General features: G+C 69.7%; 48 protein-coding genes. 39 read left to right on the top strand and 9 right to left on the bottom strand.

What is annotated here, in order from left to right; genetic code table 11:
• Window positions 1-30 precede the first annotated feature (30 nt).
• The 9 genes from ABZV38_RS18375 (at window position 31) to ABZV38_RS18335 (ending at window position 10212) form a co-directional block, all read left to right on the top strand.
• Complete coding sequence (locus ABZV38_RS18375; RefSeq protein WP_356328186.1) at window positions 31-801, top strand: enhanced serine sensitivity protein SseB; 771 nt, start codon at window positions 31-33, stop codon at window positions 799-801.
• A gap of 186 nt (window positions 802-987) precedes the next feature.
• Window positions 988-1764, top strand: coding sequence for an enhanced serine sensitivity protein SseB C-terminal domain-containing protein (locus ABZV38_RS18370; protein ID WP_356328185.1), 777 nt, complete (start codon window positions 988-990; stop codon window positions 1762-1764).
• Window positions 1765-2105: 341 nt separating this feature from the next.
• Entirely contained in the window at window positions 2106-3104 is a 999-nt protein-coding gene (locus tag ABZV38_RS18365; protein ID WP_356328183.1) for an ABC transporter permease, read from the top strand.
• A 116-nt stretch (window positions 3105-3220) separates the two neighbouring features.
• Window positions 3221-5002 carry an ABC transporter substrate-binding protein gene (locus ABZV38_RS18360; protein WP_356328181.1) on the top strand — a complete coding sequence of 594 codons (1782 nt, stop codon included), beginning with the start codon at window positions 3221-3223 and terminating at the stop codon, window positions 5000-5002.
• A gap of 125 nt (window positions 5003-5127) precedes the next feature.
• The gene (locus ABZV38_RS18355; protein ID WP_356328179.1) at window positions 5128-6126 is read left to right on the top strand and encodes an ABC transporter permease; all 999 of its coding nucleotides are present in this window, start codon (window positions 5128-5130) and stop codon (window positions 6124-6126) included.
• The gene (locus ABZV38_RS18350; protein WP_356328177.1) at window positions 6123-7220 is read left to right on the top strand and encodes an ABC transporter ATP-binding protein; all 1098 of its coding nucleotides are present in this window, start codon (window positions 6123-6125) and stop codon (window positions 7218-7220) included. The genes ABZV38_RS18355 and ABZV38_RS18350 overlap by 4 nt, the downstream gene beginning before the upstream one ends.
• A 20-nt stretch (window positions 7221-7240) precedes the next feature.
• A complete protein-coding gene (locus ABZV38_RS18345) occupies window positions 7241-8587 on the top strand; it encodes a dipeptide ABC transporter ATP-binding protein (RefSeq protein WP_356328175.1) in 1347 nt (448 codons plus the stop codon).
• Between the two features lie 18 nt (window positions 8588-8605).
• On the top strand, window positions 8606-9277 hold the full coding sequence (locus ABZV38_RS18340; RefSeq protein WP_356328174.1) for a trimeric intracellular cation channel family protein: 672 nt from the start codon (window positions 8606-8608) through the stop codon (window positions 9275-9277).
• An 89-nt stretch (window positions 9278-9366) separates the two neighbouring features.
• Entirely contained in the window at window positions 9367-10212 is an 846-nt protein-coding gene (locus ABZV38_RS18335) for a thioesterase family protein (protein WP_356328172.1), read from the top strand.
• 206 nt (window positions 10213-10418) lie between these two features.
• Here ABZV38_RS18335 and ABZV38_RS18330 read toward each other — a convergent pair whose 3' ends face one another.
• The gene (locus tag ABZV38_RS18330; RefSeq protein ID WP_356328171.1) at window positions 10419-11042 is read right to left on the bottom strand and encodes a TetR family transcriptional regulator; all 624 of its coding nucleotides are present in this window, start codon (window positions 11040-11042) and stop codon (window positions 10419-10421) included.
• A 143-nt stretch (window positions 11043-11185) separates the two neighbouring features.
• Between ABZV38_RS18330 and ABZV38_RS18325 the strand changes: the two genes are divergently transcribed.
• From ABZV38_RS18325 to ABZV38_RS18315, 3 genes are all read left to right on the top strand, one after another.
• Entirely contained in the window at window positions 11186-11347 is a 162-nt protein-coding gene (locus tag ABZV38_RS18325; protein ID WP_356328170.1) for a hypothetical protein, read from the top strand.
• 82 nt (window positions 11348-11429) lie between these two features.
• Entirely contained in the window at window positions 11430-11759 is a 330-nt protein-coding gene (locus ABZV38_RS18320) for a DUF4190 domain-containing protein (protein WP_356328169.1), read from the top strand.
• A 154-nt stretch (window positions 11760-11913) separates the two neighbouring features.
• Window positions 11914-13083 (top strand): cysteine desulfurase family protein, encoded by a 1170-nt coding sequence (locus tag ABZV38_RS18315; protein WP_356328167.1) that lies wholly within the window; start codon window positions 11914-11916, stop codon window positions 13081-13083.
• A gap of 21 nt (window positions 13084-13104) precedes the next feature.
• On the opposite strand, the gene ABZV38_RS18310 is transcribed toward ABZV38_RS18315, so the two are convergent.
• The gene (locus ABZV38_RS18310) at window positions 13105-13785 is read right to left on the bottom strand and encodes an N-acetylmuramoyl-L-alanine amidase (protein ID WP_356328165.1); all 681 of its coding nucleotides are present in this window, start codon (window positions 13783-13785) and stop codon (window positions 13105-13107) included.
• Window positions 13786-13846: 61 nt separating this feature from the next.
• Between ABZV38_RS18310 and mnmA the strand changes: the two genes are divergently transcribed.
• On the top strand, window positions 13847-14983 hold the full coding sequence (gene mnmA, locus ABZV38_RS18305) for a tRNA 2-thiouridine(34) synthase MnmA (RefSeq protein ID WP_356328163.1): 1137 nt from the start codon (window positions 13847-13849) through the stop codon (window positions 14981-14983).
• Window positions 14984-15240: 257 nt separating this feature from the next.
• Here the strand turns inward: mnmA and ABZV38_RS18300 are convergent, their stop codons facing one another.
• Entirely contained in the window at window positions 15241-16074 is an 834-nt protein-coding gene (locus ABZV38_RS18300; RefSeq protein WP_356328161.1) for an alpha/beta hydrolase, read from the bottom strand.
• A gap of 96 nt (window positions 16075-16170) precedes the next feature.
• Window positions 16171-16506: a DUF427 domain-containing protein gene (locus ABZV38_RS18295; RefSeq protein WP_356328159.1), complete on the bottom strand. Its 336-nt coding sequence runs from the start codon at window positions 16504-16506 to the stop codon at window positions 16171-16173.
• An 89-nt stretch (window positions 16507-16595) separates the two neighbouring features.
• Here ABZV38_RS18295 and ABZV38_RS18290 point away from each other — a divergent pair, with 89 nt between their 5' ends.
• From ABZV38_RS18290 to ABZV38_RS18215, 16 genes are all read left to right on the top strand, one after another.
• Window positions 16596-17135: a TIGR00730 family Rossman fold protein gene (locus tag ABZV38_RS18290; RefSeq protein WP_356328158.1), complete on the top strand. Its 540-nt coding sequence runs from the start codon at window positions 16596-16598 to the stop codon at window positions 17133-17135.
• A 28-nt stretch (window positions 17136-17163) separates the two neighbouring features.
• The gene (locus ABZV38_RS18285; RefSeq protein ID WP_356328156.1) at window positions 17164-17853 is read left to right on the top strand and encodes an SDR family oxidoreductase; all 690 of its coding nucleotides are present in this window, start codon (window positions 17164-17166) and stop codon (window positions 17851-17853) included.
• 131 nt (window positions 17854-17984) lie between these two features.
• The gene (locus ABZV38_RS18280) at window positions 17985-19010 is read left to right on the top strand and encodes a methionine synthase (RefSeq protein ID WP_356328154.1); all 1026 of its coding nucleotides are present in this window, start codon (window positions 17985-17987) and stop codon (window positions 19008-19010) included.
• Between the two features lie 30 nt (window positions 19011-19040).
• Window positions 19041-21224 carry an NAD-dependent DNA ligase LigA gene (gene ligA / locus ABZV38_RS18275; RefSeq protein WP_356328153.1) on the top strand — a complete coding sequence of 728 codons (2184 nt, stop codon included), beginning with the start codon at window positions 19041-19043 and terminating at the stop codon, window positions 21222-21224.
• 334 nt (window positions 21225-21558) lie between these two features.
• Window positions 21559-23691 carry a bifunctional diguanylate cyclase/phosphodiesterase gene (locus tag ABZV38_RS18270; protein ID WP_356328151.1) on the top strand — a complete coding sequence of 711 codons (2133 nt, stop codon included), beginning with the start codon at window positions 21559-21561 and terminating at the stop codon, window positions 23689-23691.
• Between the two features lie 170 nt (window positions 23692-23861).
• A complete protein-coding gene (gene gatC, locus ABZV38_RS18265) occupies window positions 23862-24158 on the top strand; it encodes an Asp-tRNA(Asn)/Glu-tRNA(Gln) amidotransferase subunit GatC (protein ID WP_015036350.1) in 297 nt (98 codons plus the stop codon).
• Window positions 24159-24163: 5 nt separating this feature from the next.
• Window positions 24164-25666: an Asp-tRNA(Asn)/Glu-tRNA(Gln) amidotransferase subunit GatA gene (gene gatA, locus ABZV38_RS18260; RefSeq protein ID WP_267001562.1), complete on the top strand. Its 1503-nt coding sequence runs from the start codon at window positions 24164-24166 to the stop codon at window positions 25664-25666.
• Window positions 25657-25902: a hypothetical protein gene (locus ABZV38_RS18255; RefSeq protein WP_356328235.1), complete on the top strand. Its 246-nt coding sequence runs from the start codon at window positions 25657-25659 to the stop codon at window positions 25900-25902. Before gatA ends, ABZV38_RS18255 begins: the two co-directional genes overlap by 10 nt.
• Window positions 25903-25918: 16 nt before the next feature.
• A complete protein-coding gene (gene gatB / locus ABZV38_RS18250) occupies window positions 25919-27427 on the top strand; it encodes an Asp-tRNA(Asn)/Glu-tRNA(Gln) amidotransferase subunit GatB (protein WP_356328149.1) in 1509 nt (502 codons plus the stop codon).
• Window positions 27428-27505: 78 nt separating this feature from the next.
• Window positions 27506-28795: an SLC13 family permease gene (locus ABZV38_RS18245; RefSeq protein ID WP_356328147.1), complete on the top strand. Its 1290-nt coding sequence runs from the start codon at window positions 27506-27508 to the stop codon at window positions 28793-28795.
• Window positions 28796-28935: 140 nt separating this feature from the next.
• Complete coding sequence (locus ABZV38_RS18240; protein ID WP_356328145.1) at window positions 28936-31044, top strand: phosphocholine-specific phospholipase C; 2109 nt, start codon at window positions 28936-28938, stop codon at window positions 31042-31044.
• A 231-nt stretch (window positions 31045-31275) separates the two neighbouring features.
• Window positions 31276-33495, top strand: coding sequence for an MMPL family transporter (locus ABZV38_RS18235; protein ID WP_356328143.1), 2220 nt, complete (start codon window positions 31276-31278; stop codon window positions 33493-33495).
• 63 nt (window positions 33496-33558) lie between these two features.
• The gene (locus tag ABZV38_RS18230) at window positions 33559-34113 is read left to right on the top strand and encodes a GNAT family protein (RefSeq protein ID WP_356328233.1); all 555 of its coding nucleotides are present in this window, start codon (window positions 33559-33561) and stop codon (window positions 34111-34113) included.
• Window positions 34114-34184: 71 nt separating this feature from the next.
• The gene (locus ABZV38_RS18225) at window positions 34185-34832 is read left to right on the top strand and encodes a hypothetical protein (RefSeq protein WP_356328142.1); all 648 of its coding nucleotides are present in this window, start codon (window positions 34185-34187) and stop codon (window positions 34830-34832) included.
• 258 nt (window positions 34833-35090) lie between these two features.
• Window positions 35091-35264, top strand: a complete 174-nt coding sequence (locus ABZV38_RS18220) for a hypothetical protein (protein ID WP_356328140.1) — start codon at window positions 35091-35093, stop codon at window positions 35262-35264.
• Window positions 35265-35322: 58 nt separating this feature from the next.
• Window positions 35323-38457, top strand: coding sequence for an AAA family ATPase (locus ABZV38_RS18215; RefSeq protein WP_356328231.1), 3135 nt, complete (start codon window positions 35323-35325; stop codon window positions 38455-38457).
• Window positions 38458-38479: 22 nt separating this feature from the next.
• Here the strand turns inward: ABZV38_RS18215 and ABZV38_RS18210 are convergent, their stop codons facing one another.
• From ABZV38_RS18210 to ABZV38_RS18200, 3 genes are all read right to left on the bottom strand, one after another.
• Entirely contained in the window at window positions 38480-38716 is a 237-nt protein-coding gene (locus tag ABZV38_RS18210; protein WP_356328138.1) for a DUF6191 domain-containing protein, read from the bottom strand.
• Window positions 38717-38746: 30 nt separating this feature from the next.
• The gene (locus tag ABZV38_RS18205; RefSeq protein ID WP_356328230.1) at window positions 38747-39916 is read right to left on the bottom strand and encodes a PQQ-dependent sugar dehydrogenase; all 1170 of its coding nucleotides are present in this window, start codon (window positions 39914-39916) and stop codon (window positions 38747-38749) included.
• Between the two features lie 162 nt (window positions 39917-40078).
• Window positions 40079-41071, bottom strand: coding sequence for an aldo/keto reductase (locus ABZV38_RS18200; protein WP_356328136.1), 993 nt, complete (start codon window positions 41069-41071; stop codon window positions 40079-40081).
• Window positions 41072-41166: 95 nt separating this feature from the next.
• On the opposite strand from ABZV38_RS18200, the gene ABZV38_RS18195 reads away from it, so the two are divergent.
• From ABZV38_RS18195 to ABZV38_RS18165, 7 genes are all read left to right on the top strand, one after another.
• Window positions 41167-42117, top strand: a complete 951-nt coding sequence (locus tag ABZV38_RS18195; protein WP_356328134.1) for a 2-hydroxyacid dehydrogenase — start codon at window positions 41167-41169, stop codon at window positions 42115-42117.
• 174 nt (window positions 42118-42291) lie between these two features.
• The gene (locus ABZV38_RS18190) at window positions 42292-45228 is read left to right on the top strand and encodes an EAL domain-containing protein (protein WP_356328132.1); all 2937 of its coding nucleotides are present in this window, start codon (window positions 42292-42294) and stop codon (window positions 45226-45228) included.
• Window positions 45229-45434: 206 nt separating this feature from the next.
• On the top strand, window positions 45435-47291 hold the full coding sequence (locus tag ABZV38_RS18185; protein WP_356328130.1) for an acetolactate synthase large subunit: 1857 nt from the start codon (window positions 45435-45437) through the stop codon (window positions 47289-47291).
• 22 nt (window positions 47292-47313) lie between these two features.
• Window positions 47314-47841 carry an acetolactate synthase small subunit gene (ilvN, locus tag ABZV38_RS18180; RefSeq protein ID WP_356328129.1) on the top strand — a complete coding sequence of 176 codons (528 nt, stop codon included), beginning with the start codon at window positions 47314-47316 and terminating at the stop codon, window positions 47839-47841.
• 101 nt (window positions 47842-47942) lie between these two features.
• Window positions 47943-48944 carry a ketol-acid reductoisomerase gene (ilvC, locus tag ABZV38_RS18175; protein ID WP_356328127.1) on the top strand — a complete coding sequence of 334 codons (1002 nt, stop codon included), beginning with the start codon at window positions 47943-47945 and terminating at the stop codon, window positions 48942-48944.
• Window positions 48945-49216: 272 nt separating this feature from the next.
• The gene (gene serA, locus ABZV38_RS18170; RefSeq protein WP_356328125.1) at window positions 49217-50809 is read left to right on the top strand and encodes a phosphoglycerate dehydrogenase; all 1593 of its coding nucleotides are present in this window, start codon (window positions 49217-49219) and stop codon (window positions 50807-50809) included.
• A gap of 82 nt (window positions 50810-50891) precedes the next feature.
• A complete protein-coding gene (locus tag ABZV38_RS18165; RefSeq protein ID WP_356328123.1) occupies window positions 50892-51476 on the top strand; it encodes a TetR/AcrR family transcriptional regulator in 585 nt (194 codons plus the stop codon).
• Between the two features lie 19 nt (window positions 51477-51495).
• Here the strand turns inward: ABZV38_RS18165 and ABZV38_RS18160 are convergent, their stop codons facing one another.
• The gene (locus ABZV38_RS18160; RefSeq protein WP_356328121.1) at window positions 51496-52920 is read right to left on the bottom strand and encodes a PLP-dependent aminotransferase family protein; all 1425 of its coding nucleotides are present in this window, start codon (window positions 52918-52920) and stop codon (window positions 51496-51498) included.
• A gap of 47 nt (window positions 52921-52967) precedes the next feature.
• Here ABZV38_RS18160 and ABZV38_RS18155 point away from each other — a divergent pair, with 47 nt between their 5' ends.
• The gene (locus ABZV38_RS18155; protein WP_356328119.1) at window positions 52968-53450 is read left to right on the top strand and encodes a carboxymuconolactone decarboxylase family protein; all 483 of its coding nucleotides are present in this window, start codon (window positions 52968-52970) and stop codon (window positions 53448-53450) included.
• Between the two features lie 44 nt (window positions 53451-53494).
• On the opposite strand, the gene ABZV38_RS18150 is transcribed toward ABZV38_RS18155, so the two are convergent.
• Window positions 53495-54643, bottom strand: a complete 1149-nt coding sequence (locus ABZV38_RS18150) for a helix-turn-helix domain-containing protein (RefSeq protein ID WP_356328117.1) — start codon at window positions 54641-54643, stop codon at window positions 53495-53497.
• A gap of 182 nt (window positions 54644-54825) precedes the next feature.
• Here ABZV38_RS18150 and ABZV38_RS18145 point away from each other — a divergent pair, with 182 nt between their 5' ends.
• Both ABZV38_RS18145 and pruA read left to right on the top strand, forming a co-directional pair.
• Window positions 54826-55752: a proline dehydrogenase family protein gene (locus ABZV38_RS18145; protein ID WP_356328115.1), complete on the top strand. Its 927-nt coding sequence runs from the start codon at window positions 54826-54828 to the stop codon at window positions 55750-55752.
• A 51-nt stretch (window positions 55753-55803) separates the two neighbouring features.
• Window positions 55804-57435 carry an L-glutamate gamma-semialdehyde dehydrogenase gene (pruA, locus tag ABZV38_RS18140; protein WP_356328113.1) on the top strand — a complete coding sequence of 544 codons (1632 nt, stop codon included), beginning with the start codon at window positions 55804-55806 and terminating at the stop codon, window positions 57433-57435.
• The last annotated feature ends 236 nt before the right edge of the window (window positions 57436-57671 follow it).

The raw sequence follows: 57671 nt of genomic DNA, 5'->3' as shown, positions 1-57671 counted from the left end.
CGGCAAGCCATGGGGTGAGAAGGGGAAGCAGTGGACATTCCGGCACCGGTCCAGACCCATCCGCAGGGCGGATGGCCGGCCAATGAGCTCGAAGAGGTACTCGGGGCCTCGCTCGGCAGCCCGGAAGCGGGCGGCCGGCTCGTCGAAGTGCTCGGCCGCAGCCACCTCTGGGTGCCGCTCCCCAACGGCGGCGGTCCCGATGCCCCGTCGCTCGACCTGCCGACGGTGGAGATCGAGGGCGCGGCGTACGTCCCCGTCTTCAGCTCCGAACAGCAGTTCCTGAGCTGCGTCGGCACCCATATGTCCTTCACCGTGGCGCCTGCCCGCGAATTCGCCCGCGGACTGCCCCCGCAGCTCGGCATCGCGGTGAACCCGGGCGGCGCCGTCGGCATGCCGTTGCCGCCGCCCGCCGTCGCCGAGCTCTGCCGCGCCGGCCGCACCTCGCTGGACGGGCCGGCCACCGGTGGACGTGTCCGGTTGTACGAGCCGGACTGGCAGGAGGAGCCAGTCGACTTCCTCGCCGCCGCGGCCGGCGAATTCGAGGAGAGCGGTGTCGTGCGCAGCGCCCGCCGCACGCTGGCCAGCATCGAGGGCGGCGACCCCGTCCTCTTCATAGGTGTCGAGTTCTCGACCTGGGACGGCGCCGGACGCAACGCCCCGATGGACGCCCTGGGGCGCGCACTCGGCCGGGTCGAGGTGCCCTGGCCGGTCAACCTGGTCCTGCTCGACGTGGCACAGGATCCGGTCGCCGACTGGATGCGGGCCAGGATCCGGCCGTTCTACCAGCGAGAGGGCCACTAGTCGGCCGGTACACCCCTTGCAGGAGCCCGGCGGCCGGTGCGCGACCCGTCGGCCCGTGGCGTCAAGTCGGTGTCAGGGACGCCGCTTAAGCTGGTTTGATGGCTAGTGCCTCGGCCACCGTGCCGCACCCGCGTGCCCCGGGAGCGGCAGGCCGACACAGTGGATCGAAGAGGGGCGGGACCCAGGGTGAGTGCGTCAGGCACCGCGGCGGCCGGGCAGGTCGAGCACATGCTGCGCCAAGTGACCCCCGGGCGCTACGACGCGTACGAGGCGTTGCTGCGGGCCCTTGCCCAGGGCCGTATCTGGATGCTGCTCTGGCACGGCCAGGCCGGATCGCCGGACGCCCAGTACGGGAACATGGAGATCGACGGGCTCGGCTACGCGCCTTGCGTGACCTCGGCCCAGGAACTCTCGGCCAGCGGCTGGAACCGGGCCCATGAGGTGGTTACCGGCGTCGACATCGCCCGCGCCCTCTTCCCCGACCGCTGGGGAATCTGGCTCAACCCGCACGCCCCCGGCGGCGGCGTCGGCATTCCCTGGCTGGATCTGAGACGGATCGCCACCGGCCTCGACCGGATGCCGGCAGGACCGCTCCGGCTCACCGAGCCGGCCATCGAGATCCCGCAGTTCTACGCACTGCTCTCGCAGAACGCCCATCACACCCCCGCGATCCGCTCCCTGCGCCGCGCCTGGGTGCAGCCCGCGCTCGGTGTCCCCTATCTCGCCATCGGTCTCGATCTCTACGACACGAGTCAGTCCTCCGTCGACGCGGTGCGCGCGATGATGCAGCAGTCGATCGGCGCGGTCCCGGACGGGCTTCCCGTCTCCACCGTCGCGATGTCCGACGAGTACGACCCGGTCGCGATGTGGCTGCGTGCCAACGCCCGCCCGTTCTACGACCGAGAGGCGCACGGCGCGCCCGCTCCCGCCACTGGTTACGGCTACCCCCAGGCCCACGGCTGACCCGTCCGGACGCCTGCCAATTGATCCCGGGATAGCTCCTGTTGGGGCACCTGCCCGATCTGGGCGAAGAGTGCCGACTTGGTCCGCTGGGACGATCGTGATGTTCGGATAACGGAAGCCACCTGGCCACATCACGGTTGCGCATCCATTCCCCGTCAGGGCTGGCGGGTGATCGGAGCAGCGTTGAAGACTCCCGCAGCAGGGACCCTTCGGTCCTGTGCACGACCTGCTTCTTCGAGCATTCCTCGCACCACACACAACTTGCACCACTGAAGTGAACGAAGCCGCTACAGCGGCGGGCATGGGTCGGTCACCACCGGCCGAGAGGGGTCCCCACCACGATGACGGCACCACTGCACGACACGAGCGCGGCCGAGACCGCGGCCGTCGATGTCGCCGCCGATGTCCCGCTGAAGGCCATCGAGGGGCGTTCGCCCTGGAAGATCGCCTGGGTGCGGTTGAAGCGTGACAAGGTCGCACTTGTCGGTGGTTTCGTGGTGCTTCTCCTGATCGTGGTCGCGATATTCGCTCCACTGATCGTGAGCCTGCTCGGCCACCCGCCGGAGGAACTCCACGAGGACATGATCGACCCACTGCTGGGTACCCCGATCGGGGGCTGGGGCGGTATCAGCTCAGACTTCCTCTTCGGAGTTGAGCCGGTCAACGGCCGGGACGTCTTCAGCCGGGTGGTCTACGGAGCGCGTATCTCGCTGCTCGTGGCCTTCCTGTCGGCCTTCGTCGCGGTCGCGTTGGGCACTGTTTTCGGCGTCATGGCCGGCTACTTCGGCGGCTGGATCGACGCGGCGATCAGCCGGGTCATGGACCTGCTGCTCGCCTTCCCGCAGTTGCTCTTCATCATCGCTCTGATCTCGGTCATCCCGAACGAGCTCTGGGGCTTCACCGGTTCGGGTCTGCGGATCGCGGTCCTCGTGCTCGTGATCGGCTTCTTCGGCTGGCCGTACATCGGCCGTATCGTGCGCGGTCAGACGCTCTCACTGCGCGAGCGAGAATACGTCGAAGCGGCGCGCAGCCTGGGCGCGGGACGTGCGTACATCCTCTTCCGGGAACTGCTGCCGAACCTGGTGGCGCCGATCACCGTCTACGCGACGCTGATGATCCCCACCAACGTCCTGACGGAAGCGGCGCTGAGCTTCCTCGGAGTGGGCGTCAAGCCGCCCACTCCGTCGTGGGGCGAGACGCTCTCGACCGCTGTGCGCACCTACGAGGACGATCCGCTGTTCATGATCATCCCCGGCCTGGCGATCTTCATCACCGTGTTGGCCTTCAATCTCTTCGGCGACGGCGTACGAGATGCGTTGGACCCGAAGGGGTCCCGCTGACGCCCCCAGACCCCCACACCGTCTCTGCGCACACACAGCCCCTGCCGTCAGTCAGGAGCGATTACCGAAACCCGCGGCCCTCAAGGACCGTGACTACTACGGAGGTTGCGAGCATCGTGACAACCCATCGCACGTCGAAGCGCAGGCTTGCCGCAGGCACGGCTGTCGTGCTCGCGGCCCTGCTGACCACCACCGCATGTGGCGGCAACGGCAAGGACGACGAGAAGGGGGGCGCCGCCAAGGCGCCCGGTTTCAACGCCGGCATCGGTAAGGTGTCCAACGCGTCCGACAAGAAGGGCGGCACGCTGAAGTTCGTCGGCACGCAGGACGCCGACTCGTGGGACCCGCAGCGCGGCTACTACGGCTTCATGTGGGACTTCGCCCGCTACTACACCCGCCAGCTCGTCAGCTTCAAGGCGGAGCCGGGCGGCGCCAGCACGGAGCTCGTGCCGGACCTCGCGACCGCCAACGCCGAGATCTCGGACGGCGGCAAGACGTACAAGTACACGCTCAAGGACGACGTGACCTGGGAGGACGGCACGCCCGTCACCTCGCAGGACATCAAGTACGGCATCGAGCGCACCTGGGCCCAGGACGTCATCTCCGGCGGCCCGGTCTATCTGATGCAGGTGCTCGACCCGAAGTCCGAGTACAAGGGTCCGTACAAGGACAAGGCCGCGGACAAGCTCGGCCTGAAGGCGATCGAGACGCCGGACGCGAAGACCATCGTTTTCAAGCTACCGAAGCCGAACGGTGACTTCGAGCAGATGCTCGCCATGCCGGCCGCCTCTCCGGTGAAGCAGCAGAAGGACACCGCGGCCAAGTACGGCCTGAAGCCCTTCTCCAACGGCCCGTACAAGATCGACTCGTACGCGCCGAACAAGTCGATGACGCTGTCTCGCAACACCAACTGGAAGCCCGCCTCGGACACCATCCGCAAGGCGCTTCCGGACAAGATCACGGTCACCTTCATGGCCAACGCGGACGACATGGACAAGCGCCTGCTCAAGGGTGACTTCGATGTCGACATCAACGCCACGGGCATCGGCCAGGCCGCTCGTACCACGGCCCTGCGCGATCACAAGGGCAACCTGGACAACGGCCAGACCGGCTTCATCCGCTACGCGGTCTTCCCGCAGACGGTCAAGCCGTTCGACAACATCGAGTGCCGCAAGGCGGTCATCTACGCCGCCGACAAGAAGTCGCTGCAGACCGCCCGTGGCGGCCCGCAGGCCGGTGGCGACGTCGCCCCGAACATGCTCCCCGCGGGCATCAAGGGTTCGGACCCCACCTACGACCCGTACGAGGTCCTCAAGAACGACAGCAAGCCGAACCTCGAGAAGGCCAAGGCGGCGCTGAAGGCCTGTGGCCAGCCGAACGGCTTCAAGACCACCATCGCGGTGCGCAACAACAAGCCGGTCGAGGTGGCCACGGCCGTCTCGCTGCAGAATGCGCTGAAGCAGGTCGGCATCGACGCCCAGGTCGACCAGTTCGACGGCGCCCAGACATCCGGCATCATCGGTTCGCCGAAGGTCGTCAAGGACAAGGGCTACGGCATCATCATCATGGGCTGGGGCGCGGACTTCCCGACCGGCCAGGGCTTCTCGCAGCCGCTGGTCGACGGCCGGTTCATCCTGCAGAGCGGTAACAACAACTTCTCCGAGCTGAACGACCCCGCGGTCAACAAGCTCTTCGACCAGGCCATCGCCGAGACCGACCCGGCCAAGGCCGGCGAGATCTACAAGCAGATGAACCAGAAGGTCTCCGAGGCCGCTGTCTACCTGCCCTTCGTCTATGACAAGACGATCACGTGGCGCAGCAGCCGACTGACCAACGCCTACACCGCGGACGCCTACAACGGTCGCTACGACTACGCCTCGCTCGGCGTCGTCAAGTAAAACCCAGTCAGTTCACGTTTCAGTGCCACACCCGCTAGGCACGAAGGGCAGGTGATGGCCGCGAGCGGTGGCCCGGGGCCCTCTCCATAAGAGAGGGCCCCCGGGTCGCCGTCGGGCCAAGCGCAGTGCTTGCATATCTCATCAGGCGAATCTTCGCCGTCGTCGTCATGCTGATGGTCATCACTCTCGTGACCTTCGGAATCTTCTTCCTCTTTCCCAAGATGATCGGGACGGATCCGGCGCTGTACTTCGTCGGCAAGCAGTCCGACCCCGCCGCCATCGAGGGCATCCGGCAGAAGATGGGCCTGGACGACCCGATCCTGGTCCAGTTCGGCAAGTTCGTGGTCGGACTGGTGGTCGGACGTACGTACTCCAACGGTCCCGACGTCACGCAATGCGCCGCGCCCTGCTTCGGGTACTCGTTCAAGACCGAGCAGGAGGTCTGGCCGCTGCTGCTCGAGTGGCTGCCGGTAACCCTCTCGCTCGCAGCCGGGGCGGTGGTGCTGTGGGTGGTCGGTGGTATCTCTGCCGGCATCATCTCGGCCCTCAAGCGCGGTACCCCACTGGACCGTTCGGTGATGGGCATCGCCCTCAGCGGTGTCTCGCTGCCGATCTACTTCACTGGCATGCTCGCCCTGGCGCTCTTCTCCGACCAGCTGGGCTGGTTCGACCGTCCGGACACGGAATTCGGCGAGGATCCAACGGCGTGGTTCAACGGCATGGTCCTGCCGTGGGTCAGCCTGGCCTTCCTTTACGCCGCGATGTATGCCCGGCTCACCCGTGCCACCATGCTGGAGGTCCTCAACGAGGACTACATCCGTACAGCCCGTGCCAAGGGCCTGACGGAACCCGTGGTGATCGGCAAGCACGCGATGCGTTCGACCATGACCCCGATTCTCACCGTGCTCGGGCTGGACCTCGGAGCCCTGGTGGGCGGCGCGGTCCTCACCGAGTACACCTTTTCCCTGCACGGCCTCGGCTACAACGCGGTGAGGGCGATCAGCGACCACGATCTTCCGGTGATCCTCGGAGTCACGCTCATCGCGGCCTTCTTCGTCGTCCTCGCCAACCTCGTCGTGGACCTCATGTACGCAGTGATCGACCCCCGAGTGAGGCTCTCATGACCGATCTGACGAAGACCGGCGCTGTTGGCGAGCCCGTCTCCGCGGGCTCGGCCCCCTCCACCGCCTTCCTCGAAGTACGCGACCTCCAGGTGCACTTCCCGACCGACGACGGTCTGGTGAAGTCCGTCGACGGGCTCTCCTTCACGCTGGAGAAGGGCAAGACTCTCGGCATCGTGGGCGAGTCGGGCTCCGGCAAGTCGGTGACCTCGCTCGGCATCATGGGCCTGCACCGTGTCGGCCAGTACGGCCGGCAGAAGGCGCACCTCTCCGGTGAGATCTGGCTGAACGGCAAGGAACTGCTGACCGCCGACCCGGACGAGGTCCGCCGGCTGCGCGGCCGCGACATGGCGATGATCTTCCAGGATCCGCTGTCCGCGATGCATCCGTACTTCACCATCGGCAAGCAGATCAGCGAGGCCTACCAGGTCCACAACAAGGTGGACAAGAAGACCGCCCTGAAGCGGGCCGTCGAGATGCTGGACCGGGTGGGCATCCCGGAGCCCCACAAGCGGGTGGAAAGCTATCCGCACGAGTTCTCCGGCGGTATGCGCCAGCGCGCGATGATCGCGATGGCGCTGGTCAACAACCCCGAGCTGCTCATCGCGGACGAGCCGACCACCGCGCTGGACGTCACCGTCCAGGCGCAGATCCTCGACCTGATCCGTGATCTGCAGAAGGAGTTCGGCTCCGCGGTCGTCATCATCACCCACGACCTGGGCGTCGTCGCCGAGCTGGCCGACGACATCCTGGTGATGTACGGCGGCCGCTGCGTCGAGCGCGGTCCGGCCGAGAAGGTCTTCTACGAACCGCAGCACCCCTACACCTGGGGTCTACTGGGCTCGATGCCGCGCATCGACCGTGACCAGACCGAGCGTCTGATCCCGGTCAAGGGCTCCCCGCCCAGTCTGATCAACATCCCCAGTGGCTGTGCCTTCCACCCGCGTTGTCCGTACGCCGATGTGCCCAAGGGCGGGATCACCCGCACCGAGCGGCCCGAGCTGCGCGAGGTCGGCAGCCGGCACCACTCGGCCTGCCACATGTCGCAGGAGGACCGCACGCGGATCTGGACCGAAGAGATTGCGCCGAAGCTTTGAGTGAGACAAAGGATTCCGAGATGACGATCCCGGAGCAGGCCACCTCCTCGCCCGAGCCGCTGCTCAAGGTCACCGGACTGGTCAAGCACTTCCCGATCACGAAGGGGCTGTTGCGCCGCCAGTCCGGTGCCGTCCAGGCGGTCGACGGCATCAGCTTCGACGTACTTCCCGGTGAGACGCTTGGTGTCGTGGGTGAGTCCGGCTGCGGCAAGTCGACGATGGGTCGGCTCATCACCCGGCTGCTCGAACCGACCGGCGGCAAGATTGAGTTCGAGGGCAAGGACATCACGCACCTCGGTGTCGCGGGCATGCGCCCGATGCGCCGGGACGTCCAGATGATCTTCCAGGACCCCTACGGCTCGCTGAATCCGCGCCACACGGTCGGTTCGATCGTCAGCGCGCCGTTCAAGCTGCAGGGCGTCACGCCCGAGGGCGGGATCAAGAAGGAGGTCCAGCGCCTGCTGGGCCTGGTCGGTCTCAACCCGGAGCACTACAACCGCTACCCGCACGAGTTCTCCGGCGGCCAGCGCCAGCGCATCGGCATCGCCCGCGCGCTCGCCCTGCGGCCGAAGCTGGTCGTCGCCGACGAGCCGGTCTCGGCGCTGGACGTGTCGATCCAGGCGCAGGTGGTGAACCTGCTCGACGACCTCCAGGACGAGCTCGGGCTCACGTACGTGATCATCGCGCACGACCTCTCGGTCATCCGTCATGTCTCGGACCGCATTGCCGTGATGTACCTCGGCAAGATCGTCGAGCTCGCGGACCGCAAGTCGCTGTACGAGGCGCCCATGCACCCGTACACCAAGGCCCTGATGTCCGCGGTGCCGGTGCCGGACCCGCGGCGGCGCGGCGTGAAGAGCGAGCGGATCCTGCTCAAGGGCGATGTGCCGTCGCCGATCTCGCCGCCGAGTGGCTGCCGCTTCCACACGAGGTGCTGGAAGGCGACGCAGATCTGCAAGACGCAGGAACCGCCGCTGATCGCGCTGAAGAGCGGCCACCAGGTGGCCTGCCACCACCCGGAGAACGCGCCGGACCAGGCGCCGGGCGAGCAGGTGCTGGCTGCGGCGCGGGAGGCGATCGAGGTCGTTTCGGTGACGAAGACGGGAGCGGCCGGGGCGGTCGAGCCCTCGGAGGAGGCAGCTGAGGCCGTCGAGGTCGCCGAGACCGCCGAGACCGCCGAGGCTGCGGAGACTTCCGAGGACGCGGCGCCCGTCGAGGTCGCGAAGGTCACTGCGCTCACGAAGCCTGCTGAGGCCGCTGAGGCCTCGGAGTCCGACGCTTCCGCAGACAGCGACGACAGCACGACACCGTCCTCGGACGACGCCGCGCCGCCGTCCGGGACCTCGGAGGACAGTGCCAAGCAGTAGTACCGGCACAATTGCCCGGTGCTCAACGAACTGTTCACGCCCTCCGTCCAGCATGCGCTCGACATCGTCGGAATTTTTGTCTTCGCGATCTCGGGCGCACTGCTCGCCGTACGCAAGAACTTCGATGTCTTCGGCATCGCAGTACTCGCCGAGGTGACAGCGCTGGGCGGAGGGCTGTTCCGTGACCTGATCATCGGGGCGGTGCCACCCGCCGCCTTCACCGATCTCGGTTACTTTCTCACCCCGCTGCTCGCCGCCGGTCTGGTCTTCTTCCTGCATCCGCACGTCGAACGGATCCAGGTGGCGGTCAATGTCTTCGACGCCGCGGGCCTCGGGCTGTTCTGCGTCACCGGCACCGTCAAGGCGTACGACTACGGCCTGGGCCTCACCGCTTCGGCGGCCCTGGGCCTGGCCACCGCGGTCGGTGGTGGTGTGCTGCGTGACGTACTCGCCAATGAGACGCCGTCGCTGCTGCGCTGGGACCGCGATCTGTACGCCGTGCCCGCGATGGTCGGCGCAGCCATGATCGTGCTGTGCATCCGCTTCGGCACGATCAATGCCTTCACCAGCGGCACTGCCGTGGTCACCGCCTTCGTTCTGCGGCTGCTGGCGATGCAGTTCCACTGGCGGGCGCCCCGTGCGTACAAGCGTTCCTCGGCCGCGGCCGAGGAGGGCTCCGCCGCCACCTGACCGGTCATGGCGCGGGTCGCGATACGTCGACACACCACCGACTCAAAAAAGCTACCGCTCAGTAATACAATCGGTGTACGGTGCATCTCATGGCACAGGCAGCTCAGGCACTCATCGGCGACAGCGAGTTCGACAGGGATACCGCCGTCACCCTTCGCGAAGAAGGCGTCTACGACGCCGAGCTCTCCGCGGGCTGGACGATCATCCACGCCGTCAACGGCGGGTATCTCCTGGCCATGCTCGGCCGCGCGCTCGGCGAGGCCCTGCCGCACACCGACCCCTTCTCGGTCTCGGCGCACTACCTCACCGCGTCCGTCCCCGGTCCCGCGGTGATCCGAACACAGGTCGTCCGCACCGGCCGTACCCTCTCCACCGGCCAGGCGTCGCTCTTCCAGTACGCGGACGACGGCACCGAGGTCGAGCGCATCCGGGTCCTCGGCACCTACGGCGACCTGGACTCCCTCTCCGACGACATCCGCACGTCGGCGAAGCCGCCGGCCATGGCGCCGATCGAGCAGTGCTTCGGCCCGGGTGACGGCCCGGCGCCCATCCCCGGCAGCTCCGCGATCACCGAGCGGCTCAACATCAAGCTCGACCCGTCGACCGTCGGCTGGGCCGTCGGTGCCCCGTCCGGCAAGGGTGAGATGCGCGGCTGGTTCGGCCTCGCGGACGGGCGTGACGCGGACCCGTACTCCCTGCTGCTCACCGTCGACGCGCTGCCGCCGACCTCGTTCGAGCTGGGGCTCAAGGGCTGGACGCCGACCATCGAGCTCACCACCCACATCCGCTGCCGCCCGGCCCCCGGCCCGTTGCGTGTCTCCATCACCACCCGCAATCTCGCGGGCGGCTTCCTGGAGGAGGACGCGGACGTCTGGGACAGCGCCGACCGGCTGGTCGCCCAGTCCCGCCAGTTGGCCCGCGCCCCGCGCAGCTGAGCCACGGTGACCGGACGCCCGTATACCTGACGTGAGAGCTTCAGGTATACGGGGGGACCGAGTGGCGCCGGCCACCGTCGACGTCGCCGAGCTGCACGACGCCGTGTTCGCCGACCGCCGGCTGCGGCTGCGCCACCGGGACAGCGAGACGGACGCCGCGTACCTATGTACGAGATTCCCCCGCAGCCATCAGCCGCAGCTCGGCCCTAGGCGCCGTCCAGCCAGTGGAGTCTGCCCAGGGTGACGAGTCGCAGCCGCCGACGGGTGACCTCGGCCACCTGAGCCTCGCCGGCCGGGCCTGCGTCCAGCATCGCCGAGGCAGTGATCACCATGTGGTCGACGTAGAGACCGCCCAGCATCAGCAGGTCCTCGCTGCTCCAGCCCCGCGACTCCGGCTCCGCGGAGAGCGCTTCGGCCACCTCCTCGGCGAATCGCCGCAGTTGGGCCGCTATGGCCTCGCGGACCGGGCCGACGCCACCGTGCTGTTCACGGGCGATGAAGCGGAAGTGGGCGGGCTGCTCACGTACATGGCGGGTGATCAGTTCCACGCTGCGGTCCAGCCGGGCCTCGCTGTCGCCGGTCTCGGCGAGGATCGCGCCGATCACCCCGTGCAGGCTGCCGAGCGCTTCCTCGACGAGTGCCACACCGAGCGCGGCGGTGTCGTCGAAGTGCCGGTAGAAGGCGGTCGGCGCGACGCCCACCGCCCGCGTCACCTCGCGCAGTCCCAGGCTGCTCAGGCTCTGGTGCTCCAGCAGCTGGAGCGCGGCGTCCAGCAGTGCCTGACGGGTTTTCAACTTCTGGGTCTGGCGGATGCCGGCGGTGTGACTCATGCCATTCAGTAAACAACTGTTCTCCGGACTGGGGAAGGGGTGGGGGGTCTAGACTGACTAGTCAGTGAACACTCGTACTCTCAAGTGTGTGCAAAGAGCGCCGAGCGTCCGAGTGCCCCCGAGAACTCGCAGAAAGGCCGAACATGATCGTCCTCGTCGCCGCCCTGCTCCTGCTAGGGGTCGTCCTCGGGGCGGTGGTCCAGATTCCGCTCCCGCTGACTCTCGCCCTCGCCGCCACGATCGGCTGCTGGCTGCTGATCTTCGCGGTCCGCGAGCGGCTGAGCGTGCACCGCCGGTCCCGCTGATCCGGCCTGGTCCGATCCGTTCCGATCCGACGTTCGAGCCCATGACAGAGACGAACATGACAGAGACGAAGGAGCCCGCACCATGACACTCACCGCATTCGCCCGCCGAGCCGGCATCAGCACGGAAGCCGCCGCCGAGGGCGACACCCCGCGGCCCGCCGACCGCAGGAAGGGCGCCCGGGACGCCGACGGCCTGGCCGTCGCCTCCTTCGTGCTCGGCCTGATCGGCCTCCTTGTGATGAACATCCTGCTCGGCCCGATCGCCATCGTGATGGCGGTCATCGCCCTCGCCCGCTCCACCGCCCGCCGCGGCCGCGCCCTCCTCGGGCTCGCCCTCGGCATCGCCGACCTCGTCGTCCTGGCCTTCCTGGTCACCGGAAACGGCACCGTCTCCTGGAGCTTCGGAAGCTGACCGACGGCGTCCTGCGGCGCCGCCCCGGCCGGATCGGGCTCCGGTTCGGGCTCCGGTTCGGGAGGGTGAAACGACACCTGTCCGCCGTGCGCGGGTACGGACCGCGATGCGCCCGGCATACGCCCCTCCCCGGGCTCGTAGAATCGAGCCCACCATGGCTTACCTCGACCACGCCGCGACCACGCCGATGCTTCCGGAGGCGATCGCGGCGATGACCGCCCAGCTCGCCGTCACCGGTAACGCGTCCTCACTTCACGCCGCCGGGCGCCGGGCCCGCCGTACCGTCGAGGAGTCGAGAGAGACCCTCGCCGACGCCCTCGGTGCACGCCCCAGCGAGGTGGTCTTCACCTCCGGCGGTACCGAGGCCGACAACCTCGCCGTGAAAGGCCTCTACTGGGCCCGCCGCGACTCCGACCCCCGGCGCACCCGCGTGCTCGCCGGCCCCGTCGAGCACCATGCCGTGCTGGACGCCGTCGACTGGCTCGCCGAACACGAGGGTGCGACCGTCGAATACCTCCCCGTCGACGCCTACGGCCGCGTCCACCCGGACACGCTGCGCGAGGCGATCGCGCGCAACCCCGACGATGTCGCGATGGTCACCGTGATGTGGGCCAACAACGAGATCGGCACCATCATGCCGGTACGTGAACTGGCCGCCGTGGCCAGCGAGTTCGGTGTGCCGATGCACTCGGATGCGGTGCAGGCCGTCGGTCAGGTGGAAGTCGACTTCGCTTCGTCGGGACTGGCCGCCATGACCGTGAGCGCGCACAAGATCGGCGGCCCGTTCGGCATCGGCGCGCTACTGCTCGGCCGCGCCTACACCCCCGTACCCGTGCTGCACGGCGGCGGCCAGGAGCGGCATGTGCGCTCCGGGACCCTCGATGTGCCCGCCATCGCCGCCTTCGCGGTGGCCGGCCGGCTCGCCGCCGACGGCCGCGAAGAGTTCTCCCGGGAGATCGGCGGGCTCCGCGACGAGCTGGTCGCGGCTGTGCTCGCGGCCGTTCCCGACGCCATCCTCGGCGGCGATCCGGCCCCCGGCGGCCGGCTCCCGGCCAACGCCCACTTCACGTTCCCCGGCTGCGAGGGAGACTCCCTTCTCCTGTTGCTGGACGCCCAGGGCATCGAATGCTCCACCGGCTCCGCCTGCACGGCGGGCATCGCCCAGCCCAGCCACGTACTGCTGGCCACCGGCACCGACCCGGACCTGGCCCGCGGCACGCTGCGGTTCTCGCTCGGACACACATCGACCAAGCAGGACGTCGAGGACGTCGCCCGGACGATCGGCCCGGCGGTGGAGCGCGCGCGGACGGCGGGGCTCAGCTGACCAGGGCGGCGGGCCCTGCGATCACCGGGCGCCCGCTGCCTGCACCAGCTTGAGATACCGGGCCCAGTCCCAGTGCGGGCCCGGATCGGTGTGGTCCGTGCCCGGCACCTCCACATGCCCGATGATGTGCGTGCGGTCCACCGGTATGTCGTACCGCCCGCATATCGCGGCCGTCAGCCGCGCCGACGCCTTGTACATCGCCGCCGTGAAGTCCTGCGGCCGGTCCACGAACCCCCCGTGCTCGATGCCGACGCTGCGCTCGTTGTACGACCTGTTCCCCGCGTGGAAGGCCACATCCAGCTCACGGATCATCTGCGTCACATGACCGTCCTTGCGCACCACATAGTGCGCCGCCGCACCGTGGCCGGGGTTCTGGAAAACCTTGACCGCGCCCCGGAAGCTGCCCTGGGTCACATGGATGACGACCCGGTCTATGACGTAGTCGGCGGGGCGGTCGGCACGCCGCCAGTTCGCAGGGGACGCCGCTGTCCACTGCGCCCGTGCGTAATCCAGCTCGCCGGGCGTGCGGGACTTGTCCACCCCGGGCAGCCGCCACCAGGCATGCTCCAGCTTCTCCCGGGCCAGCGCCGCCGTTCCCACTGCCGTGACGGCAGCGCCGATCAGCAGTCCGCGCCGACTGATGCCGTGCTCTGTCTCGGCCCCCGCGGACTGCCTGGTGCGTGCCGTCTCCTTGGTCCCCATGCGATCGACAACGCATATCCGCGAGCTTTCGGTTCCCGGCGCCCCGTACCCTGGTGGAGCTATGACTCAGACTTCCCAGCGCCCCCTCCGTGTGCTCGCCGCCATGTCGGGCGGTGTCGACTCCGCCGTCGCCGCAGCCCGCGCCGCCGAGGCGGGCCACGACGTGACCGGTGTGCACCTCGCCCTCTCCGCGAACCCGCAGTCGTTCCGTACCGGAGCGCGGGGCTGTTGCACCATTGAGGACTCCCGCGACGCCCGTCGTGCCGCGGATGTCATCGGTATCCCCTTCTACGTCTGGGACCTGGCGGAACGCTTCCGCGAGGACGTCGTCGAGGACTTCATCGCCGAGTACGAGGCGGGCCGCACGCCCAACCCGTGTCTGCGCTGCAACGAGAAGATCAAGTTCGCGGCGCTGCTCGACAAGGCGCTCGCGCTCGGCTTCGACGCCGTGTGCACCGGGCACTACGCCACCGTCGTACTGAACGAGGACGGCAGCCGCGAGCTGCACCGCGCCTCCGACATGGCCAAGGACCAGTCGTACGTCCTCGGTGTCCTGGACGAGAGGCAGCTCGCCCACGCGATGTTCCCGCTCGGGGACACCCTCACCACCAAGGACGAGATCCGCGCCGAGGCGGAGGCCCGTGGTCTGGCCGTCGCGAAGAAGCCCGACAGCCACGACATCTGCTTCATCGCCGACGGCGACACCCAGGGCTTCCTGGCCGACCGCCTCGGCGGCAAGGCCGAGGGCGACATCCTCGACGAGTCCGGCAACAGGCTCGGCACCCACGAGGGCGCCTTCGGCTTCACCATCGGGCAGCGCAAGGGCCTGCGCATCGGCCACCCGGCCGCCGACGGCAAGCCGCGCTACGTCCTCGACATCTCCCCGGTGAACAACACGGTGACGGTCGGCCCGGTCGAGGCCCTCGACGTCACGGCGCTGACGGCGATCAAGCCCCGCTGGTGCGGCACGGCCCCGGCCGGCCCCGGCACATACACCGCCCAGCTCCGCGCCCACGGCGGCGAGACCGAGGTGACCGCCGAGCTCGTGGACGGCACGCTGAACGTCGCCTTCACCGAGCCGGTACGGGGCGTGGCCCCCGGTCAGGCGGTCGTGCTGTACGACGGGACGCGGGTGGTCGGGTCGGCGACGATCGCGACGACGGTGCGGCGTACCGAAGCTGTGGTCGGCCGGGGCTGATCCCTGGACCGTCGCGGTCGGATCATCCGGTCGTTGTTCCGGTGTGCCGTCGGCTGACGCGCAGTGGGCGCGGACGCGAAGCCGCCGGACGGGTGCGTCTCGGAATGGACTTCGACGACGCGACCTGCCCGCGATGCCTACGGGATGTGACGGTCGCCGGCCCGACCGTCCACGCGGCCGGGCCGGCACCTGCAGCTTCAGGAGTCAGCGCGATTCGACGTGCGAGCCGATCCGGAACTTCCGGGCGAGCGCAGGGATCACCTGACGGTGGTCCCGCCACCGGCCACTCCCTGGGACGCCTGGCGCACGAACACGTCCCTGGCAAAGAACCTCGCCAGGACCGGGGCGATCGCCTGGGGTGCGAGCTCGCGAGTCTGGCCTGTCAGTGTGCGGTGCCGGGCGTGCGGGACCGCGTCCGCGAGGGCGTGGGTCGCCATCCGGGCCGGAGCGGTGCTGAAGCCGCCGCAGACCACCATCGTGCGGGCCGTCACGGACGCGAACCGCTTCGCGGGCACCGAGCCGTCGCCGAGCAGCGCATCGTCGTACGCGAGCGTGTGCGCGACCGATTCCAGGGCGTCCCACAACGGGGCGCGCCGCATCCGTGCGATCGTCTCCGGGGCGATGCCCGTCAGGGACAGGAACAGTTCGATGGCGCCGCCGCGGTCCCCGTCGGACAGCAGCCGGTGCAGCCGAGCCGTACAGACCGCCTTGAACAGCAGGCCGGTGCGACCGGGGGTGTACGGCGGCTCGTAGACCGCGAGCAGGTCGACGGGCAGCCCCGAGGCCACGGCCTCCAGGGCCAGGGCGCCACCTGACGACATGCCGAACATTGACGCCCGGCCGCCGACCCGACCGATCAGCGCCGCCAGATCCTCGATCTCGCGCTCGACCGCGTACGGCACGCCGTCGCCGCTGGAGCCGCGGCCGCGCCGGTCGTAGGTCACGACGCTGAACCGCGACGCCAGGAGTTCCGCGAGCGGTGCCTCGGTCGCCGCGGTGCTCAGCGCCCCGCCCACCAGGATCACGGGCGGACCGTCACCTCTGCACCGGTAGGCGATCAGAGTGCCGTCGCGGGAGAGAGTCTTGTCCATGTGCAGGTGGACTGCGGCGCACCGCAGAACTCATCGCTACGGCAAGAAATTTCTTTGAGGTTCTTCAACTGCACGGGTCAGAACCGTGTGTGACGATCAGTCGGAGACTGTCTCGGTGTCGTAGAAGCAGAAGTGGTCCTTGATCGCGGCGACTTCGGGCTTGGGGTCCGGATAGGCCCAGACGAGATCGACCGCGTCCGGCAGGGACCAGTAGGAGGCATCTCCCTTGAACGGACAGTGGGTGTGGGTGTCCGACACCGTCAGCAGTTCCGTGCGGACGTCCTCGGGCGGCAGGTAGTAGCGGACCGGACAGCCCGTCTCGCGCAGTACGAGCGGACGGCGGCTCTCGGCGAGCAGATGTCCGTCACGCACCACGCGCACATGCGCGGTGCCGGGCTCAACGGTGATCACGTGTCCTGAGGTGGAAGTCATATCTGCTTCAGCCGTGCGGTCCACCGGATTCTTCCCCGGATCAACCCCCGGTTCCGTGGAGTGTCAGCAGGGGCACTTACGGTTGCCGTATGAACATCTGCGTTTTCCTCTCCGCCGCCGACCTCGACGACCGCTACACCCGCCCCGCCCGCGAGTTCGCCGAGCTGCTCGGCCGCGGCGGACACACGCTGGTCTGGGGAGGGTCGGAGAGCGGGCTGATGAAGGTCGTCGCCGACGGGGTGCAGGAGTCGGGCGGGCGCCTCGTCGGGGTGTCGGTGGACTTCCTGGCCGCGAAGGCGCGGGCCGACGCCGACGAGATGGTGATCGCGCGCGATCTCGCCGAGCGCAAGGCGCTGCTCGTGGAGAAGGCCGACGCCGTCGTGATCATGGTCGGTGGTACAGGGACGCTCGACGAGGCGACCGAGATCCTGGAGCTGAAAAAGCACGGCAAGCACAACAAGCCGGTCGTCCTGCTGAACACGGCGGGTTTCTACGACGGGCTGCGCCAGCAGTTCCAGCGTATGGAGGACGAGGGCTTCCTGCCCCTGCCCCTCGCCGACCTGGTGTTCTTCGCGAAGGACGGGGTGGGCGCCCTGGCTTACCTGGAGGAGTGGTCCGGCATCCAGTAGGCGGGCGAGCGGATGCGACGATAGGTGCATGTCCACTCATCTCATCACCGGCGCAGGCTCCGGTATCGGAGAAGCTGTCGCTCGCCGTCTGCGCGAGCGCGGCGACGAACTCGTACTCCTGGCTCGTGACGCGGGCCGCGCCAAGGAGCTTGCCGCACTGCACCCCGGTGCGCGCACGCTCGTCGGGGACCTCGGCAACCCGGACCGGCTCTCCTGGGCGTTCGCGCAGCAGTCGCTGCCGGAGCGGATCGACTCGCTGCTGCACATCGCGGGCGTCGTGGAGCTGGGCCGGGTCGGCGAGCTCACGCCGAAGGCATGGCATTTCCAGCTCAATACCAACCTGGTCGCCCCTGCCGAGCTGACCCGGCTCTTCCTGCCGCAACTGCGCGTGGTCCAGGGGCATGTCGTCTTCGTGAACTCGGGCGCCGGGCTCAGCGCACACGCCGAGTGGAGCGCGTACGCCGCGACCAAGCACGGCCTGAAGGCGCTCGCCGACTCGCTGCGCCAGGAGGAGCACGGGAACGGTGTCCGGGTGACCTCCGTCTACCCCGGGCGTACCGCCAGCCCCATGCAGGTCAAGGTGCACCAGCAGGAGGGCAAGGAGTACGACGCCTCCCTGTTCATCGACCCGGAGTCCGTGGCGACCACGATCCTGATGGCGATCGACCTGCCGCGCGACGCCGAGGTCACCGACCTCACGGTCCGCCCCGGGCACTGAAGTCCCGGACGCCGCGTCCGCAGAGGCCGAGTCCCCGACGCCGGGCGGAGCCCGCCCCGGGCCACGGGTACCGGCCAACAGGGCCGCCGGGCCCGCGACGGGTCCGGCGGCCCGGACCGTAGGCTTCCTGCGTGAGCGAGAAGAGCAAGTTCAGCGGGTGCCGCGCGACCGGGATCGGTTCCATGCCCGGGGGAGACGCGCGGGAGGCGGCGAAGACCGTCACCGGATCCTTCGCGGACGGTGAGGGCCTGCCGTATCTGCCGGAACTGCCCGCACGCGGGCCCGGCGCCGACATGATCGGGCGGTCCATCGGACTGCTCGTCGAGATGTACGGCCATGTCGAGCCCAGCGGCTGGCGGATCAGCGACCGGCCGGGCCGCGAGACCCGCCGGGCCCGCTCCTGGCTGGGCGAGGACCTCGACGCCCTGGAGGAGTTCACCCAGGGATACGAGGGGCCGCTCAAGGTCCAGGCGGTCGGCCCCTGGACACTGGCCGCCGCACTGGAGCGGCGAGGCGGTGAGGCAGCGCTCGGCGACCCGGGTGCCTGCCGCGATCTGGCGGGCTCCCTGACGGAGGGGCTGCGGAACCACCTCGATGACGTACGGCGCAGGGTGCCCGGCGCCCAGGTGATTCTCCAGCTCGACGAGCCGTCCCTGACCGGCGTGCTCCGTGGGCAGATCCGGACGGCGAGCGGCTACCGCACCTACCGGGCCGTGGACCGGCAGGTGGTGGAGGGCACCCTGCGCGATGTCCTGGCGGCGAACGGGGAGGCGGCGACCGTGGTGCACACCTGTGCGCCCGACGTGCCGTTCGCGCTGTTGCGCCGGGCCGGTGCGGACGGCATCTCGTTCGACTTCTCCTTGCTTACCGAGCGTGAGGAGGAGGCGATCGGGGAAGCGGTTGAAGGCGGTACGCAGCTCTTCCTCGGGGTGGTGCCCGGCACCGACCCGGCTTCGGACGCATTGTCGGACCCGGGCGGTAGCGTCATGGGTGTCAGGACGCTGTGGCGCAGGCTGGGGCTGAATCCGGGGACTCTTGCCGAGTCGCTGGTGATCACCCCGTCGTGCGGGCTCGCGGGTGCGTCGCCCGCGTATGCGCGCGCCGCGCTCGCCCACTGCGCCCGGGCCGCGAGATCGCTCGCAGACAACCCTGAGTAAGCAGGTATCGGGTAACGGGAGGACGAGACGATGGCCGGCGGACAGACATCGGATGTGCCCACGGAGGCACAGCAGCGGCATGCGCTCCTTGCCGAGCAGATCGAGGAGCACCGCTTCCGGTACTACGTGAACGACCAGCCGGTCGTCAGCGACGCCGAATTCGACCGGCTGATGCGCACGGTGCAGGACCTGGAGGACGAGTACCCGCAGCTGCGTACGCCCGAGTCGCCGACCCAGAAGGTCGCGGGGCCGTACCGGACGGAGTTCACCTCGGTCGAGCACCGCGAGCGGATGCTCTCCCTGGACAACGCCTTCGACGACGAGGGGCTGGCGGTCTGGGCCGAGCGTGTCGCCAAGGACGTCGGCACCACCGCCTACCACTTCCTGTGCGAGCTCAAAGTGGACGGCCTCGCGGTCAACCTCACCTACGAGCAGGGGCTGCTGACCCGCGCCGCGACCCGCGGCGACGGCCGCAGCGGCGAGGACATCACCCCCAATGTCCGTACGATCGCCGAGATCCCGCACCGGCTGAAGGGCGACCGGATCCCGGCGCTGGTCGAGATCCGCGGCGAGGTCTTCTTCCCGATGGAGGCGTTCGAGGAGCTCAACGCCCGGCTGGTGCAGGCCGACGACAAACCGTTCGCCAACCCGCGCAACGCGGCGGCGGGTTCACTGCGCCAGAAGGACCCGAAGGTCACCGCCGGCCGTCCGCTGCACATGGTGGTGCACGGCATCGGCGCCCGTGAGGGCCTCGAGATCGACCGCCTCTCGCACGCCTACGAGCTTCTGCACGAATGGGGCCTGCCCACCGCGAAGTACAACAAGGTCGTCAACTCCCTCGACGACGTGAGGGAATTCATCGCGTACTTCGGCGAGAACCGTCACTCCGTGGAGCACGAGATCGACGGCGTCGTCGTCAAGCTCGACGAGATCGCGCTCCAGGGCCGGCTGGGCTCCACCTCGCGCGCCCCGCGCTGGGCGATCGCCTGGAAATACCCGCCGGAGGAGGTGAACACCAAGCTGGTGAACATCCGGGTCGGTGTCGGACGTACCGGCCGGGTCACTCCGTACGCACAGGTCGAGCCGGTCGAGGTGGCGGGCTCCGAGGTCGAGTTCGCCACCCTGCACAACCAGAACGTGGTGAAGGAGAAGGGCGTCCTCATCGGGGACACGGTGGTGATCCGCAAGGCGGGCGATGTGATCCCGGAGATCCTCGGCCCGGTCGTCGATCTGCGGGACGGCACCGAGCGGGCGTTCGTGATGCCGACCCACTGCCCCGAGTGCGGAACGGAGCTGCGGCCCATGAAGGAGGCCGACATCGACCTCCGCTGTCCCAACGCGCGTTTCTGCCCCGCGCAGTTGCGCGAGCGCGTCGCCTACCTCGCGGGCCGCAAGTGCCTGGACATCGACCACTTCGGCTATGTCGCGGCGGCCGCCCTGACCAAGCCGCTGGATCCCACCGAGCCGCCGCTGCACGACGAGAGCGACCTCTTCGGGCTGACGATCGAGCAGCTGCTGCCGATCCGGGCCTATGTCCTGGACATGGACAGCGGACTGCCCAAGCGCGACCCGAAGACCGGCGAGGAGAAGACCGCCCTGGTCTTCGCCAACCAGCACGGCGAGCCGAAGAAGAACGCCGTGGCGATGCTGGAATCGATCAACGCCGCCAAACAGGCGCCGCTGGCCCGGATCCTCACCGGGCTCTCGATCCGTCATGTCGGTCCGGTCGCGGCCGAGGAGCTGGCCCGTCAGTTCCGTTCGATGGACCGCATCGAGGCGGCGACCCAGGAGGAGCTGGCGGCCGCCGACGGGGTCGGACCCATCATCGCCGCCTCGGTCACCCAGTGGTTCGCCGAGGACTGGCACCGGGAGATCCTGCGCAAGTGGCGGGAGGCCGGGGTCCGGATGGCGGACGAGAGCGCGGGTGAGGACGAGGGGCCGCGTCCGCTCGAAGGGCTCACCGTCGTCGTCACGGGCACACTGGCCGACCACACCAGGGATGGCGCGAAAGAGGCCCTGCAGAGCCGTGGGGCGAAGGTGACCGGTTCCGTTTCGAAGAAGACCTCCTTCGTGGTGGTCGGCGACAATCCGGGCTCGAAGTACGACAAGGCGATGCAGCTGAAGGTTCCGGTTCTGGACGGGGCGGGTTTCGCCGTACTGCTCGAACAGGGGCCTGACGCGGCACGCGAGGCGGCTGTACCGGTCGAGGAGTAGCCGGCCGCGGCGGGTCCGGACGGGCAAAGGCCACGGTTGGAAGGCCGGGTTCACCCGTTCGGCGCATACCAGATGCTGATCGTGGGCCAGTTCGCATTCGGGCAAGAGCTGTAGAGCGCTGCCCGTACGGGCGTTCCGCGGCCTACTGTTGAGACGTGCGCCTGCCGTGCCCGGGCGCGTGACGGTAATCCCGGCTGCGTGGCGGCCATGGGGGCGTGGTGGCATGGGAGCGGGACCAACAGGTGATATCGGCACCGCCGGCTGTGAGAGGGACGGAATGAAACCGACCGAGAGCGCCGCACCGGTGTCGCGGCTACAAGGTTTCCTCGGCCTTATGCCCAAAGTGGGTGCCGCCGTTGTGCTGATCGCCATTGTTCAGCTCGCGACCGGCTTCTACCGGACCGTGAGCGACGGGCATGCACTCTTCCCGAACGGCGCAGCCGGCTGGTCGCTCGCCGTCCTCACCGGGATCATCGTCGGCCATCTCGTCGCGCTCGGGCGGGACCGCTGGTGGGGCGGCACCGGATCCGGCGCCGCCCTCACCCTCGCCGTACTGCTGCTCTACGGCTGGGTGCCTGCCGGCCTGGTCAGCCTGGTCGTCGTCGTGCTCGTCGGCGTGGCCCGCAGGCACCGCTGGTGGCAGGGGCTGCTGCACGGCGCGGTGGACATCCTGGGGATAGGTGCGGCGGCCCTGGTCCTCGCCGCGTTCGGCGATGTGCAGACTGTCGAGTCGCCCTGGCAGCCACTCGACTGGGGCATCGAGGTCGTCCCGGAAGTCCTCCTCGCCGCCTCCACGTATCTCGTCGTCACCCGGCTCCTGCTCTGGTACGCACGGGCACCCCAGGGCGGCGGACTGCCGACCATCGCCCGCACCGCCCTGCTGCGCCAGGGGCTCGTCGCGGTCGCTCTCCTCGGGATCGCCCCGCTGATCTGTGTTGTCGCGACGGCCACGCCCGTACTGCTGCCGCTGTTCGCCGTCCCGCTGATCGCTCTGGACTCCACCCTCTGGATCGCGCGGGCCAGGGCCGAGGAGCAGCTGCGGGACCCGCTGACCGGACTGCCCAACCGGCAGTGGCTGCTGGAGCGCACCTGGACGGCCCTGGAGGACGCCGAGAACATCGGCGCAAGATCCGCGCTCGTCCTGATCGACCTCGACCGGTTCCGTGCGGTCAACGACACCCTCGGCCATCTCGCGGGGGACCGGCTGCTGCTGCAGATAGCGGAGCGGCTCCGGCTCGCCCTGCCGTGCGGAGCGGAGGCCGCGCGGCTCGGCGGCGACGAGTTCGCCGTGCTGCTGCCGACCGCGGACTCCACCACCAGCGCCCAGCGCGTCGCCCGCCATCTGGTCGCCGAGCTCTCCTCACCGCTGGACCTCGACGGCCTCACTCTGGTGCTGGAGGCCAGCGCCGGGGTCGCCGTCTACCCCGACCACGCGCTGGACGCCGAAGGGCTGCTCAGACGGGCGGACGTGGCGATGTACCAGGCCAAGCGGGACCGTACGGGCGTCGAGGTGTACGAGTCGAAAAGGGACAGCAACACCCCGGACCGGCTCGGACTCCTCGGGGACCTGCGGCGCGCGCTGGACGCCGGCGAGGTGGAGCTCCACTACCAGCCGAAGGTCCGCTTCGACGGTCAGGTGGCGGGGCTCGAGGCGCTGGTGCGCTGGGTGCATCCGGAGCGCGGCCGGGTCCCTCCGGACGAGTTCATCGCCATCGCCGAGTCGTCGGGTCTGATGCCGCACCTCACCGAGTACGTGCTGGAGACGGCGCTGGCGCAGGTCGCCCGGTGGCGGGCGCAGGGGCTGTTCGTCCCGGTCGCGGTCAACGTCTCCCCGCGCGACGTCCACACCCCGGGTTTCGCGGGCGGCGTCGCGGCCCGGCTCGCCCGGCACGGCGTCCCGGCCGGCTCCCTCCAGCTGGAAATAACGGAACACGTGCTGCTGGAGGACCCGCAGCGCGCCGCCGACACGCTGGCCGGCCTGACCGGGCACGGTGTGAAGATGTCCCTCGACGACTTCGGTACGGGGTACTCCTCGCTGGTCCACCTGCGCCGGTTGCCGGTCAGCGAGTTGAAGATCGACCGGTCGTTCGTCGCCCGGCTGGCCGTCGACAACGAGGACGCGGAGATCGTCCGCTGCACCATCGACCTGGCTCACTCGCTCGGCCTGCTGGTCGTCGCCGAGGGCGTCGAGGACGACGAGACGTGGGAGCGGCTGCGGGACCTGCGCTGCGATGCGGTGCAGGGGTGGCTGGTTGCGGCCGCGATGCCGCCGCAGGAGACGACGGCGTGGCTGCGGGCGCGCGGCGAGCACGGCTGGCGGCGGCCGGCGGAGCTGGAGGCGGCGGCCGCCGCGGCCGCTGCCGCCGCATCGGGGGTGACGGGCGTGACGGGGACGACGGCGGCGGTGGCCGAGTTGGAGCAGCGACAGCCGGGGCGGGCGGTGCGGTCGCGTCCGGCGACGACATGAGCGGGACCGGCGGCCCGGATCCCGGCGGCGGAATCGAACCGACCGCCGCCGATACGGGCACGGGCGGAGGCTGACCGGAGGCGAGTGTTCCATGGGTGGCGGCCCCGTCAGCGCCGGACCCCATAGGATTGGGGCCAAAGCCCACAACACTCACCCCTGAGGATCGCTGCATGCCTGGCATCACGCGCGAGGAGGTCGCCCACCTCGCCCGGCTGGCGCGTCTGGAGCTGAAGGGCGAAGAGCTCGATCACTTCGCCGGTCAGCTCGACGACATCATCGGCGCGGTCGCCCGCGTCTCCGAGGTCGCCGACCAAGACGTACCGCCGACCTCCCACCCGCTGCCGCTGACCAACGTCATGCGCGCGGACGAGGTCCGTCCGTCGCTCACCCCCGAGCAGGCGCTCTCCGGCGCCCCGGCCCAGGAGCAGCAGCGTTTCAAGGTGCCGCAGATCCTGGGGGAGGACTAAAAGCCATGACGGACAACAGCTCCATCATCAAGCTCACCGCCGCCGAGATCGCCGCGAAGATCGCTTCCGGCGAGCTCACGGCCGTCGAGGTCACCGAGGCGCACCTGGCCCGGATCGACGCGGTCGACGAGAAGGTCCACGCCTTCCTGCACATCGACCGTGAGGGCGCGCTCGCGCAGGCCCGTGCCGTCGACGCGAAGAAGGCCGCAGGCGAGAAGCTCGGCCCGCTGGCCGGTGTCCCGCTCGCGCTGAAGGACATCTTCACCACGAAGACCATGCCGACCACCGTCGGTTCGAAGATTCTCGAGGGCTGGGTTCCGCCGTACGACGCGACCCTGACCAAGAAGCTGAAGGCCGCCGACGTCGTCATCCTCGGCAAGACCAACATGGACGAGTTCGCCATGGGGTCCTCCACCGAGAACAGCGCCTACGGCCCGACCGGCAACCCGTGGGACCTCACCCGGATCCCGGGCGGCTCCGGCGGTGGCTCCTCGGCCGCCCTCGCGTCGTTCGAGGCCCCGCTCGCCATCGGCACGGACACCGGCGGTTCCATCCGCCAGCCCGCCGCCGTCACCGGCACCGTCGGCGTCAAGCCCACCTACGGTGCGGTCTCCCGCTACGGCATGGTCGCCTTCTCGTCCTCCCTCGACCAGGGCGGTCCGTGCGCCCGTACGGTCCTGGATGCGGCGCTGCTGCACGAGGTGATCGCCGGACACGACCCGCTGGACTCGACGTCCATCGACGCCCCGGTCCCGCCGGTCGTCGAGGCCGCCCGCAACGGCAGCGTCGACGGCATGCGTATCGGCGTCGTCAAGCAGTTCTCCGGTGAGGGCTACCAGGCCGGTGTCGTCCAGCGTTTCAATGAGTCGGTCGAGCTGCTGAAATCGCTCGGCGCCACCGTCGTCGAGCTGGACTGCCCGTCCTTCGACCTGGGTCTGTCGGCGTACTACCTGATCGCGCCGTCCGAGTGCTCCTCGAACCTGGCCCGCTTCGACGCCATGCGGTACGGCCTCCGGGTCGGCGACGACGGCACGAAGTCCGCAGAGGAGGTCACCGCGCTCACCCGCGAGGCCGGCTTCGGCGACGAGGTCAAGCGCCGCATCATCCTCGGTACGTACGCACTCAGCTCCGGCTACTACGACGCGTACTACGGTTCGGCGCAGAAGGTCCGCACGCTCATCACCCGGGACTTCGAGAAGGCCTTCGAGCAGGTCGACGTGATCGTCTCCCCGACGACGCCGACCACCGCCTTCCCGATCGGCGAGCGCGCCGACGACCCGATGGCGATGTACCTGGCCGACCTGTGCACCATTCCGACCAACCTGGCCGGCAACTCCGCGATGTCGCTGCCCTGCGGTCTGGCACCGGAGGACGGTCTGCCGGTCGGTCTGCAGATCATCGCCCCCGCCATGAAGGACGACCGGCTGTACAAGGTCGGGGCCGCCGTCGAGGCCGCCTTCGTGGAAAAGTGGGGGCACCCGCTGCTGGAGGAGGCTCCATCACTGTGAGCGCACTGACCAAGGCCAAGGGCTTCAAGAAGTCCAAGACCGGTACGTACCTGTCCATCGGCACCACCGCCTTCGGCGCGATCGGCGTGCTCAAGCAGGCCAAGAAGGCACGCTTCGAGCACGACACGCTCCGGCTGGTCGACGCCGTCGTCTCCGCTGCCGCCATCGCCACCGGCATTGCTCTGCTCTACCGAGAGTTGAAGCGCCTGGGCGACGACGACGTACTGCTGGGTTGAGAGGGAAAGTTTCACCGTGACTGTCACTGACCTGGTGCCGTACGAGGACGCCCTCGCGACGTACGACCCCGTCATGGGCCTTGAGGTCCATGTCGAGCTCGGCACCAAGACCAAGATGTTCTGCGGCTGCTCCACCGAGCTGGGTGCGGAGCCGAACTCGCAGACGTGCCCGACCTGCCTCGGCATGCCCGGTTCGCTCCCGGTCGTCAACGCGATCGGCGTCGAGTCCGCGATCAAGATCGGTCTCGCGCTGAACTGCGAGATCGCCGAATGGTGCCGCTTCGCCCGGAAGAACTACTTCTATCCGGATATGCCGAAGAACTTCCAGACCTCGCAGTACGACGAGCCGATCGCCTTTGACGGCTATCTGGACGTCCAGCTGGAGGACGGGGAGACCTTCCGGGTGCAGATCGAGCGCGCCCACATGGAGGAGGACACCGGTAAGTCGCTGCACGTCGGCGGCGCCACCGGCCGTATCCACGGCGCGTCCCACTCCCTGCTCGACTACAACCGTGCGGGCATCCCGCTCATCGAGATCGTCACCAAGCCGATCGAAGGAGCGGGCGCGCGTGCCCCCGAGGTCGCGAAGGCGTACGTCGCCGAGCTGCGCGAGCTCATCAAGGCGCTCGGCGTCTCCGAGGCCCGCATGGAGCAGGGCCAGATGCGCTGCGACGTGAACCTGTCGCTGCGCCCCCACGGCACCGAGACGTTCGGTACGCGCTCCGAGACGAAGAACGTGAACTCGCTGCGTTCCGTCGAGCGTGCCGCCCGTTACGAGATCCAGCGCCACGCCGCGGTGCTGAACTCCGGCGCCAAGGTCGTCCAGGAGACCCGGCACTTCCACGAGGAGGACGGCTCCACCACGGCCGGCCGCATCAAGGACAACGCCGAGGACTACCGCTACTTCCCGGAGCCGGACCTGGTGCCCGTCGCCCCGGCCCGCGACTGGGTCGAGGAGCTGAGCAAGGGGCTTCCCGAGCTGCCGCGCGTACGCCGCAACCGGCTGCGCGAGGAGTGGGACGTCTCCGAGTTCGACATGCAGTCGATCCTCAACGCGGGCGCGGTCGACCTGATCGTCGCCACGACAGAGGCGGGCGCCCCGTCCGACCAGGCCCGCAAGTGGTGGATGGGCGAGCTGGCCCGGCACTCCAACGAGACCGGTGTCGCCCTGGACGAGCTGGCGATCACCCCGGCGCAGGTCGCCCGGGTGACCGAGCTCGTCGCCTCCGGTGACCTCAACGACAAGCTGGCGCGCCAGGTCATCGAGGGTGTCCTCGCGGGCGAGGGCGACCCGGACGCCGTCGTCGAGAAGCGCGGCCTGAAGGTTGTCTCGGACGAGGGCGCGCTGGGCGCGGCCGTGGACGAGGCGATCGCCGCCAACGCGGCCGTCGCGGACAAGATCCGCGGTGGCAAGGTCGCGGCGGCGGGTGCGCTCGTCGGCGCGGTCATGAAGGCCACCCGCGGGCAGGCGGACGCGGCCCGGGTGCGCGAGCTGATCCTGGAGAAGCTCGGCGTCGAGGGCTGAGTCCATCGCGCAGCTGCGGCTGCGGCTGTACGTAGGTGAAGGGGCGGTGCACCCGGCCAACGGGTGCACCGCCCCTTCATGATTCCTTGCGCGTCCGGAGAGAGTCCGCTGAACACCGTCACCGCCGAGATCGTCTCCGTCGCGCTGCTCCTCGCGGTGCTGGCGTTCGCCGTCGTACGCCCGCGTGGGCTGCCCGAGGCGACGATTGCCGTACCCGCCGCCGTGCTGGTGGTGGCCCTCGGCACAGTGCCGCTCGCGGACGCACGGGCCCAGGTCGGCAGCCTGCTGCCGGTCGTCGGCTTTCTCGCCGCCATTCTCGTGCTGGCCCAGCTCTGCGCCGACGAAGGACTGTTCACGGCCGCCGGCGATCTGGTCGCCCGGCTCTGCCGGGGGCGGACCGGGCCGCTGCTCGGCGGGGTCTTCGTCGTCGCCGCGGTGATCACGGCCGTGCTCAGCCTGGACGCGACGGTGGTGCTGCTGACGCCCGTCGTCCTCGCGACGGCCGCCCGCGTCGGCGCCCGCCCCCGCCCGTGCGTCTACGCCTGCGCGCACCTCGCCAACTCCGCGCCCCTGCTGCTTCCCGTCTCCAACCTCACCAACCTTCTGGCGTTCACCGCGAGCGGACTCTCCTTCACGCGGTTCGCCGCGCTGATGACCCTGCCGTGGTTGGCGGCCATCGCCGTCGAGTACGTCGTCTTCCGCCGGGTCTTCGCCGCCGACGTGGCCGCGGGCGCGCACCCGCCGGAGCCGGACGAGGACAGGCCCGGCGCGCCTGTCTTCACGCTCGTCGTCCTCGCGCTGACACTGGCGGGCTTCGTCATCACCTCGTTCGCGGGCGCGGAACCGCTGTGGGCCGCGCTGGCCGGGGCGGCAGTGCTCGCAGTCCGGGCGCTGGGACAGCGCAAGACGACGCTCAAGGGCCTGGTGCACGCCGCACACCCGCTGTTCTGCCTCTTCGTCCTCGCCCTCGGCGTCGTGGTCGACGCGGTCGTCGAGCACGGCCTCGGCGCAGGGATCGGCACGCTCCTGCCCGACGGTTCGTCACTGCCCGCACTCCTGACGGTGGCGGCGGTGGCGGCCGTGCTCGCCAACCTGATCAACAACCTGCCCGCGATCCTGGCCCTGCTCCCGGTCGTCTCGGCGGCCGGGCCCGGGCCGCTGCTCGCCGCCCTGATCGGGGTGAACCTCGGCCCGAACCTCACATACGTCGGCTCGCTCGCCACCCTCCTCTGGCGCCGCATCCTGCACACCCACGGCGCCGCGCCCGAACTGGGCCACTTCACCCGGCTCGGGCTGCTGGCCGTACCGGCGACGCTGGCCGCGTCGACGGTCGCGCTGTGGGGAGCGCTGCACACGATCGGGGTGTGACCGGCACCGACGCCGGGTGGACGGACGGGCCTTCAGGGGTGGCCTGCTGGACGTTCACCGCCGTGCCGCGCGGTGGCCTTTCTGCCGCCACTTGGCCTGATTAGCTTCCCGGCTGTACGACCGGACTCGGGAGGCTCAACTTGACCACGGACATCTCACGGCGACGACTCTTCACGCTCGGTGGCGGCGCCCTCGGTGTCGCGGCGGCCGGGTCGCTGCTCCCGCCGTCGCTGCAGGCCGCGATCGCCGCGGAGCCGGTGCGCTCGGCGGGGTCCGGCGGGCTCGGTGACATCAGGCACGTGGTGATCCTGATGCAGGAGAACCGTTCCTTCGACCACTACTTCGGGACCCTGCGGGGCGTACGCGGCTTCGGCGACCGCAACGCGATCGAACTGCCCTCCGGTAAGCCCGTCTTCGAGCAGCCGGGAGCATCGGGCAGCTCCGTGCTGCCGTTCCCGGTCCGGGACGCCGCCGCGACGCAGAAGAAGGACCTCCAGTACATCAGCGCCCTCGACCACTCCTGGAGCGGCGGCGGCAAGGCGTGGGCCGGCGGGTGGATGAACGGCTGGGTGACCACGAAGACGGCCGCCACCATGGCGTACTACGACCGCCGCGACATCCCGCTGCACTACGAGCTGGCCGACACCTTCACGGTCTGCGACGCCTACCACTCATCCATCCACACCTCCACCAGCCCCAACCGCAACCACCTGTGGAGCGGGAAGACGGGCTTCGAGGCGAACGGCAAGCGGGCGGTCGGCAACGACGCTTACAGCGAGGGCACCCATCCGGGGTACGGCTGGAGCACATACGCGGAACGGCTGGAGAACGCCGGGCACAGCTGGAAGACGTACACCGAGTGGGAGAACTTCACCGACAACCAGATCGAGTTCTTCGCCACGTTCAAGGCGATCGCCCGCAAGGCGCTGGCGAAGACCGGCGGCCACACCTACATGGAGTCCTTCTACGCGGCCGTCCGTGACACGGACGACGCGGCGGAGCGCGAGCGGGTGCTCGGTCTGCTGGAGGACGGTGTGGCCACGCTCACCGAGTCCGAACGCAGCCTCTTCGAGCGGGCGCTGCGCCGGGTCGAGACCGGCACGCTGGCCGACGCGTTCGCCGCGGACGTCGCGGCGGGCACGCTGCCCGAGGTCTCCTACCTGGTGCCGTCGGCGGTCGACTCCGAGCACCCGAGCGTCTCCTCCCCGATCCACAGCGCGACGATCGTCTACAAGGTCCTGGACGCGCTCGGCAAGCACCCCGATGTGTGGCGGCACACCGCCGTCCTCATCAACTACGACGAGAACGACGGCTTCTTCGACCATGTCCCGCCGCCGGTCGCGCCGCCCGAGGTGGCCGACGAGCAGTGGGAGTCCAAGCCCACCGGCCTCGGAGTGCGCGTGCCGTTGCTCGTCGTGTCGCCGTGGACCGTGGGCGGCTATGTCTGCTCCGAGGTCTTCGACCACACCTCCGTGATCCGCTTCCTGGAGCGGTGGACGGGCGTGCAGGAACCGAACATCAGCGACTGGCGGCGCACGGTCACCGGGGATCTGACGTCGGCCTTCGACTTCACGCGCGGACGGCGCCGGCCCGAGTTGGAGCAGCCGGGCGTCATCCCGCCGTTCAGCGGACGCTGGGCGCCGAAGCCGCCGGCCGTCCAGCAGATGCCCGTACAGGAGCCCGGTGTCCGGCCCGCCCGTCCGCTGCCGTACCAGCCGGACGCCCAGGCGAAGATCGTGGACGGGGCGGTACGGGTCGCCCTCAGCAACACGGGCCGTTCGTCGGCGCACTTCGCGCTCTACCCGTACGCGGGCGAGTTCCCCATACCGCAGCACCAGGACGTGAGGGGCACGGCGGTGTGGGCGGTGCCCCTTACCGGTGACGCGTACCGGTTCACGGTGACCGGGCCGAACGGCTTCCGACGCGAGTTCGCCGGATCCGCCGAAGGAGGACCCGAGGTCGCCACCTGGATCGACGCCCACGAGCGCGATCTGCACCTCACTCTGCGCAACACGGGACGGCGGACGCTCATCTACACCGTCCGGCCGCTGGGCTATGTCGACGAGGCCGACCTGCGGGACTGGACGAGGACGATCAAGGTGAAGCCGGGGCGGAGCCGTACGGTCGTCCACTCGGCGGCCGACGCGCACGGCTGGTACGACCTGGCCGTCACGGTCGACGGGGACGATGTCTTCCGCCGTCGGCTGATGGGACACATCGAGAACGGCCGGGCGAGCGTCTCCGGCTGATCGGCACAGGCTGTCGTGGGTGTGCGTGCCCGGACCAGGACGCGCGGGAGGACGGGAGGTGGACGGGGCGCCGGGTATGTAAGGGAATAATCAGACACTGTGAGCATCGCCACGAAAAGGGCAAATGATCACTAGTGGCTGCCAGAGTGACGGTTCTCAGGTCAAGTGTTCTTTGCGGGCTGTTCATCAGGTCTCCCGAAAAGATCCACGAACCACCAGGGAGCACATCCGTTGGCTGCCATCGCCCGCTGGTGCGTCACGCACCGTCTCCTTGCTGTTCTCATCTGGCTGCTCGCCCTCGTCGGCGCGGCCACCGCGGCGGGCCTGGCGGGTTCCGCGTACTCCAACGACTACGAGGTGCCCGGCACGGAGTCGGGCAGGGCCACCGAGTTGCTCCAAGGCGGCTTCACGGATCTCGGCGGTGACACCGACACCATCGTCTGGCACACCACCGGTTCCACCGTCCGGGCCACCGACGTCGTGCAGACGATGACGCGGACACTGCACGCGATCGAGGAGCTGCCGGGCGTCGGAGACGTCACCGGGCCCTACGGGGCTTCCGGCACCGGGCAGATCAGCGCGGACGGACACACCGCCTACGCCACGGTCACCTTCGACCAGCAGGCCGACGACATCCCGGTACAGCACGCCCGGGCCGTCGTCGACACCGCGAAGGCGGCCGCCGGTGACGGGCTCCAGGTGGAACTGGGCGGCTCCGTCGCCGCCCTCACCGAAGCGCCGTCCGCCCACCTCAGCGAGGTCATCGGGGTGGTCGTCGCCGCGGTCGTCCTCTTCCTCGCCTTCGGTTCGCTCGCCGCCAGCCTGCTGCCCATCGCCACCGCCCTCGTCTCGGTCGGAACGGCGTACGCGGGCATCGTGCTGCTCGGACACCTGATGACCGTCGCCGACTTCGCCCCCCTGCTGGGCATGCTCATCGGGCTCGGCGTCGGCATCGACTACGCCCTGTTCATCGTCACCCGGCACCGCAGAGGGCTGCGGCGCGGCCTGCCGGTCGCCGAGGCGGCGCAGAACGCCGTCACGACGACGGGGCGTGCCGTCGTCTTCGCCGGGACCACCGTCTGCATCGCACTGCTCGGCATGCTGATCCTGCGGCTCGGGTTCCTCAACGGCGTCGCGATCGCCGCGTCGCTCACCGTCGTGCTGACCGTCGCCGCCTCGGTGACGCTGCTGCCCGCCCTGCTGTCGTTCATCGGGATGCGGGCACTGAGCCGACGCGAGCGCAGACAACTCGCCGAGCAGGGACCGCAGCCCGAACTGCCCACCGGCTTCGCTGCGCGCTGGTCCGCCTTCGTCGAACGCCACCCCAAGCTGCTCGGCGCGGTCGCCGCCGCGGTGATGCTGGTCCTCGCACTGCCCACGTTCTCACTGCATCTGGGCACCTCCGACCAGGGCAACAACGCCTCGTCGTCGACCACCCGGCAGGCGTACGACCTGCTGGCCGACGGCTTCGGGCCCGGCATCAACGGTCCGCTGACGATCGCCGCGCAGCTCGACGGCGCCGACGACCGGCTCGCGATGGACACACTGCCCGCCACGTTGCGAGGCACCGACGGCGTGGCATCGGTCAGCCCGGTTACGTACAACAGCAGCGGCGACACGGCGTTCGTCACCGTCGTCCCGACGTCGTCGCCGCAGTCCCAGCAGACGAGCGCCCTCGTGGACCGGCTGCGCACGGACGTCCTGCCGCACGCCGAGGAGAACACCTCGCTCCAGGCCCATGTCGGTGGGGTGACAGCCGGCTACGACGACTTCGCGCAGATCATCATCGGCAAACTTCCGCTCTTCGTCGGGGTCGTCATAGGGCTCGGCTGTCTGCTTCTGCTGCTGGCCTTCCGGTCGATCGGTATCCCGCTGAAGGCGGCCGCGATGAACGTGGCCGCCGTCGCCTCCTCGTTCGGAGTCGTCGTTGCGATCTTCCAGTGGGGGTGGGGGAGCGAGTTGCTCGGACTCGGCAGCGCCGGCCCCATCGAACCCTTCCTGCCGGTGATCATGGTGTCCGTGCTCTTCGGGCTCTCGATGGACTACCAGGTGTTCCTGGTCGGCCGGATGTACGAGGAGTGGCGGGAGACCGGAGACAACCGGCGGGCGGTCCGGGTCGGCCTCGCCGAAACCGGCCGGGTGATCAACTCCGCCGCGGTGATCATGATCTCGGTCTTCCTCGCCTTCGTGCTCAGCGGTGACCGGGTCATCGCGATGTTCGGCATCGCGCTCGCGGCGGCGGTGGCGCTCGACGCCTTCGTCCTGCGGACATTGCTGGTCCCCGCCCTGATGCACATGCTGGGCGGTGCGAACTGGTGGCTGCCGTGCTGGCTGGACCGGCGGCTGCCGCACATCAGCATCGAGCCGCCCGAGTGCGGGGAGCCGCATGCGAGGATTTCCGGGGCGCAGAGCAGCAAGGACGACGAATCGGTTGCACAGCGCGTCCACTGAGATCTCATGCGGTCTCTTGAGACCCCTCTTGAGACCGACATCGACCGACATCGAAGGAGCATGATGTTCGCGGTATCCCTGGGTGACGACGGTGCGGAACTGCGCCCGCTGGAGATCTGGCAGGCGGAGGAGTTTCTCGCCCACATCGACCGGGCACGCGAACTCGTCGACCCGTGGATCCCCTTCGCCACCTTCGCCACCGACCTCGAATCGGCGCGCGCCCTGCTGCAGCGGTACGCCGAGAAGCAGGCGGCCGACACAGGCCGGCTGTACGGCATCTGGCTGGACGGCACCCTCGTCGGCGGCGTTCTCTTCCGGATCTTCGACACCGAGTCCGGGAACTGCGAGGTCGGCTGCTGGCTGGAGTCGGCGGGGGAGGGGCGCGGCCTGGTGACCCGCGCGGTGCGGATGCTGATCGACTGGGCGGTCGAGGAGCGTGGCATGCACCGTGTGGAGTGGGTGGCGTCCTCCGCCAACACCCGCAGTGTCGCGGTCGCGAAGCGGCTCGGGATGACGCGTGACGGGGTGCTGCGCGAGAACTACCCGTACCGCGGAGTGAGGCATGACTCGGAGATATGGTCCGTGCTGGCGCCCGAATGGCGCGCTCAGCGGGGCTGAGGCGGGGCCGGCGGCAGGGCGGTCCGTGGCCGTTAAGAGAGTTCTCATCCGGACCGCCTAGCGTGCGGCCCATGAACCCCACGACTTCCAAGACCCCCATATCTCCCACCGCCGAAGGCGACCACGGGGAGAAGGCGGCGGACCGCCTCGACGAGGGGGCGATCGAAGCCGAGGGCGAGCGCGCGGTGAGCGACGGCAGCGGCACCGGCCCCGACGCCGACGCGGACCGGGACGCCGACCCGGGTCTCGGCTCGGACCAGGACCTGGACCTTGACGACGACCTCGAGGACGACGATTCCGTCCGGGCATCGTCCGGGCTCGGCGCGGCCGCCGCAGCCGTTGTCGCCGCCGGCCTCGGCGTCGTCGGTCTCACCGGGGCCTGGACCGGCCGGGTCGTCGCCGAGCGCGAGACCCTGCTGGGGCAGATGAAGACCGCCTCCGGCGGCTCCGTGGCCCAGCAGATCTCCGAGATCTACGGTGACGCCTGGCACTCCACCGCCCTTGTCAACGGCCTCTTCGCCCTGCTGGCTCTGCTCGTCGGCGTCTTCGCCCTGGTCCGCCCGGCCTTCGGCGCACCCGCCAAGGACCCGCAGCCCGGCTGGGTCCGCGCCGTTGCGACTGCCGGGATCGCGCTCGGCGTCCTGGGCGTACTGATCTCCGTCGGCATGTACTTCGACCTCATCGTCGCCCTGCCGGCGGCGAGCGCCACCGCCGGCTGAGAGCCACGATTGAGCAGTACGCAACAACCAGCGGTGCCCTAAGGCATCCACTCGGGGGGCCTGGGTCCGCATGCGGCAACCGTCGCGTGCGCCTAAGGCCCCCACCGCGTAGAGATGCGGAACTCGCCCGATGTGGCGACACCCCCTGAGAGACGACAGTAGGGGCACGGCAGAAGACGAGCCCGGCAGATCCGGGCCCGGCATACCGACTGCCCCTCCACCAGGCCTCAACAGGCCGTCGTCATCAGGGAGAAACGCATGTACGGGTACGAGTTCCACAAGATCCACGAAGCCGAACTCCTCCGCAGGGCCGAGCTGGAGCGCGTCGTCCGGCAGGCTCGCCGGGCCCGTCGCGTCGCGCGCCGGTCCGGACGCCAGGAGGACGAAGGGGTGGTGAGTGCGTTCCGGAATCGATTCGTCCGCGCCGCGTGACGAGCGTGCGATGAGCGCCGATTCCCTTCCCGCCCACACCGTGTCGGACCCATGTGCGATGCTCGGCGGCGTGGAGACCAGGTCTGTCAGTCCCGTGTTCGTCGGCCGCGCAGGCGAACTCACCTCGCTCACCGATGCGCTCGCCCGCGCGACCGCCGGGGCTCCCGGCCGTCTGGGAGTCCCGGGCGGAGAACCGCAGGCGTTGCTCATCGGTGGCGAGGCGGGCGTCGGCAAGACGCGGCTGGTCGAGGAATTCCTGACGGTGGCCGGCCGACGCGAGACCGTCGTCGCCGTCGGCGGCTGCGTCGAGATCGGCGCCGACGGGCTGCCGTACGCCCCGTTCTCCACGGCGCTGCGCGTTCTGCGCCGCACTCTGCCCGACGAAATGGCCGCAGCCTGCGCCGGGCAGGAGGGCGAACTCGCCAGGCTCCTTCCCGAACTCGGCGAAGCCGACCGGGACGCCACCGACGAGCACGGCACCGCCCGCCTCTTCGAGCTCACCGCCCGACTGCTGGAACGCATCTCCGCCGACCGGCCCGTCGTGCTCGTCCTGGAGGATCTGCACTGGGCCGACGCCTCCACCCGGCACCTCCTCGCCTATCTCTTCCGCACCCTGCGCAGCGGCCGCCTCGTCGTCGTCGGCACCTACCGGGCCGACGACATCCACCGTCGCCACCCCCTGCGCCCCCTCCTCGCCGAGCTGGACCGGCTCCGCACCGTCCGCCGGATCGAACTCGCCCGCTTCAACCGCGTCGAGGTCGGCCGCCAGCTCACCGGCATCCTCGCGGCCACCCCCGAACCCGCCCTCGTCGACGAGATATTCGAACGGTCCGACGGCAACGCCTTCTTCGTCGAAGAGCTCGCCTGCAGCCTGGAGTGCGGCGACAGCTCCGGCCTCTCCGACTCGCTGCGCGACCTCCTCCTCGTCCGCGTGGAAGCGCTCTCCGAAGACGCCCAGAAGATCGCCCGGATCGTCGCCGAGGGCGGCTCCACCGTCGAGTACGAACTGCTGGCCGCGGTCTGCGGCCTCGCCGAGGACGACCTCATCGAGGCGCTGCGGGGAGCCGTCGGCGCCAACCTTCTGCTCACCACGCCGGAGGGCAACGGCTACCGCTTCCGGCACTCGCTGGTCCGCGAGGCTGTCAGCGACGACCTGCTGCCCGGCGAACGCTCCCGGCTCAACCGCCGTTACGCCGTGGCGCTGGAAGCCGATCCCGCCCTCGTCCGCGCCGGTGAGCGTGCCACCCGCCTGGCCAGCTACTGGTACGGCGCACATGATGCGGCCAAGGCGCTCCCCGCCGTGCTGAAGGCCTCCGTCGAGGCCCGCCACCGCTACGCCTTCTCCGAGCAACTGCGGCTGCTGGAAAGGGCCATGGAGCTGTGGGACGACGTCCCTGACGAGATACGCCGCACCCTGCGCCCCATCGACTACGCCGAGGTCTACCCGGCGTGCGGCGGCGATCCGGACACCACCCCGCTGCGCTACCTCGACCTGATGGCCGAAGCCACCGTCGCCGCCCGCTTCGGCGGCGACCGCGAACGAGCCCTTGCCATCTCCAAGAAGGCCATGCGGGTCCTGGACGACGAGGCGGACCCACTGCGCGCCGCCTGGTTCTGGGTTCAGCGTTCCCACCTGGTGCAGGCGCTCACCCGCGGTGACGGCTGGCAGGAACTGGCCATCGCCCAGGACCTGGTCCGCGGTCTGCCGCCGTCCGCCGTGCATGCCGACGTCCTCATGAGCGTGGCCGGCTGGGGCGCCCTGCACCGCCCCGGAGCCGAGACACTCGCCGCCGCCGACCGGGCCGTGGAGTACGCCCAACTCGTCGGCGACGAGTACATCGAGTTGCACGCCCGGCTCACCCGCGGCTGGCTCACCGCCGACGCCGGCGCCGTCGACGAGGGAATCGCCGAGATGTACGCCGTCCGCGACCGCGCCGATGAACTCCACCTCGTCGGCATCATGGGCCGCGCCAGCATCAACCTCCCCTCCACACTCGAATCGATGGGCCGCTCCCAGGAAGCCGTGGCCGTCGCGGACCACGGCATCGAGGTCTGCCACCGCCACGGCATCCCCGACACGGAGGCCTGGGTCCGCTCGAACCAGGCGATGTCGTACTTCTCCCTCGGCCGCTGGGACGAGAGCCAGGCCACCATCGATGTGGCCGCCCGGGCTGCCCAGTCCCGCAAGGCGCACGGTCTCGTCGCCGCGCGCCGCACCGAACTGGCGCTCGCCCGGGGCGACCTCGCCGAGGCCGAGGTGCAACTCGCGCTGAGCCAACGCCATTTCGGCTCCCGCGATCCCCAGCCCCAGCACCTCATCGCCCCTGTCCGTCACGCCATGACCCTTGCCGTGCAGCAGGGCCGCCTCCCCGAGGCGCGGGCCGCATTCGAAGCCCAGGCGGAACAGGGCTTCCCGCCCGGCACCCAGCGGTACGCGCTGCCCCTGCTCCAGATCGCCGCCACGGCCGAGGCGGACGCCCGTGGCCTGCCCGCCACGGAGCCCGGCCGTCCGGCGATCCTTGCTCTGATCCGTAAGCACCTGAAGCAGTTGCCGATGCTCGTTCCGGTCTGGGCCGCATACGGTCTGCTGATCAACGCCGAGCTGGCCCGCGCCGAGGGCACCGACACCCCCGACCACTGGTCCCGCGCGGCCGCCGCCTTCGCCCCCCTGCACCGCCCTTACGAACTGGCCCAGGTCCACCACCGCTGGGCAGAGGCCCTGCTCATAGCCTCCGGCGGCCGGGCCAAGGCCACCAGCCTTCTGCGCGATGCGCACAGCACCGCCGAACGGCTCGGTGCGCGTCCGCTGACCGAGACCATCGAGCTGCTGGCCGGCCGCGCCCGCATCACGCTCGCCACCTCCGTCGACGAGATCCCGATCGCCGTCACCGTCCCGGCCGACGACGCCACCCTGGACAAGGCGGCGGAGCGGGAGCACGCCGAGGACCAGCTCCAGGCCGCGGCGGCCGCAGCGGTGGAGTCGTTCGGGCTGACGCGACGCGAGCAGGATGTGCACCGGCTCGTCGCCGCCGGGCATACGAACCGGAGGATTGCCGAGGAGCTCTACATCTCACCCAAGACCGCGAGCGTGCATGTCTCCAACATTCTCGCCAAGCTCGGCGTCTCCAGCCGCGGCGAGGCCGCGGCGCTCGCCCACCGCCTCCGCCTGTACCGCGCCCGCGAGGTGTCCTAGCCGGGTGCGGGTGCGGCGGTGGTCAGTCGTCGGACGGGCTTGATGTGCCGTCCGCGTCCGCGTCCTTGTCTTCGTCCTTGTCTTCGCCTTCGTCCTCCGGCTCCGGAAGGCGGACCGTCACCTTGCCCGACGCGAGGTCTATCGGGCCGCGGCCGGGGTCGCCCACGCCCAGGTCCACCGGAGTCAGCTCCAGGCGTTTCTGCTCCTCCGCGGCATGCTTGCGGCCCGGGGCGAAGAGTTCCTCGAAGAAGTTGAACACCGGCTCGCGCCCTTTCACCTGCAGTCGCCGCTACCGCACCTCCAGCACCAGGGCTCTGTCGTCTCCCGGTTCCGGTGTGCCGCGGGTGTCCGTGTTGCTCGTGACCAGCCAGAGTCTGTTGCCGCCCGCCGCGAGCACGGTGCGCAGCCGGCCGTACTGTCCTCTCAGGAACGATTGCGGGGCCGCCAGAGGTTCCTTGTCCGGGTTCTCGGACAGCGGAATCCTCCAGAGCCGCTCACCTCGCAGGCCCGCCATCCAGATCGAGCCCTGGGCGAAGGCGATCCCGCTCGGGGACGCCTCGGACGTCTTCCACTGTGCCACGGGGTCGACAAATCCCTTCTTTCCGGCCTTCCCCTCGTACTCCGGCCAGCCATAATTCCCACCGGGCACGATCTGATTCAGCTCGTCCCACGTGTCCTGCCCGAATTCGGACGCCCACAGCTGTTTCCGGCTGTCCCAGGCCAGTCCCTGCACATTGCGGTGCCCGTACGAATACATCAACAAGCCGGGCTCGGGGTTGCCCGGTGCCGGTTTCCCGTCCGGGGTCATCCGCAGGATCTTGCCCGCCAGGGACTCCTTGTCCTGCGAGAGGCCGGTGCGCCCCGTCTCGCCCGTCCCCGCATACAGCATGTGGTCCGGACCGAAGGCGATCCGGCCGCCGTTGTGGATGTTGCCCTTAGGGATGCCCCGCAGGATCGTGTGCGGCGCCCCCAGCTGCCGGCCGGTGCCACCGTGCTCGTCGTACCGCATGCGGGCGATGCGGTTGTCGGTCGCGGTCGTGAAGTACGCGTACACCAGATGGTCCGAGGCGTACGTCGGCGAGATCGCGATGCCCAGCAGCCCGCCCTCCCCGGCGGGAGACACTCCGGGCACCGTGCCCAGCAGCGTCTTGTCCCCCGTTCTCCCGTCGACGCGCGTGATCGTTCTCTCATCGCGTGAGGACACCAGCAGATCGCCGCCGGGCAGCTCCGCCAGGCCCCATGGTGAGACCAGTCCCTCGGTCAGCGTCGACGCCACCTTCACCGAGCCCTTCGCGGGCGGCAGCGAGGACGGCGGCGGCAGAGCGGAGGAGGAGACAGCGGGGGAGGAGGGCGGTGGGTGCGTCGTGCTCGCCGCGCCGCCTCCCGTGCTCCCCGAACTCTCGCTCGACGAGCACCCCGCTGACACCATCAGCGAGCCCACCGCGACCGCGGTCACCATCGCGCGGCGCGCAATGGGGACCCCCTGCGGGCGTTCCACACGGGCTCTCACGGATCCGAATACAGAAACGCGCACAGCACCGATCCCTTCAACGGCTGCCTGACTACTGTTCTTACACCGCAGCCCCGCCCCAGGTTCCGCATGCCCGCCGACTTTCTGCGCTCAGTCCCACGACCCCAGCGCCCGCGGCAGCCGCGCGATCTCCGCCAGATCCCGCGCCGTCAGCTCGAGCCCGGCCGCCCCCGCGTTCTCCACCGCCCACTGCTCCCGCTTCGTGCCCGGCACCGGCACCACATGCGGGCCCTGGCGCAAAACCCACGCCAGCGCCACCTGCGCCGGAGTCGCCCCGTGCCGTTCGGCGATCCGCCGCAGCCCCACCACCACCGGCTGGTTCGCCGCCATCATCTCGGCCGTGAACCGCGGATGCCTGGCCCGCAGATCGTCCGGCTCGAAGCCCTGGCCCGGCGTCAGCGTGCCCGTGAGATAGCCGTTGCCCAGCGGCATCGCCGCCAGCAGCCCCACACCCCGCGCCTCGCACCACGGCAGCAGCGTGTCGAGGGCCTCCGGCGACCACACCGAGAGCTCCGTCTGGACCGCGCTCACCGGAAAGACCTGCTGCACCCGCTCCAGCTGGCGAATCGTTCCGTCGTGCATCCGCGCACCCGGCCGGCGCGAGGCCCGCGCCCCGACCGCGCTCAGCCCCAGCGCCCGGACCTTCCCCGTGGTGACCAGCTCCGCCATCGCACCCCAGGTCTCCTCCACCGGCACCTCGGGATCGGCCCGGTGCAGCTGGTACAGATCGATCACATCGGTCTGCAGCCGCCGCAGCGACGCGTCGCAGGCCCGGCGCACATAGCCGGGACGGCCGTTGGCCACGATGTGCTGATCGCCCACCAGCAGCCCACACTTGGTGGAGAGGAAGGCATCGGCCCGGCGCCCTTTGAGGGCCCTGCCGATCAGGAGCTCGTTGGTGAAGGGGCCGTACATGTCGGCCGTATCGAGCAGCTGGACACCCGCGTCCAGCGCGGCGTGCACCGTCCGCAACGCACGGTCACCGCGCTGCTGCGACGCGCTGTACGCCCAGTTCATCGGCATGCAGCCGAGCCCGACCGCACCCACGGCGAGCGCCGCCGCACCGAGACCCCTGCGCTCCAACTCCCCGAACCCTCCCTCGGCCCCGCCGTCACGGGACCACACCGCACCCCAAAGTAGCCTCTGCCGTCTCCCGTACTTCGCATAGCCTCCTGACCATGACTTCCACGACGACTCCCGATGTCTGGCTGCCGATTCCGGCTGACGAGATCGAAGGGCTCCCCGAGGGTCTCAACTACCGCTTCTGGGACGGCGAGCACGATTTCCCCGCCGACCCCGCGGACTGCGCGTTCTATGTCGTTCCCTACATGAAGGGGCCGGAGATCGCGGTCCGCCCGCTCGCCGGGATGGGCGCGGTCCAGGTCGTGCAGACGCTCTCGGCGGGCATCGACCATGTCCAGCCGGGGCTCGGCCGGTTGCCCGCCGGTGTGCGGCTGTGCAACGCCAAGGGAGTTCACGAGGCCTCGACGGCAGAGCTCGCTCTCGCTCTGATCCTCGCCTCGCTGCGCGGCTTCCCCGGGTTCGTCCATGGCCAGGACAAGGAGGAGTGGCGGGCAGGTTTCTACCCGGCGCTCGCCGACAAGTCCGTTCTGATCGTGGGGTACGGATCGATCGGCGCCGCCATCGAGGACCGGCTCGCGCCCTTCGAGTGTGCGCGGGTGGCGCGCGTCGCGCGCTCCGCGCGGACAACAGCACGCGGCCCCGTACACACACTCGACGACCTGCCCGCACTGCTGCGCGAAGCCGACATCGTCATTCTGTCCACCCCGCTGAACCCCTCCACACAAGGGCTGGTGAGCGCCGACTTCCTCGCCGCGATGCCGGACGGGGCTCTGCTCGTGAACGTCGCCCGGGGCGGCGTCGTGGGCACCAAGGCCCTGCTGTCCGAACTCGAGTCCGGGCGGCTGCGCGCGGCCCTCGATGTCACCGACCCGGAACCGCTGCCCGCCGGCCACCCCCTCTGGCATGCTCCGAACGTCCTGATCACTCCGCATGTGGGCGGCAGCACCTCGGCGTTCCTGCCGCGCGCCAAGCGGCTGCTGGCCGGACAGCTCACCCGGTTCGCCGCGAGGGAGTCGGTGCACAACGTCGTACTCACCACCGGCTGACCACGCTGCGAATCCGTTCTGCTGCGCAGAGTGCCGACAACGACTCAGTTCGTCACGGAGAGTAGAGGGGCTATGTCCCTGCGTGACGACTCTGGTGTATCGTCCCGAATGGGGGCTGCGCCGTGGAAGGGACGGCGCGGGGGCGGCAGCGGAACGCGAGGGGGGCGACGGGCGATGGACGAACGATCCGACGCGGCAGGGCGGTCGACGGAGACCACCTGGGCGCCCATCGTGCCGCGTTCGCACCCGTCCGACGGCATCGGGGACACCTCGGTGAGCGCCCCGGCGAGCGCTCTCGGGGCGTTCTTCTCCCGGCAGTCGACCGCCGGAGGGGCGTCCGGGGCGGTCTCGCAGATCCTTCTCGGCCTGGTCTGCGGCGGTTACGCCGTGGGGGCGGCTTTCGGCTGGGGCTCGTCCGAGCTGGCCCTCATCATGGGCGACTTCGGTCTCAGTGCTGCTGCCCTGATCGCGGCCGTCTCCTGCTTCCTCTACGCGCGTTTCGCGTGCAACCGGTTCCGGCCCGCCTGGCTGCTGTTCTCGCTCTCCTCCCTGATGGCCGCCGGGGGGAACGCCGTCTGGGGCTGGTACGAGGTCGTGCTCGGGCTCGATGTGCCCAGCCCGTCGCCGGCCGATGTCTTCTTCCTCTGCTTCGCGCCGCCCGCCATCGTCGGGCTGCTCGTCCTTGCCAAGCGCCCCGTCACCAGGGCGGGTTGGGTCTGCCTGGTGCTGGACGCCTGGCTGATCGGCGGATCGCTCCTCACGCTCTCCTGGAGCCTGGCGCTTGCCCACACCGCGCATCTCGCGGACGCCGAGGGGGCGAGTGTGTCCCGCGCGGCGCTCTCGCTGGCCTATCCGCTGCTCGACATCGTGCTGGTCTCCATGGTGCTCGCCCTGCACTTCCGGCGGGCCAACATCAACCGCTCCGCGGTGAACACCGCCATCGCCGCCCTCGCCCTGACGGTCCTCTGCGACGCGCTGTTCACCTCGCCCCTGCTCCGTCAGACCTACCACTCCGGCCAGATGCTGGACGCCGGCTGGTTCGCCGGTTCACTGCTCCTCGCGTACGCCCCCTGGGGCGCGAACAGGACAGGAGACAACGCTGTCGAGCAGCGCCCCGCCCCGCGCACCACCACTCGTCCGATCGCCGGTTCGCTGGCCGCGCTGACGCCGTATCTCGCGGCCGCCGTCTGCACCCTCGGCATCCTCTACAACGTCATCGAGGGCCGCCGGGTGGACCGCGTCGTGGTCTTCACCGGTTGCACGGTGGTGCTCGCCCTGGTCGTTCGGCAGGGCATCATGCTCGTCGACAACATCGCGCTCACCCAGGAGCTGGCGCAGAAGGAGAACCACTTCCGCTCCCTGGTCCAGGGCTCCAGCGACGTCATCATGATCGCCGCCCCCACCGGCATACTCCGGTACGTCAGCCCCGCCGCCTCCGGTGTCTACGGGCGGGAGGCCGACGACCTGATCGGTGCCGAGCTCGCCTCGATCATCCACCCCGAGGACCTGGGGCGCGTGGTCCACGAGGTGCGGCGGTTTCTGGCCGCGCCGCCCAGTGAGGAACCCACCACCCGGATCGAGTGCCGGTTCAGATCCGGCACCGGGGAGTGGCTCAACGTCGAGTCCACCGTCAACCGCCATCAGGGCGGACTGATCCTCAACAGCCGGGACGTGACCGAACGGGTCAGGCTGCAGGCCCAGTTGCAGCACAACGCCGAGCACGACCCGCTCACCGACCTGCCCAACCGTGCCCTGTTCACCGAGCGCGTCCGCCAGGCTCTCGGGGGCCGCCGCTCCGGTGACCCCGGTACCGCGGTGCTCTTCATCGACCTCGACGGCTTCAAGGCGGTCAACGACCGTCTCGGCCACCAGGCGGGCGACGAGCTGCTCGTCCAGGCCGCCCGCCGCCTCCAGGAGTCCGTACGGGCCGGGGACACCGCGGCCCGCCTCGGCGGCGACGAGTTCGCGGCGCTCATCCTCGGCGACGGCACCCGTGACCAGGGCGCCCGGGAGTACCAGGTCCACGAGCTCGCCGACCGGCTGCGCCTCACGCTCTCCCAGCCGTACCGGATCGGCGGCGGCGAGGTCCGCGTCGCCGCCTCCATCGGGGTCGCCTTCGCCGAGCCCGCCATCACCCCCACCGACCTCATGCGCAACGCCGACCTCGCCATGTACCGGGCCAAGGCGGCCGGCAAGGACCGCGTCGAGCTGTACGCTCCGCAGATGCAGGCCGAAGTGGTGCGCCGATCCGAGCTGGCGGCCCGGCTGCGCACCGCACTGAGGGACGGCGAGTTCGCCCTGCTCCACCAGCCCGTGGTCCATCTCGCCACCGGCACCGTCGCCGCCGTCGCCGCGCAGGCCCGCTGGCGCTCCGCCCAGGGCATTCTGTTCACCCCCGCCGAATTCCTCCGCGTCACCGAGGACAGCGACCGCACCGCAGAGCTCGGCCGCTGGCTCCTCGAAGAGGCCGTCGAGCAGGCAGCCGACCGGGCCAGGGCCGGGCACGAGGTCTCCGTGGCCGTCCGGCTCTCCGCCCGCAGGCTGCTGGACAAGGCGTTGCCGTTCGGCTCCGTCGAGGCACTCCTCACCCGGCACGGCCTGCCCTCGGGGGCGCTGATGATCGAGGTCTCCGACAGTGACCCCCGGGTTTCCTTCGACGAGCTCGAACAGCGCCTCGTCGCGCTGCGCCGGCTCGGCGTACGGATCGCGCTCGACGGTTTCGGAAGCGGCTACGCCGCGATCAACGCGCTGCGCCGGCTCCCCATCGACGTACTGAAACTGGACCGGGGTCTCGTCGAGGGCGTCGTGGAATCGGCCCGGCTGCACAAGATCACCAGTGGGCTGCTGAGAATCGCCTGCGACCTCGGCCTGCAGTCGGTGGCCGACGGGGTCGACGTGCCGGAGCAGGTCCTCGCGCTGCGCGCCATGGGCTGTACGCACGGCCAGGGGATGGCTTTTTCCGGACCGCTGGACGAGTACCGGCTGCGCCGCACCCTGGTGCGCGGCGAGTTCCCGGTGCCGGGCGGCCCCACTGCCCAGCCCGTCCTGACGGGCGGCTCGATTCCGCTCCTCAGCGGCCCACATTCTGAGATGCCTATCCCACCTACTTGACACGCTGTGCGCGTCGGAGAGAGGGTCAATGCCATGCGCACCCGAATTCTCGTACTTGGAAAGCGCGTCGGCTGAAGCAGAGTGCCTCGTTGACACTCTGCAGACCGCACCGGCGCGCTCCCCTCGCTTGCCTCACGGCACGAGGGGTTTTTTGTTGCAGTGGCACACCTCAAAACCCCGCAAAAACCCTCAGCTTCGAGAAGAGAATGCCGATGACCGAGCAGGCCACCGGGGCCCACCATCCCCAGCCGCGGGCCCGTAACGGCGGACCGTCCTCCGCCACCGTTGAGCACGTCACGGGCGCGCAGTCCCTCATCCGGTCTCTTGAAGAGGTGGGGGCCGACACGGTATTCGGCATTCCCGGCGGCGCCATCCTTCCGGCGTACGACCCGATGATGGACTCCACCCGGGTCCGTCATGTGCTGGTCCGTCACGAGCAGGGCGCCGGCCACGCCGCCACCGGCTATGCGCAGGCCACCGGCAAGGTCGGTGTCTGCATGGCCACTTCCGGCCCGGGAGCCACCAACCTGGTCACCCCGATCGCCGACGCGCACATGGACTCCGTCCCGCTGGTCGCGATCACCGGCCAGGTCGCCTCCAAGGCGATCGGCACGGACGCATTCCAGGAAGCCGACATCTGCGGCATCACGATGCCGGTCACCAAGCACAACTTCCTGGTCACCCGGGCCGAGGACATCCCGCACACGATCGCCGAGGCCTTCCACATCGCCGCCACCGGCCGTCCGGGCCCCGTCCTCGTCGACATCGCCAAGGACGCCCTGCAGGCGCAGACCACGTTCAGGTGGCCGCCGACCCAGGACCTGCCCGGCTACCGTCCGGTCACCAAGCCGCACGCCAAGCAGATCCGCGAGGCCGCCAAGCTCATCACCCAGGCCAAGCGCCCGGTGCTGTACGTCGGCGGCGGCGTCATGAAGGCCGGGGCCACCGCCGAGCTGAAGGTCCTCGCCGAGCTCACCGGAGCGCCCGTCACCACCACCCTGATGGCGCTCGGTTCGTTCCCCGACAGCCACCCGCTGCACGTGGGAATGCCGGGCATGCACGGTTCGGTCACCGCCGTCACCGCGCTGCAGAAGGCCGACCTGATCGTCGCCCTCGGAGCCCGCTTCGACGACCGCGTCACCGGCAAGCTGGACAGCTTCGCCCCGTACGCCAAGATCGTCCACGCCGACATCGACCCCGCGGAGATCGGCAAGAACCGCACCGCCGACGTGCCGATCGTCGGCGACGCCCGCGAGGTCATCGCCGACCTCGTCCAGGCCGTCCAGGCCGAGCACACCGAGGGACACACCGGCGACTACTCCGCCTGGTGGAAGGACCTCAACCGCTGGCGCGACACCTACCCGGTCGGTTACGACCTCCCCGAGGACGGCAGCCTCTCCCCCCAGCAGGTCATCCAGCGCATCGGCAAACTCGCCCCCGAAGGCACGATCTTCGCGGCGGGCGTCGGCCAGCACCAGATGTGGGCCTCGCACTTCATCCAGTACGAGCAGCCCGCCACCTGGCTGAACTCCGGCGGCGCCGGAACGATGGGTTACGCGGTCCCGGCCGCGATGGGCGCCAAGGCCGGCATGCCGGACCGTACGGTCTGGGCGATCGACGGTGACGGCTGCTTCCAGATGACCAATCAGGAACTCACCACCTGCACGCTCAACAACATCCCGATCAAGGTCGCGATCATCAACAACGGCGCGCTCGGGATGGTCCGCCAGTGGCAGACCCTGTTCTACAACCAGCGGTACTCCCACACTGTGCTGCACTCCGGCACCGACACCGAGGGCACTCCGGCGAAGGGCACCCGCGTGCCGGACTTCGTCAAGCTGTCCGAGGCCATGGGCTGCCACGCGATCCGCTGCGAGGACCCGGCCGATCTGGACAAGGTCATCGCCGAGGCCAACGCGATCAACGACCGCCCGGTCGTCATCGACTTCATCGTCCACGAGGACGCCATGGTGTGGCCGATGGTCGCCGCCGGCACCTCCAACGACGAGGTCATGGCTGCCCGTGGCGTCCGCCCCGACTTCGGCGACAACGAAGACGACTGAGAGACAGAGAGAGACCGACTCCATGTCCACCAAGCACACGCTCTCCGTCCTGGTCGAGAACAAGCCCGGTGTCCTCGCCCGGATCACGGCCCTGTTCTCCCGACGCGGCTTCAACATCGATTCGCTCGCGGTCGGTACCACCGAGCACCCCGACATCTCGCGCATCACCATCGTCGTGAACGTCGAGGACCTGCCCCTCGAGCAGGTGACCAAGCAGCTCAACAAGCTGATCAACGTACTGAAGATCGTCGAACTCGAGCCGTCCGCTGCGATCCAGCGTGAGCTCGTCCTGGTGAAGGTCCGCGCCGACAACGAGACCCGCTCCCAGATCGTCGAGATCGTCAAGCTGTTCCGCGCCAAGACCGTGGACGTCTCCCCGGAGGCCGTCACGATCGAGGCGACCGGCGGCGCCGACAAGCTGGACGCCATGCTCAAGATGCTGGAGCAGTACGGCATCAAGGAGCTCGTCCAGTCCGGCACCATCGCCATAGGGCGCGGCGCGCGCTCGATCACCGACCGTTCGCTGCGCGCACTCGACCGTACGGCCTAGCCGCCACCCTCTCGCCGCTCGTATGGCGAGACCCGAAAACGTATTTGGCGCCCCCCGCCGTACGGTGGGACGCAACACCTGCACACCAAGGAGAAGACCCAGTGGCCGAGCTGTTCTACGACGACGATGCCGACCTGTCCATCATCCAGGGCCGCAAGGTCGCGGTCATCGGCTACGGCAGCCAGGGCCATGCCCACGCGCTGTCGCTGCGTGACTCGGGTGTCGACGTCCGTGTCGGTCTGCACGAGGGCTCGAAGTCCAAGGCCAAGGCCGAGGAGCAGGGCCTGCGCGTGGTGACCCCGGCCGAGGCCGCCGCCGAGGCCGACGTCATCATGATCCTCGTCCCGGACCCGATCCAGGCCCAGGTCTACGAGGAGTCGATCAAGGGCAACCTCAAGGACGGCGACGCGCTGTTCTTCGGACACGGGCTGAACATCCGGTTCGACTTCATCAAGCCGCCGGCGGGTGTCGACGTCTGCATGGTCGCCCCGAAGGGCCCGGGTCACCTGGTCCGCCGCCAGTACGAGGAGGGTCGCGGCGTTCCGTGCATCGTGGCTGTCGAGCAGGATGCCTCGGGCAACGGCCTGGCGCTGGCCCTGTCGTACGCGAAGGGCATCGGCGGTACCCGCGCCGGCGTCATCAAGACGACCTTCACCGAGGAGACCGAGACCGACCTGTTCGGTGAGCAGGCCGTCCTCTGCGGTGGCACCGCCGCTCTGGTCAAGGCCGGTTTCGAGACCCTGACCGAGGCCGGATACCAGCCGGAGATCGCCTACTTCGAGTGCCTCCACGAGCTGAAGCTCATCGTCGACCTGATGTACGAGGGCGGCCTGGAGAAGATGCGCTGGTCGATCTCGGAGACCGCCGAGTGGGGCGACTACGTCACCGGTCCGCGGATCATCACGGACGCCACCAAGGCCGAGATGAAGAAGGTTCTCACCGAGATCCAGGACGGCACCTTCGCCAAGAACTGGATGGCCGAGTACCACAGCGGTCTGCCCAAGTACAACGAGTACAAGAAGGCCGACAGCGACCACCTGCTGGAGACCACCGGCCGTGAGCTGCGCAAGCTCATGAGCTGGGTGAACGACGAGGACGCGTAAGTCCTCCGCCGCGGGGCGGGTCTTCGGACCCGCCCCGCGGCGCATCCCCGCATCCCCGCTGGAAGAAGCGGCGCCGTACGTGTGTACAAGTCGTCCAGCCCCGTGTGGGTGATCCTTCCATCGGGGCGCAGAATGCGCCCCGATGCATGACTACACTGCTCCACACATACACGCGTCAGGCCCACAGTGTCGTGCGTCTTCCACGCGGCAAGCCCCCTCCACCGCCTGCGGCCGTCGGGACGGCCGTCCGCACTGGACTTGTGAGGACTCACGTGAGCTCGAAACCTGTCGTACTCATCGCTGAAGAGCTGTCGCCTGCCACGGTTGACGCCCTGGGACCGGATTTCGACATCCGGCACTGCAACGGCGCGGACCGCGCCGAACTCCTCCCCGCGATCGCCGATGTCGACGCCATCCTGGTGCGCTCCGCCACCAAGGTCGACGCCGAGGCCATCGCCGCCGCGAAGAAGCTGAAGGTCGTCGCCCGCGCGGGAGTCGGTCTGGACAATGTCGACGTGTCCGCGGCCACCAAGGCCGGCGTGATGGTCGTCAACGCCCCGACGTCCAACATCGTCACCGCCGCCGAGCTGGCCTGCGGTCTGCTCGTCGCCACCGCACGCAACATCCCGCAGGCCAACACCGCCCTCAAGAACGGCGAGTGGAAGCGCTCCAAGTACACCGGCGTCGAGCTGAGCGAGAAGACCCTCGGTGTCGTCGGCCTCGGCCGCATCGGCGTGCTGGTCGCGCAGCGCATGTCGGCCTTCGGCATGAAGATCGTCGCGTACGACCCCTATGTGCAGCCGGCCCGCGCCGCGCAGATGGGCGTCAAGCTCCTCACGCTGGACGAGCTGCTCGAAGTCTCCGACTTCATCACCGTGCACCTGCCGAAGACCCCCGAGACGCTCGGCCTGATCGGCGACGAGGCGCTGCACAAGGTGAAGCCCTCCGTGCGGATCGTCAACGCCGCACGCGGCGGCATCGTCGACGAGGAGGCGCTCGCCTCCGCCCTCAAGGAGGGCCGCGTCGCCGGCGCCGGTCTCGACGTGTACACGAAGGAACCCTGCACGGACTCCCCGCTGTTCCAGTTCGACCAGGTCGTCTGCACCCCGCACCTCGGCGCCTCCACCGACGAGGCGCAGGAGAAGGCGGGCATCGCCGTCGCCAAGTCCGTCCGCCTCGCGCTCGCCGGTGAGCTCGTGCCGGACGCGGTCAACGTGCAGGGCGGCGTCATCGCCGAGGACGTACGTCCCGGCCTGCCTCTCGCCGAGAAGCTCGGCCGGATCTTCACCGCGCTCGCGGGCGAGGTCGCGGCCCGCCTCGATGTCGAGGTGTACGGCGAGATCACCCAGCACGACGTCAAGGTGCTCGAACTCTCCGCGCTCAAGGGCGTCTTCGAGGACGTCGTCGACGAGACGGTGTCCTACGTCAACGCCCCGCTCTTCGCGCAGGAGCGCGGTGTCGAGGTCCGCCTCACCACCAGCTCCGAGTCGCCGGACCACCGCAATGTGGTGACCGTCCGCGGCACGCTGGCGAGTGGCGAGGAGGTCGCGGTCTCCGGCACGCTGGCCGGCCCCAAGCACCTCCAGAAGATCGTCGCGATCGGCGAGCACGATGTGGACCTGGCGCTCGCCGACCACATGGTCGTCCTGCGGTACGAGGACCGTCCCGGTGTCGTCGGTGCGGTCGGCAAGATCCTCGGTGAGGCCGGACTCAATATCGCGGGCATGCAGGTCTCGCGGGCGGCCGCGGGCGGCGAGGCGCTGGTCGTCCTCACCGTCGACGACGACGTCCCGGCAGCGGTCCTGAGCGAGATCGCCGAGGAGATCGGCGCGACCTCGGCCCGCTCGGTGAACCTCACCGACTGATCACAACCCTGAGCGGGCCGGCGTCCCCGGCATGTAGACGTGCGTCTTACACAAACGTCTGCATGCCGGGTATGCTGCTTTTATGGGACACCGTGAGGATCTGCTCGAAGGCGCCAAGCGCTGCCTGCTGGAGAAGGGGTACGCCCGGACGACGGCGCGCGACATCGTGGCCGCCTCCGGCACCAACCTCGCCTCCATCGGCTACCACTACGGCTCCAAGGAGGCCCTGCTCAATCTGGCCTTTCTGCAGCTGACCGAGGAGTGGGGCGACCGGGTCACCGTACCGGCCGGCGAGTCCGAGGACAGTGGCGTGCCCGGCGCACCGCTCGACCAGTTCCGTGCGGCCTGGGAGCAGGTCATCGCGAGCTATCCGCAGAGCCGCGCGATCTGGAAGCTCCAGATGGAGGTGGTGTCGCGGCTGGATGTCGACCCCGAGCTCCAGAAGGCCCTGGCCGGGCCGCAGGAGGAGGGCCGCTACGGACTCGCCGAGAACATGCTGGGCATCGATCCGGAAACCGATCCCGAGAAGGCGCGCGTCGTCGGACTGTTCTGTCAGGCACTGCTCGCGGGTGTGATGGTGCAGTGGATGGTCGACGAGGAGACCGCGCCCTCGGCGCAGGATCTGACGGACGGCCTCAAGGCGATCCTCGAAGGCCGCCCGTTCTGAAGGGGCCGGTCCGGATCGGTCAGGCATCGGGTGACGGCAGGGCCCGGCACAGTGCATCCAGGGCCGCGGCGTACGCATGGTCCGGAGGCGTCGCATAGCCCACGACCAGGCCGTCCTCGGCGGGCATGGTGGCGGCCGGATGACGGAAGTCGGCGAGCGGGTCCAGACCGAGGCCCTGCCAGGCGGCGGCCTTGACGGTGGAGCGTTCGGTGCCGGGCGGCAGCCGCAGGACGGCGTGCAGTCCGGCGGCGATGCCGGTGGGCGTGATGTGCGGGGCGTGTGCGGCCAGGGCGGCGACCAGCTGGTCGCGGCGGCGCCGGTAGCGCTGGCGCATCCGGCGGATGTGCCGGTCGTAGTGGCCGGATTCGATGAGGTCGGCGAGCGCGAGCTGGTCCAGGACGCTCACCCAGCCCTCGCGTTCCCCCTTGACGGCCAGTACGGCGCCGACGAGGTGCTCGGGCAGAACCATCCAGCCCAGCCGGACCGCGGGGGAGAGGGTCTTGCTGACGGAGCCGAGGTGGACGACCCGGTCCGGCTCGAGGCCCTGGACGGCGCCCACCGGCTCACGGTCGTAACGGAACTCCCCGTCGTAGTCGTCCTCCAGAACCAGCCCGCCACGGCTACGCGCCCAGTCGACGACGGCCGCGCGCCGCTCCGGGTGCAGCGGACCGCCCGTAGGGAACTGGTGGGCCGGGGTGAGCAGCACACTCCGTACACCCGGCAGACCGGTCAACTGGGCGGTGCGGGCCCCGTGTTCGTCGAGCGCCAGCGGGACCGTACGGACCCTGGCGGCGGTCAGCAGCGAACGGTGGAAACCGAGCCCGTACGACTCCACCGCCAGCGGGCCGCGCAGCACGCCGCCACCGAACAGCAGCCGCAGGGCGTGCGCGAAGCCGGAGCAGATCACGATCCGTTCGGGGGAGCAGCGCACCCCGCGGGCGCGGGCCAGATAACCGGTCAGCGCGCGGCGCAGTTCGATGCGACCCTGCGGATCACCGGGGCCGAAGGCGTCGTTCGGCGCGGCGTTCACGGCGCGGCGGGAGGCCGCGAGCCAGGCGCCACGGGGGAAGGACGCGGCGTCCGGCTGTCCTTGGCGGAGGTTGTGCACGGGCGGGGCCGGGCGCGACGGCGCCTTCTTCGGGACACGGGCAGGGGCGACGGCATCGGCGCGGTGGGCGACCCGGGTGCCGGACCCCTGACGGGCGGTCAGCCAGCCCTCGGCGACCAGTTCGGCATAGGCGTCGGCGACGGTGTTGCGGGCCAGCCCGAGGTCGGCGGCGAGTGAGCGGTAGGGCGGGAGCCGGGTGCCCGGCGGCAGCCGTCCCGCCCGGACCGCGTCGCGCAGCGCGCGGATGAGAACAGCCCGGCGGCTGCCCGGTCCTGTCAGCTCCAGCAGCAGGTCACTGCCGATCCGCTCCGCCGAATTGACCCATGATTCCGACATCAAAATGCACCCTACGTGAGGTCGCCCGGCTCCGTAGCGTAGTGATCATGACGAACAACGAAGCAGTCATCCGAGCCGCCCGAGTCAACTTCGCCAAAGCCGCCCCGAAGGCGTTCAAGGCCCTCATCGGCTTCGACGCCGCCGCGCGGCAGGGCCTGGACCCCGCGCTCGTCGAACTGGTCCAGATCCGGTCCTCCCAGCTCAACGGGTGCGCATACTGCCTGCACATGCACACCACGGACGCCCGCAAGGCGGGTGAGAGCGAGGAGCGGCTGCACATGGTCGCCGTCTGGCCGGAGGCCGCCCACTTCTTCACGGAGAAGGAACAGGCGGCACTCGCGCTCACCGAGGCCGTCACCCTGGTCTCCCGCGGCGGCGTCCCGGACGACGTCTACGCCCGCGCGGCGGCCCACTTCGATGAGCCCGAGCTGGCCGGGCTGTTGGCCCTGATCTTCACGATCAACACCTGGAACCGCATCGCGCTGAGCACGGGGAAGGTGGCGGGCACGGACGAGCGGGTGGCCCACTGAGGGGAGCGGCTGCACCCTGTTTCAGAGGTCCCACGGGACAGCCCTTAGAGCCGCGCCGCCTTCAGGGCCATGTGCAGCAGCAGCCGGTTCTCGCCGTCGTTCAGATCCAGACCGGTGAGCTGCTCGACCCGGGACAGCCGGTAGTACAGCGTCTGCCGGTGGATGCCGAGTTCGGCGGCCGTGCGGCTCGCCTGGCCCGCGCAGTCGAGGAACACCTCGGCGGTGCGGGCCAGGTCCGTGTGCGGCGGGGTGAGCAGGGGGCGCACCGCTGGGTCCGGGGCGGTGTCCGCCGTCGGGGGGAGTGCGGTGAGCAGGCGGTACGGGCCGATGGCCGACCAGTCGGCGACCGGGCCGAAGCGGGACTCCGCCGCTGCCGCGCGGGCCGCCGCCGAGGCCTCGTGCCAGGCCGCGGCCAGCTCCGGCAGGCCCCGGCGCGGGATCGCGATCCCGGCCGTGGCGGTCCGTCCCGCGGTGGTGCGCAGCCGGTCGGCCGCCGCGGTCGCCGGGTCCCGTACGTCGGGGGAGCGCAGCCGGACCAGTGCGGCCAGCGACAGGGTGCCCGCGCCCGCCGGTGACGGGACCGTGGACAGCGCCGCCGCGGACGGAACCGTACGGGCCGACGGGGTCTCGTCCGGCCACGGGGTCACGCAGACCACCGTGTGCAGCCCGTCCGCGTCCGGGCCCAACGCCTCCCGCAGTGCGGCCACCGCCATGTCGTGCTGCCAGCCCCGCGCGGCCATGAGCACCGCCCCGAACTCCCGGGACAGATCCGCGCCGGCCCGCGCCTCGTCGGAAAGGAGCGCACCGATCCGGGCCGCCACGTCCATCGCCGCGGTCAGCTGTTCGTCGGTCGGCCCGGGGTCCGCGTCGAGCAGCCATACGTAACCGAGCACGACACCCCGATGGCGTACCGGCAGGCAGATCCGGCCACGGATCACCCCGGCCTCCGGGGCGGCGGGAATGCGGATCGGGCCGGTGGCACGGGCGATGCCGAAGCCCTCGAACCAGGCGCGGACCGCGGGTGTGGAGCGACGGGTCAGGATCGACCGGGTGCGGACCGGGTCCATCGCCATGTCGTCGTCGCTGTCGTGCGCCCCGAAGGCGACCAGGCCGAAGTCCCGGTTCTCCAGCGTCGCGGGGGCGCCGAGCAGCGCGGAGATCTCGTCCACCAGCTCCTGATAATCGCCCTTCACCCGGCCATTCTCGCACCTCATCAGACATATGTCTGAGATCCAGGGCACGGATGCGTGACAGCTGTCGATGGCACAGGATCGGAGGGATCCTTAGATTTCACGGTGGTTCTCCGTGCTGTACCGGTCTGATTCAGTTCCTGCCGGTACGGCCCTCGTTCATACCTTTCCGTTGGAGGTGCCCCGTGCTGGCTCCCGTGATTCTCGCTGCGTCGCGCAGTGACAAGATGCGCCGTTTCATTTCGGCTGCTCCGGGGACCAAGCAGGTCGTCGACCGGTTCATCGCCGGCGAGACGGTCGAGCAGGTCGTCCCGATCATCGAGGACGCCACCGGGAAGGGCCTCGAGGTCACCCTCGACGTCGTCGGCGAGGACATCACGACGCCCGAGCAGGCCACCGCCGCACGCGATGCGTACCTGGAGCTGATCGACCGCCTGAAGGACCTCGGCCTGGGCACCAGGGCCGAGATGTCCATCAAGCTGTCGATGTTCGGCCAGGCACTGGAGGGCGGCCACGAGATGGCGCTCGCCAACGTCCGCCCGGTCGTCGAGGCCGCCGCCGCGATCGGCACCACGGTCACCCTGGACGCCGAGGACCACACCACGCTCGACTCGATGTTCGCCATCCACGAGGAGCTGCGGAAGGACTTCCCGCAGACCGGCTGTGTCATCCAGGCCTACCTGTTCCGCACCGAGGACGACGCACGCCGCCTGGCCGCCGCCGGTAGCCGCGTCCGCATCGTGAAGGGCGCCTACAAGGAGCCCGCCTCCGTCGCGTACCAGGACAAGGCCGAGATCGACAAGGCGTACGTCCGCATCCTGAAGACCCTGATGGAGGGCGAGGGCTACCCGATGATCGGGTCCCACGACCCGCGGCTCATCGCCATCGCGCAGGAGCTCGCCCGCAAGGCCGGGCGCAAACTGGACGAGTACGAGTTCCAGATGCTGTACGGGATCCGCAGCGACGAGCACGTCCGGCTCGCGGCCGAGGGCCACCGGATGCGTGTCTACACCGCGTACGGCACCGACTGGTACGGCTACTTCATGCGCCGCCTCGCGGAGAAGCCGGCCAACCTGCTGTTCTTCGCCCGCTCAATCCTCACCAAGGGCTGACCCGCCCACCCCGCTGCCCCCACCCCGCTGAAGCAAGGAGACAAGGCACTCATGGACGCTGTGACCCAGGTCCCCGCGCCGGTCAACGAGCCGGTCCACTCCTACGCCCCGGGTTCCCCGGAGCGCGCCCGTCTGGAGGCGAAGCTCAAGGAGCTCGCCGAGAACCCGATCGACCTGCCGATGACCATCGGCGGCGAGAAGCGGATGGGTGGCGGCGAGCGTTTCGACCTCGTACAGCCGCACAACCACAAGGCCGTCATCGGCACGTTCGCCGGCGCCACCGAGCAGGACGCGCGGGACGCGATCGACGCCGCCCTCGACGCCGCCCCGGCGTGGCGTGCGATGTCGTTCGACGACCGCGCCGCGATCATCCTGCGCGCCGCCGAGCTGCTTTCCGGCCCCTGGCGCGCGACGCTGGCCGCCTCGACCATGCTCGGCCAGTCGAAGACCGTCCAGCAGGCCGAGATCGACACCCCGTGCGAGCTCGTCGACTTCTGGCGCTTCAACGTGCACTACGCGCGCCAGATCCTGGCCGAGCAGCCCCCGGCCAACTCCCCGGGTGTGTGGAACCGCATGGACCACCGCCCGCTGGAGGGCTTCGTCTACGCGATCACGCCGTTCAACTTCACGGCCATCGCGGGCAACCTGCCCACCGCCCCCGCTCTCATGGGCAACGTCGTGGTGTGGAAGCCGTCCCCGACGCAGACCCACTCCGCCGTGCTGCTGATGCAGCTCCTGGAGGAGGCCGGCCTGCCCAAGGGTGTCATCAACCTGGTGACCGGCGACGGCATCGCCGTCTCCGAGGTCGCCCTGAACCACCGCGACCTGGCCGGCATCCACTTCACCGGCTCGACCCCGACCTTCCAGCACCTGTGGAAGACGGTCGGCAACAACATCGCCAACTACCGCACCTACCCGCGTCTGGTCGGCGAGACCGGCGGCAAGGACTTCGTCGTCGCGCACCCCAGCGCCGACCGCGCCGTTCTGAAGACCGCGCTGACCCGTGGCTCCTTCGAGTTCCAGGGCCAGAAGTGCTCGGCCTCCTCCCGGGCGTACGTCCCGGCCTCCATCTGGAACTCCGGTTTCAAGGAGGAGTTCGCGTCCGAGGTCGACTCCATCACCATGGGTGACGTCACCGACCTGTCGAACTTCATCGGCGCCGTCATCGACGAGCGCGCGTTCGCCAAGAACAAGGCGGCGATCGACCGGGCCAAGGCCGACGCGTCCTGCACCGTCGTCGCGGGCGGCACGTATGACGACTCGGTCGGCTACTTCGTCCGCCCGACGGTCATCGAGTGCGCCGACCCGGCCAACGAGGTCTTCACGACCGAGTACTTCGGCCCGATCCTCGCGGTCCACGTGTACGAGGACGACAAGTACGACGAGATGCTGGAGCAGATGGAGTCGGTCTCCGACTACGCGCTGACCGGCTCGGTCATCTCGGGCGACCGCGCCGCGGCCGCGTACACGATGGAGAAGCTCCGCTACGCGGCGGGCAACTTCTACATCAACGACAAGTCGACCGGTGCGGTCGTCGGCCAGCAGCCCTTCGGTGGCGGCCGTGCCTCGGGCACGAACGACAAGGCGGGCGCCCCGCAGAACCTGCAGCGCTGGACGCTGACCCGCGCCATCAAGGAGACGCTGGTCGCGCCGACCGACTACACCTACCCCCACCAGGGCTGACGCCCTCCGGGGTGCGGCGCGTCCGCACCCCGCCACAGATCCCGCCCCCGTCCGGCTCCCCCCAGCCGGACGGGGGCGGATTCCATTTCCGGCTCGCGCCCGGGGCACCCGCGCCCGGGCGTCTCGCGCCGGGCCCGGGTCCTAGTAGGGCTTGGTCAGGTCAGTGTTGGTGGTGCGTGTCCTGTGGGTTCAATGTGTCGTTGAATGCGTGTGACTCCGGAAGAAATTGCGTCTGT

Source organism: Streptomyces sp. NPDC005181, from assembly GCF_040608395.1.
Taxonomy (GTDB): domain Bacteria; phylum Actinomycetota; class Actinomycetes; order Streptomycetales; family Streptomycetaceae; genus Streptomyces.
This window is presented reverse-complemented; position numbering and strand designations above follow the sequence as displayed.

Excerpts from the sequence above, each read along its gene's own strand:
- ABZV38_RS18195 (WP_356328134.1), top strand. The coding sequence starts at position 41,167 with ATGACTTCCACGACGACTCCCGATGTCTGGCTGCCGATTCCGGCTGAC.
- ABZV38_RS18185 (WP_356328130.1), top strand. The coding sequence starts at position 45,435 with ATGCCGATGACCGAGCAGGCCACCGGGGCCCACCATCCCCAGCCGCGG.
- ABZV38_RS18335 (WP_356328172.1), top strand. The coding sequence starts at position 9,367 with ATGGCACAGGCAGCTCAGGCACTCATCGGCGACAGCGAGTTCGACAGG.
- ABZV38_RS18215 (WP_356328231.1), top strand. The coding sequence starts at position 35,323 with ATGCTCGGCGGCGTGGAGACCAGGTCTGTCAGTCCCGTGTTCGTCGGC.
- pruA (WP_356328113.1), top strand. The coding sequence starts at position 55,804 with ATGGACGCTGTGACCCAGGTCCCCGCGCCGGTCAACGAGCCGGTCCAC.
- ABZV38_RS18155 (WP_356328119.1), top strand. The coding sequence starts at position 52,968 with ATGACGAACAACGAAGCAGTCATCCGAGCCGCCCGAGTCAACTTCGCC.
- ABZV38_RS18365 (WP_356328183.1), top strand. The coding sequence starts at position 2,106 with ATGACGGCACCACTGCACGACACGAGCGCGGCCGAGACCGCGGCCGTC.
- ABZV38_RS18205 (WP_356328230.1), bottom strand. The coding sequence starts at position 39,916 with ATGGTGACCGCGGTCGCGGTGGGCTCGCTGATGGTGTCAGCGGGGTGC.
- ABZV38_RS18225 (WP_356328142.1), top strand. The coding sequence starts at position 34,185 with ATGAACCCCACGACTTCCAAGACCCCCATATCTCCCACCGCCGAAGGC.
- ilvN (WP_356328129.1), top strand. The coding sequence starts at position 47,314 with ATGTCCACCAAGCACACGCTCTCCGTCCTGGTCGAGAACAAGCCCGGT.
- gatC (WP_015036350.1), top strand. The coding sequence starts at position 23,862 with ATGCCTGGCATCACGCGCGAGGAGGTCGCCCACCTCGCCCGGCTGGCG.
- ABZV38_RS18315 (WP_356328167.1), top strand. The coding sequence starts at position 11,914 with ATGGCTTACCTCGACCACGCCGCGACCACGCCGATGCTTCCGGAGGCG.
- ABZV38_RS18285 (WP_356328156.1), top strand. The coding sequence starts at position 17,164 with ATGTCCACTCATCTCATCACCGGCGCAGGCTCCGGTATCGGAGAAGCT.
- ABZV38_RS18345 (WP_356328175.1), top strand. The coding sequence starts at position 7,241 with ATGACGATCCCGGAGCAGGCCACCTCCTCGCCCGAGCCGCTGCTCAAG.
- ABZV38_RS18270 (WP_356328151.1), top strand. The coding sequence starts at position 21,559 with ATGCCCAAAGTGGGTGCCGCCGTTGTGCTGATCGCCATTGTTCAGCTC.
- ABZV38_RS18190 (WP_356328132.1), top strand. The coding sequence starts at position 42,292 with ATGGACGAACGATCCGACGCGGCAGGGCGGTCGACGGAGACCACCTGG.
- ABZV38_RS18325 (WP_356328170.1), top strand. The coding sequence starts at position 11,186 with ATGATCGTCCTCGTCGCCGCCCTGCTCCTGCTAGGGGTCGTCCTCGGG.
- ligA (WP_356328153.1), top strand. The coding sequence starts at position 19,041 with ATGGCCGGCGGACAGACATCGGATGTGCCCACGGAGGCACAGCAGCGG.
- ABZV38_RS18295 (WP_356328159.1), bottom strand. The coding sequence starts at position 16,506 with ATGACTTCCACCTCAGGACACGTGATCACCGTTGAGCCCGGCACCGCG.
- gatA (WP_267001562.1), top strand. The coding sequence starts at position 24,164 with ATGACGGACAACAGCTCCATCATCAAGCTCACCGCCGCCGAGATCGCC.
- ABZV38_RS18160 (WP_356328121.1), bottom strand. The coding sequence starts at position 52,920 with ATGTCGGAATCATGGGTCAATTCGGCGGAGCGGATCGGCAGTGACCTG.
- ABZV38_RS18330 (WP_356328171.1), bottom strand. The coding sequence starts at position 11,042 with ATGAGTCACACCGCCGGCATCCGCCAGACCCAGAAGTTGAAAACCCGT.
- ABZV38_RS18320 (WP_356328169.1), top strand. The coding sequence starts at position 11,430 with ATGACACTCACCGCATTCGCCCGCCGAGCCGGCATCAGCACGGAAGCC.
- ABZV38_RS18245 (WP_356328147.1), top strand. The coding sequence starts at position 27,506 with ATGATTCCTTGCGCGTCCGGAGAGAGTCCGCTGAACACCGTCACCGCC.
- ABZV38_RS18310 (WP_356328165.1), bottom strand. The coding sequence starts at position 13,785 with ATGGGGACCAAGGAGACGGCACGCACCAGGCAGTCCGCGGGGGCCGAG.
- ABZV38_RS18350 (WP_356328177.1), top strand. The coding sequence starts at position 6,123 with ATGACCGATCTGACGAAGACCGGCGCTGTTGGCGAGCCCGTCTCCGCG.
- ABZV38_RS18165 (WP_356328123.1), top strand. The coding sequence starts at position 50,892 with ATGGGACACCGTGAGGATCTGCTCGAAGGCGCCAAGCGCTGCCTGCTG.
- ABZV38_RS18230 (WP_356328233.1), top strand. The coding sequence starts at position 33,559 with ATGTTCGCGGTATCCCTGGGTGACGACGGTGCGGAACTGCGCCCGCTG.
- mnmA (WP_356328163.1), top strand. The coding sequence starts at position 13,847 with ATGACTCAGACTTCCCAGCGCCCCCTCCGTGTGCTCGCCGCCATGTCG.
- ABZV38_RS18290 (WP_356328158.1), top strand. The coding sequence starts at position 16,596 with ATGAACATCTGCGTTTTCCTCTCCGCCGCCGACCTCGACGACCGCTAC.
- ABZV38_RS18300 (WP_356328161.1), bottom strand. The coding sequence starts at position 16,074 with ATGGACAAGACTCTCTCCCGCGACGGCACTCTGATCGCCTACCGGTGC.
- ABZV38_RS18220 (WP_356328140.1), top strand. The coding sequence starts at position 35,091 with ATGTACGGGTACGAGTTCCACAAGATCCACGAAGCCGAACTCCTCCGC.